The following is a 57,671-nucleotide window of genomic DNA, read 5'->3' on the forward strand; positions in this document are numbered from 1 at the left end:
CGCCACTGGAGCATCCAGGCGGGTTCGTTCTTCTTCTCGGAGATGAACTTGACGGTCTCTTCCGACAGTCCCTTGGGGGCCTTGTCGGACTCGATCAGGGTCTCAAACCCATAACGATACTGATCGACGTCGATGCGCTTCACGCGCTCGACCGTCTCTTGCACGGCTGGCATTCTATCCTCCGCTCGCGGTTTCAAGGACCGCGGTGGATCAAACTTGGACGAGTATTACGATGTTTTTCGGCAGAAAGCACGTGCTTAGAACCATTCAAGCCGTGTTTCGTCGCTTAGGCTCTAAGTAGGGTATTACCAAGCTTTCGCCAAGCCTCTAACGTCGTGTTGATGTCATCTGGCTTCGTGGACCAGCCCAGACTGAGACGCACCGCTCCCTGGGCAACGGTGGCATCATACCCCATTGCCGACAGCACGTGAGACGGCTGCACTTTGCCCGATGAACAGGCCGAGCCTGAGGATACCGCCACGCCTTCGAGATCGAAGCCGATCACGGCGGTTTCGGCCTTGAGGCCGGGGGCAGTGAAAAGGATGGTATTTGGCAACCGCTTGATGTCATCCGAGAAGACCATCGCCCCGGCGATCCCGCGGATACCATTTTCCAAGGAATCTCTGAGGGTTGCCATCCGCTCCGCATCCTCCGGCAGAGCCTGAAGGGCAGCCTTCACCGCTGCCCCAAAGCCAGCGATTCCCGCGACATTCTCGGTTCCCGCGCGCCGGCTCAGCTCCTGTCCGCCGCCCCGCAGCACGGGTTCCAGTCCAGCGATCCCCTCGGCCAGGACCAGCGCGCCGACGCCCTTGGGGCCGCCGATCTTGTGCGCGGAAAAGGTCGCAAGGTCTGCGTCCACAGCCTTGATATCGAACGGGATTTTCCCCAGCGCCTGGATCGCATCGACGTGCAGGAGCCCCCCCGCCCCATGGACGATCCCTGCGGCCTCTGCAATCGGCTGAATTGCGCCTGTTTCGTTGTTCGCAGCCATGATGGAGACCAGCGCCGGCGGGCCGTCACCGAGCAACGCCTCCAGGCGCTCGAGGTCGATGACGCCGGCGCGTGTAACCGGGATCTGGCTGACCTTGTCCGGAGGGAACCGGCCGCCCGACAGCACCGAGGCATGCTCGACGGCCGAGACCAACAGGCGCTCGACAGGGCCGCCGGACGGCGCCCGCAGACCGGGCGACAGCGCGAGCGCGTTGGCCTCGGTCCCTGCGGATGTAAAGACGACGTTCCTCGGCAATGCACCGACGGCCGCCGCGAGCGTGGCACGGGCCTCCTCGACCAGCCGGCGCGCCTCGCGCCCCTCGGCATGAACCGAGGACGGATTGCCGATCAGCTCCCAGGCTGCAAGCATCGCGGTCCGCGCTTCAGCACGCAGCGGCGTGGTCGCATTCCAGTCGAGATAAGCACGACTCGGCATGAGGTATTATATTACTCCATGGATCGGGCTGGTGTGCCCGTCCCCGAGCCCGACATGGGCCCCCATGGAGCGCTTGGCAACTCGATTCCGAATCCCGACCGCTCAATGACGCCGCCATGACGCGCTAACATCTTGAGCGCATTGCGGGATGTTCAAGATGCTTGCTTTTTGACCCTCGCCTCATGTTAGAACGCGCGCGTCAGTTCACCGCGCGCCGCTCGCGCGTCATCCGAGGGCGCCGCTCCACCCTTCCATTCGCGGTTTGATCGGCCGAGCTGCCGATGAAGTCTGCACAATCGGTTGATTGCTGAAGGCCGTCTTCAAGGGATCAATCAAGAGATCATCATGCCCGAAGTCATTTTCACCGGCCCTGCTGGCCGTCTCGAAGGCCGCTATCACCCGGCCAAGCAGAAGAACGCGCCGATCGCGATGATCCTGCATCCGCATCCGCAGTTCCACGGCACGATGAACCATCAGATCGTGTACCAGTGCTACTACGCCTTCGCGCATCGCGGCTTCTCGGTGCTGCGCTTCAACTTCCGCGGCGTCGGCCGCAGCCAGGGCTCGTTCGACCACGGCACCGGCGAATTGTCGGATGCGGCCGCAGCTCTCGACTGGGCGCAGACCATCAATCCCGAAGCGCGCGCCTGCTGGGTCGCCGGCTTCTCCTTCGGCGCCTGGATCGGCATGCAGCTGTTGATGCGCCGTCCCGAGGTCGAGGGTTTCATCTCGATCGCGCCGCCGGCCAATCTCTACGACTTCTCGTTCCTCGCACCATGCCCCTCGTCGGGCCTGATCGTGCATGGCGAGAAGGATGCGGTGGTTCCGCCCAAGGACGTCAACACGCTGGTCGAGAAGCTGAAGACGCAGAAGGGCATCGTGATCGACCAGCAGGTCATCCCCGGCGCCAACCACTTCTTCGACGCCAAGCTCGAGCCGCTGATGGAAACCATCACGGCCTATCTCGACATGCGCCTCGCCAACGTGCGCTAAGGCCTCAAATGGGCTCCTTCGTCGCCTTGCTGCGTGCCGTCAATGTCGGCGGCACCGGCAAGCTGCCGATGAGCGTGCTCAAGGCCATGTGCGAGGAGCTCGGCCTTGCCGCCGTGCGCACCTATATTGCGAGCGGCAACGTCGTCTTCACGAGCCGCAAGTCGGAAGCTGCAATCAAGACCGCCCTCGAAAAGCGCCTGCGCGCCTACGCCGGCGCGCCGGTCGGGGTGCTCGTGCGTAGCGCCGCCGAGATGGCGCAAGTCTCGGCCGACAATCCTTTTCCAAAGGCTGCGCCGAATCGCACCGTCGCGATCTTCCTCGAGAGGGCGCCACCTGAAGACGCGCTTACCAGCATCCGCGGCCAGAACAACGAAGAGCTCCGCCTCGGCCGCCGCGAGATTTACGTGCACTATGGCGACGGCATGGGGACGTCGAAGCTCGTCATCCCCGCCGCCAAGACCGGCACCGCGCGCAACATGAATACCGTCGCAACGCTCGCGAAGATGGCCGCGGAGATCTAGGCCAGCTTGAGCGCGGCGATCCCCATCAGCACGAGCGCGATGCCGGCGAGCTTCATCGCGCTCAAGGTCTCGCCGAACAGCACGACGCCCAGCAGGAAGGTGCCGGCCGCGCCGATGCCGGTCCACGCCGAATAGGCGACGCCGACCTCCAGCACCTGCAAAGCGCGTCCGAGCAGAAAGACGAAGGCGGCGAGCAGCACGAGCGAGGTGATGCTCCAGCCTGCCCGCGTGTAGCCTTCCGCATATTTCATCGAGATCGCCCAGCCGACATCGAGCGCACCGGCGATCACCAGCATCAGCCAGGCCATGGATTGCGACATTGGCGCGCGCTCAGGCCGCAAGCTTCAGCAGATGCGCGTCGTGGCGCACCAGGAAGGCACGCAGCAATTGCGGATAGTCCGCGCCGACTGCGGTGCGCACGCTCGGACGTTTCGCAAGCTCGGCTCGCCACGCGCGGACCTTCGGCAGATCGCTGAAGATGCCGTGCTCTGTCAGTTCGTCGAACAGATCGAAATAGCGGAAGACGGGTGCGAACACTGCATCCACGAGGCTGAACGCCTCGCCCGCGAAATAAGGCCCTGCGCCGAGCGCGGCTTCCACGCGCGCGAATTTCGCCGCAACCGCCTGGCGCTTGCTTTCGAACGTCGCCGGATCGGTCGTGGTCTCCAGACCCCAGAGGTCACCCAGGATCGCCGAGCCGAACTCCATCCAGGCGCGATGCTCGGCGCGCTTCAACGCATCCGCCGGATGCAGCTTGAGGCCTGCCTGCGTCTCCTCGATGTATTCGCAGATCACGTTGCTCTCGAACAGCGCGACCTCGCCCTTCTCCGTCGTCACCACCAGGACCGGCACCTTGCCGAGCGGCGAGAGTTTCAGAAACCAGTCGGGCTTGTTGGCGAGATCGATGTCGATCCGTTCGAACGGCACGCCCTTCTCGTTGAGCGCGATCACGGCGCGCTGCACATACGGGCAAAGCTTGTGGCTGATGAGTTTCAGTGACGCGGTCATGGCAATGATCCCGGCGGTTGGATGCAACTGCATCCAACATAGATGCAATTGCATGCACTCGTCAAGATCAATGCATTTGCATCAACCGACATTGATCGTAAGGCCTGGACCTCAGGGCCGCGCCATCACTCCGCCCGTCATCGGCATCGGCACGCCGGTGGTGGCCGGGTAGGACAGCGGCAGCCCCTTGAGGCCGCGGGCGGCCAGGAAGCCAAAGGCCTGCGCCTCGATGGCGTCGGAGGCCCAGCCGAGCGTCTCGGCGGCCTCGACGGTGGCCGACCCTACCCGCTCCCGCAGCATGCGCAGCATGGTGAGGTTGCGGGCGCCGCCGCCGCAGACGATCCAGCTCCGCGGCCGGCGCGGCAGGAGCGAGATGATCCGGGCGATCGCCGCCGCGGTGAAGGCGGTCAGCGTCGCGGCGCCGTCGGCCGGCGGGACGTCGCCGAGCTTCAGCGCGGCAAAGTCGTTGCGGTCGAGCGATTTCGGCGGCGGAGCTGCGAAGAACGGCAGGTCCAGTGCCCGCGCGATCCAGGCCTCGTCCGCCTTGCCGAGCGCGGCGAACTTTCCTTCCGCATCGAAGGCCTGGTTCATGGTGCGGTACATGAAATCGTCAAGCAGCGCGTTGCCCGGCCCGGTGTCGCAGGCAATCAGCGTGTCGTTGCCGTCGATATAGGTGACGTTGGAGACGCCGCCGATATTGACCACGACGATCGGCCCTTCGCGCGCCAGCGAATGGACGAGCGCGCGGTGGTAAACCGGCACGAACGGCGCGCCCTGCCCGCCGGCCTCGACGTCGGCGGCGCGGAAGTCGTGCATCACCGGGATATGGATCGCCCTGGCCAGCGCCGGTGCATCGCCGATCTGGACCGTCAGCCGCTTCTCGGGGCGATGCAGCACCGTCTGGCCATGGAAGCCGACGATGTCGATGTCCTCCGGCTTCATCCGGTTCTGGGCGATGAAGGACGCCACAGCCTCGGCATGGGCCAGCGTCACCGCGCGCTCGGCCTCGGCCAGAACGCCCGGGCGGGCGTCGCGTCGCGGCAGGTGCACGGCCTCGCTCAGCGCCTGGCGCAGCAGATTGCGCTCCGCCGGACTGTAGGCCCGGTAGCCGGATGGCCCGAACGCCTTCACTTGCTTTCCGTCGGTTTCGATCAGCGCGACATCCACCCCGTCCAGCGAGGTGCCGCTCATCAAACCGAGTGCCGTCAACATCATGGATCAGCGTCCTCAAGAGACCCCCTCCGGCATGCCGATCTTGTGCCAGAGGGACACATCTTATAATGCCACAGGCAAAGTGGCGGGTGGCAATCGAGTTCCCACGGAAGACCCTTAAATTGCACCCGAAACAGTAAACCAAGAATTGTCAGGCACGCCGACAGATGACTGCATTTAAATCGGATTTCCTCAACACCCTGCAGGAACGTGGATTCATCCACCAATGCTCCGATTTCGAGGGGCTGGACGCGCTCGCCGCCAAGGGCGAAGCGACCACCTATGTCGGTTACGATTGTACCGCCCGCTCGCTACACATCGGCAACTACCTGACCATGATGATGCTGCACTGGCTCCAGCAGTCCGGCAACAAGCCGATCACGCTGATGGGCGGCGGCACCACCATGGTCGGCGATCCCTCCGGCAAGGACGAGACCCGCGCGATGCGCACCGTCGCCGAGATCGAAGCCAACAAGGAATCGATCCGCGGCGTGTTCGCAAAAGTGCTGCGCTACGGCGACGGCGACAGCGACGCCGTGATGCTCGACAATGCGGAGTGGCTGACCAAGCTCAACTGGATCGAGATGCTGCGCGACGTCGGCCGGCATTTCTCGGTCAACCGCATGCTGACCATGGACTCCGTGCGGCTGCGCCTCGAGCGCGAGCAGGAGATGAGCTTCATCGAGTTCAACTACATGGTCTGCCAGGCCTACGACTTCGTCGAGCTCGCCAAGCGCACCGGTTGCAAATTGCAGATGGGCGGCTCGGACCAGTGGGGCAACATCATCATGGGCGTCGATCTCGGCCGCCGCATGGGCACCCACCAGCTGTTCGCGCTGACGACGCCGCTGCTGACCACGGCGTCCGGCGCCAAGATGGGCAAGACCGCGCAGGGCGCGGTCTGGCTCAACGCCGACCAGTTCTCGCCCTATGACTTCTGGCAATATTGGCGCAACACCGAGGACGCCGACGTCGGCAAATTCCTGAAACTGTTCACGACGCTGCCGATGGGCGAGATCAGGAAGCTCGAGGCGCTCGGCGGCTCGGAGATCAACGAGGCCAAGAAGGTGCTTGCAACCGAGGCGACCGCGCTCTTGCACGGACGCGACGCGGCAAACCAAGCCGCTGAAACCGCGCGCCGCACCTTCGAGGAAGGCGCGCTGGCCGAAAGCCTGCCGACGGTGGAAATTCCGCGCGGCGAGCTGGACGCCGGCCTCGGCGTGCTCAACGCCTTCGTCAAGGCAGGCTTGGTTGCCTCCAATGGCGAGGCACGGCGCCAGATCAAGGGCGGCGGTCTGCGCGTCAACGACGAGTCCGTAAGCGACGAGAAGATGACGCTGTCGGCGGCCAATCTGACACCCGAGGGCGTGATCAAGCTGTCCTTCGGCAAGAAGAAGCACGTCCTCATCCGGCCTGCATAGGCGTATGAGCTTTTGATGCTTGTCAGGGCGCGCCGAAGCGCGCTCCCTGACCGGCAATGGATCAGAACACGCCCAGGGAAGCTTCGCGGGAACAAGCCGGACGCACGCAGCGAGATGCGGTGCGCACCGCACTCGTCGTGCTCGCACTGTGCTTCACGCTCGCCGTCCTCGGCCGCGGCCTCAGCGAGAGCTTCACTGTCTTCCTCAAGCCGATCTCCGAAAACTTTGGCTGGGACCGCGCGCAGGTCGTCTCGATCTACTCACTGACCTGGTTGATCAGCGGGCTGACCGCGCCACTGGTCGGGCGTCTGTTCGACCATTCCGGACCGCGCATCGTCTACGCAGTCGGGCTTTTCCTGCTCGGCTCGGCCTTCCTGATCGCGGCGCACGCGCAGGCGCTCTGGCAATTTCAGCTCTCGATCGGCCTCTGCGTCGGCATTGGCGTCGCCTTCATCGGCATTGTGCCGAACTCGATCCTGCTCGGCCGCTGGTTCGGGCCACGGCTGCCGACCGCGATGGCGGTGGTCTATTCGGCAATGGGGGGCGGCGTGCTGGCGCTGCTCCCGACCTCGCAGCTCTTGATCGATCATCTCGGCTGGCGTGAAGCCTATCAGGTCTACGGCTTCGCCGCGCTCGGCCTGCTCGTGCCGCTGCTGCTTCTGCCCTGGCGCATGTTCGCGGTCGGCTCGCCGCATGTCACCAAGAAGACCGATCCTGATTTCATCGACAACGGCTGGACGCTTGCGAGCGCGATGCGCCACCACGCTTTCTGGGCGCTGTTCTCGACCTTCTTCTTCACCGCGGTCGGCATGTATTCGATCGCCGCACAGATCGTGGCCTATCTCATCGACGCCGGCTTTCCACCGCTCCAGGCCGCGACCGCTTGGGGTTTTTCGGGCGTGGTGCTGGTGTTCGGCATGCTCGGCGTATCCGCGCTCGACGGGCTGATCGGACGCCGGCCCTCGGTGCTGCTCAGCTACGCGATCTCGATCATCGGCATCTTCCTGCTCTGGCTCTTGCAGTATTATCCGAACATCATCCTGCTCACCGGCTTCGTCGTCTGCTTCGGCAGCATGATGGGCTCGCGCGGCCCGCTGATCACAGCGACCGCGATGAAGATTTTTCGCGGCAAGCGCGTCGGCACGATCTTCGGCACCATCTCGATCGGCAGCGGATTGGGCTCGGCGTTCGGCTCATGGAGCGGCGGCCTCATCCACGACTTCACGCACGGCTACAATCTCCTGCTCGTCTTCGCACTTGCGAGCGTGATCCTCGGAATGATTCCATTCCTGATTGTCCCCGCCTTGCGGGAGTAGATCTCCCCGACGTAACCTGCATCCCTCCGCGTCACCGGGAAATTACGGGCGACACACGCGGCACCGCGTGCGAAACAGTTGGGCGCAACCGGAGTTAAGGGACGAACTGCGATATTTTGTCCACATGACAAAAATGTCAGCATGGAATTGACCCCGGGTGGCTTGCGAGGCCGAACTGAATACGGTCCAAGTCGCCCATTGGATGGAGGGCACAAACCAATGAACTTTCCCTATCTCACTCGCTTTGAACCGGTTCTCCTGAGCCTGTTCCGCTTCATCACCGGCCTGCTGCTGTTTCAATTCGGCGTAGCCAAGCTGTTCAAGTTTCCGCCTTTGCCGATGTTCGCGAAAGTCGAACTGATGTCGCTTTACGGCGCGGCCGGGACGCTTGAACTGGTGCTTGGCGCGCTGTTGATCCTCGGCCTGTTCACCCGCCTCGCCGCTTTCATCCTCTCCGGTGAAATGGCCTTCGCCTACTTCATGGGACATATGCTCAAGGGCGAGACGCCGGTGTTCCTGCCGCTGCTCAACAACGGCACGCTTGCCATCCTGTTCTGCTTCGCCTGCCTCTATCTCTCGGCGGCCGGCGGCGGCCCGATCAGCGTCGATGCGGCGCTGGGCAACGAACGCGCCTCGACCGGCGGCGCATTCGCGCGACGCTGACGCGCGCAATTGACGCGCAAGTCACGAATGACACCGGCAGCTTTGCCGGTGTCATCTACCGCGAGCCAAGCACGTTCCAGATCAGGACGAGGGCCGCGACGAGCAGCGCGGACATGATGAGGCGGTGAACGAATCGATTCATTGCCGCTCCCGCCGGGCTCGATGACCACCAAGGTCCGGGATCGATCTTCTCCTGCATACGCGCTGACGTGCGCCGACGCATGTCGCTTTGCCTGCACGGTTACGCATCAGGCTGCGAACGGTCACGCGCGCAGCCGGCGGCCTCATGCCTATATTCATGATTGGTAAGAACTTCATGCTACCGATGCGAGCAATAACAACCATTTCGTAGAGGCTGCGATGAGGCTGCTGAGCCATCTGAAGATCCGCACCAAGCTTACCAGCATGGTCTGCCTTGCGGCTCTCACAGTCACGGCCATCATCGCGGTATCGGCCTTCCTCAGCAAGAGCCGCATGATGGAGGACCGGGTCCAGCAGATGAAGACCGCGGTCGACATGCTCTATAATCTCGCCCAGTCGGTCCAGGACGACGTCACCGCCGGCAAGCTGACGCAGGCCGAGGCCAAGGCCCAGTTCCACATGCGCGGACGGCGCATGACCTTCAACGGCAACCAGGGCTATCCGGTCGTCTACAACGCCGACACGTCCCTCCTCGTCAACGGCGCCAACCAGCAGCTCGAAGGCAAGATCACCGGCGCGATCGACGCCAACGGCGTCCTCATTGCCGACGCGATCCTCAAGGCCGGCGAACAGAATGGCGGCGGCGTAGCCTCCTATCTCTATCCCCGCCCCGGCCAGACCGAAGCGGTGCGCAAGACCGTGTTCGCGCGCAAGTTCGCCCCCTGGAACGCGACGATCAGCTATGGCCTCTATGTCGACGACATCGACGCCGATGTGCGCGCGCTGACGCTCGAGCTTGCCGCGGTCGGTGTCGGCCTGATGCTGCTGATGGCGACGTTATCGTGGCTGATCGCGCGCGACGTGCTCGGTGCGCTCGACCGCCAGAAGACCCGCATGCAGGAGATTGCCGACGGTGCCATCGACAAGCCGGTCGAGGAGACCGGCCGCGGTGACGAGATCGGCCGCATGGCCGAGACCCTCGAAGTGCTCAGGCAGACCGCTTTGACGGCGCGCACGCTGGAGTCCGAGCAGGTCGCCGCCAAGAGCCGCAGCGAGCAGGAGAAGCGTGACGCCCTGATCGCCCTCGCCGATCGCTTCGATGCGTCCGTGGGCCAGCTGGTCGGCCTGATGGCCTCGGGCTCCGGCGAGCTCGAGACCACCGCCAAGTCGATGTCGTCCACGGCCGAAGGCACCAACCGCCGCGCCGCGGTGGTCGGTACCGCCGCCACCGAAGCCAGCCAGCGCGTCCAGACGGTCGCGGCTGCCGCCGAGGAGCTCTCCTCCTCCATCACCGAGATCAGCCGCCAGGTCGCGCAATCCGCCGAAGTGACCGGGCGCGCGGTGGACAGCGCACGCCGCACCGACACCATCGTGCGCGCGCTCTCGGACGGCGCGCAGCAGATCGAGCACGTCGCCGAGCTGATCTCCAGCATCGCGGCGCAGACCAATCTGCTCGCGCTCAACGCCACCATCGAGGCCGCGCGCGCCGGTGAAGCCGGCCGCGGCTTTGCCGTCGTCGCCTCCGAGGTGAAGTCGCTCGCCAGCCAGACCGCGGAAGCCACCCGCGAGATCGGCGACAAGATCGCGCAGATCCAAGGCGCCACCAAGGAGGCCGTGGACGCGATCGGCGGCATCACCGCCACCATCGAGGAAGTCAGCCGTATCGCCACCTCGATCGGCGCGGCCATCGAGGAGCAAGGCGCCGCCACCGCCGAGATCGCCCGCAGCGTCTCGCAGACCGCTGAAGCGACCAAGGAAGTCACCACCAATATCGGCGGCGTCAGCACCGCAGCGAACGAGACCGGCAACGCCGCCGGCATGGTGCTCGCGGCCGCCTCAAACCTGTCCAAGCAGGCCGAGCAGCTCTCCGGCGAAGTCGGCACATTCCTCGCAGGCGTGCGCGCGGCGTAAGGCTGCCGGTACACCTAACTCTGCACGTCGTCATGGCCGGGCTTGTCCCGGCCATCCACGTTTTTATAGCCGCTCTGCACGAAAGACGTGGATGCCCGGGCCTTCGCCGCGCCGAAGCGGCTTCGGCCGCGCAGGCGGGACAAGCCCGGGCATGACGACCGTCTGCGAATATCCGTACGAAGGCAGCTTCTCCGCTACCGCCGCGCGAGGCTGCAGCCGCTCGACAGCTGACGGGTCGATCCGGTCGAGCCGTCGTTGGACTGCGAGGGGAATTCCTCGAACGGCGTGTTCTGCTTGCCGGTGTTGAACTCGAAGATCTTACGGAACACGCCCGGCACCATGGCCGAGACCGGATTGACGCGCATCACGGGCGCGGCCGGCGTGCCGACGACCTCGTAGGTCACGCCGATCAGGCCTTCCTTGTCGCCGCCGCCCAGGAACAGTCCGAGCACCGGAATCTGTCCGAACATGTTGTTCAGGCCATACATCGGCACGAAGGTCCCGCTCATGCACACCTGGTTGCCGGGATAGTCGATCGAGCCCTCGATGGTGGCGCCGATCATCGGACCCTTCACGACGCCATCGCGGATCGTCAGGGCGCCATTCTGACGCGTGATCTCGGCGCGCAGCGCGCTGAAGGAGACGCCATTTCCGGTGCCGTTGGGCGCGCCGGCGGCAACGCGTTCGAGCTGCGCCTCGCCCTTCACCGTGAAGTCGCGGACGTTGATGAGGCCCTCGCGCGTCGTGTTCGACTCCGACGTCGGCGGCTCCATCGCCACCACCATCTGGCCGCCGATCGCCTTGGTGTAGGTGTCGGTGAAGCGCAGCAACGCGCCGGCATCGTTGGTCTGGAGGTAGATCACCTCGCGGTTGCCCTGGGCGCGGCCGCCGCGCAAATCGGCTGCCACCGGCGTGTCGCGGCCGATCTTGCCGTTCAGCGTGAGGGCTTTGACGGTGCCGTTGCGCCGCGACATCTTGGCATCGACGCTGCGCATCGCCTCGCCGTTGAAGCCCGCGACGGCACCGAGCTTCACGTCGATGTCGAAATCGACGTTCTTCATCTTGTTCTTGGCGTCGTCCTTGGAATTGCCTGAGATCGCCGACTTCAGGAAACCGCGGCCGTCGAACACGTCCCCGCGCATCGTGCCGCGCACGACCCCGTCCTGGCCACGCTCCACCTTCAACGAGGCCTTGTCGCCGTCGGACGGAGCGTAGATCGGGAAATTCGCGTTCATGAGGTCGCCGTTCGGATCGACTTCAAGCGAGCCCTTGATCGAGGCGCCGCTGCCTTCGACGACGATGTCCTCCAGACGGGTTGATTGCGCCGTCGGCACCACCTTGAAGCTGGCCTTGGCCGATTTGCCCGAAAGCTTGACCCAACCGGGCAGGATGTTGTCGAGCTTGACCGAGGTCAGGTCCGCCTCGACGCCGAGCTTCGTCGTCTGGTCGGGACCTCCGGCGATCTTGCCCGACAGCTTGATCGGCAGCGATCCGCTGACGGCGGGGCTCAGATCGAATCCCAGGCGCGCGCGGCTGGCATCGTCCAGCGTGGTCTGCAATTTGACGTCCGCATCGCCCTCGGCCGGCTTGCGGTAGTCCAGCGAAGCCGCCTGCCCGTTGATCTTGACGTCGCCCTTGACCTGATAGCCCTGGTTGCTCGCTGATATCTTGAGGTTGTTGGCCTCGAGCTTCTGGTTCATCACCAGCTTGTCGGCGGCAAAGCCGTTGAGGTCGGCGGTGACGGCGTAGGTGGTGTCGGCCTTGGTCAGCTCGCCCTTGACCGGCAGGCCGAGCTGGATGTTGGCCGTGAACGTCCCCTTGCTGGTGTTGGGATCGACGACGGTCGACGACAGATCGCTCAGGCGATCATTGGCGAGCATTTCGGCGGCAGCAGGCACCGGGCCATCGACGCGGAACCTGGTCCGCGACGGCGACGGTTTGGGCGCCATATCCGGCACCTCGAAGACGAAGTCGGAGATCGTGACCTTGCGGCCCGCCGGCGTATCGGCAATGCCCTGCCCGATATTCACGGTCGCGGTGCGCCCGGTCACACGCGCCTTCAGATCGGCATCGTGCACCACCGGCATGCCATCCACGGGGCGGACCGCGACGCCACTCGCGACGATGTTGACCGACAGGCCGTCGTCGGGAATGGGCGGCCCCTTGCGCGGGAGGTTCTTCGTCGGCGAATTGACGCCGATCTCGATGCGCTGGAGCGTGCCGCGCTCGATCCGCTCGATCACCCATTCGCGCAACTCGGGAACGACAAGCGTCGGCCACATCCGCTTGAGCGCGGAGGCCGACATCGGCGTTCCCGCAAAGCCCAGCGTCAGCCGCGGCTCGCCCGAATAGTCGATGGCACCGGTGCCGGCGACGCCGATCTCGCCATTGCTGATATCGGCTTGCGTGAGCAGCATGCGCTTGTGGTCGGTATCGAAGCGGAAGCCGATCGCGATGCGGTTGAAGACCAGCGGGGGCTCGTTGTCGATGCCGCCCAGCAGGATCGAGCCGCCGCTGAAGCCGAGCTGCCAGTCGTTGGTGGTGCCGTTGGGCGGCTCGAGATGGGCCAGAAGCGTCAGGCGGTTCGCGCCCGAGAGAATCTTGAACGGAGCAACCAGCACCCGCCGGTTCGAATCCCACTCGACGTTGATCTCGGCCGAGTCGATCGCCATCGGATAATCTGGCGTGTCGGTGTCGATGATGTTGCCCGCGCCGACCGCGATCTTGCCGCGGAAGAAGGTCGGCACGCCGTCGCGGCCGAGCTCGCCCTTGAGCTCGCCGGTCAGCGGCAGATCGGCGGTGTAGGTGAAGTCCTTCACCCGGAGCGCCAGCAGGATGTTGGCGGTGGAAAGCTTATCGGCGCGGATGTCGACCGAACGCACACCATTCTCGGCAGGGCCGATCGTGGCGCGCAGCGACCACGGGCGCGCGCCTTCCTCGCCGAGGCTGAGGGCGACGCCGCCACGGCTCGGCCGGCGCAGGCTGAGCGTGATGTTCTCAAAGCTCCATTTGCTGCCGCGCTGCTGATCGTCGACGATCAGATTGCCGTTCTTCAGGCCGATCTCGTTGAGGTTCTGGCCGTCGAGGCCGGTCATGCTCAGACTGTCGAGCCAGTCGAGGCCCTGAAGAATGCCGCTCGGGGCAGCGGCCTGGGGAGCGGCCTGCGACGCGTCCGGACTTGCAGGTCCGGTGGCGAATGGCGGCGGCGGGACACCGTTGCGCGGGAATGTCGGCGGCAGGCCCGCTTCCTTCTTGGATGCGACGCCGGTTGCCAGCGGCTTTGCGGTGTCGCCGGCGGACACGGTGACGGTGCCGTCGGGCGAAATGCGGATCGCCAGCTCCGCGTCCACGAGATTGAGGCTCTCGGCGCGCAGGTGCCCCATCAGGAGACCCGCACCCGACAGCTTCACTTCGGCCTTCGGCGCGGTGGCGACGATGACGTGATCTTGGTCGCGGACGACGATGTCGCGGATGCGCACGGCGATGCGGATCCGCCCGGCCCGCTCGATCTGGGTGCCGCCGACCTCCACCGTATTGCCGTGGCCGATATTGTCCTCGATGGCGGCAGCGAGCCACGGCGTCGCGATGTCGAGATTGATGGGACCGGCACCAAGCCGCCACCACAGCGCGCCGAAGCAGCCGACGAAAATAACGGCGAGGGCCCCGGCCACGATGGCCAGCCGCTTCAGCCAGCGATCAGCCGCCAGCCAGCGGCGCATTGACGCAAATCCGTCACCGAAACGATGGAAGCCCGAACTGGAACGCGACAACAGCCGGCGCGCCCGATAGCCCGCCGCTGCTTCCTGATCCGGATCCCAGTCGGCGTCGTCCCACTCCTGCGGCTGCTGTTGACCGCCGCGCCGATCGAAATCCCGATTGTAATCCTCGGGCGACGTATTCCTTGCCATTGCCTCTCGATACAGGCGCCCATCGTAGGATTGAGCGCCGCCGGGACCGCAGCCGTCCACGGGAAGCGAAGCTCCCTGTGCCGGCATTGCCGCCATACCTCGAATATTCCTGCTGTTCGTCATTTCGCCCCGGGAGCGCGTTCAACGAGCAGTGGGGTGGTGCGTGGAATTCCTTGTAACCATAACCCGGCGTCGCCAGACTTGCCCAGACGAGGGCGCGATTCCGGCACACCGGACGAGAGCTGCAATACCGCTTTGGTTGACCCGCCGAAAGCGACGAAAGGAAGGCGTATGTCCAAGAAATCCCGAAAGAAATCGTCCAAAACGCCCTCCGGCATAGCAACGACTAAAAAGCAGACCCCGACCAAGCGGGCAACGACTCAAACAAAGTCCGCGAAAACACAGCGGACGCCGGCGGGCAAATCAACCAGGACAGTAGCAAAAGCAGGATCACATAAGGCCGCGTCGAAACAGTTAAATTCCTCCAAATCGGCCTCCGCGTCCGCGAATGCCAAGCCGGCCCTGACCGAGGGCCAGAAGGCGCCCGCCTTCCGGCTGCCCCGCGACGGCGGCGATGTGGTCTCGCTGGCCGACTATGCCGGTCGGAAGCTCGTCCTGTTCTTTTACCCCCGCGCCGACACGCCCGGCTGCACCAAGGAGGCAATCGATTTCACACGGCTGGCGGACGCTTTCAGCGGCGCCGGCACCGCCCTGCTCGGCATCTCCGCCGATCCGTTAAGGGCCCAGGAGAAGTTCCGCGACAAGCACGGCCTCGGCATGCCGCTCATCTCCGATGAGAAACACGAGATGCTGGAGGCGTACGGCGCCTGGGGCCAAAAGTCCATGTATGGCAAGAGCTTCCTCGGCGTTCTTCGCACCACGGTACTGCTTGGTGCCGACGGCAAGGTGGCTAGGGTCTGGCGCAATGTCCGCGTCGACGGCCACGCCGACGAGGTGCTGGAAGCGGCAAGGAGCCTTTAACCAATCCGTTAAGTTCGAGCGGTTCCGTTTCCGGAAAATTAACCATGACCGGCCCAGATTGCTGCGGCAATTAGGCCGTACGGACTCATCCGACCGGCGCGGGAGTGCCGATGTCGAAAAGTTCTGCCCAATATTCGCAGTACCCCCAACATCACGCGCACGACCACGGACGGGCCTTCCATCGCCGCCCCGCCGCCGCGGCGGCAGCCGTCGCGATCCCCCTTCCCGACGCCGACGACGCCTACACCATCGTGCACCACGGCAAGCAGGTCCGCCTCGGACCTGTGGTGTTCTGGATCGTGGTCGGCACCGTCGTGCTGCTCGGACTCTGGTCGGCCGCGACCGCCACCTATTTCGCCTTCCGCGACGACGTCCTGACCCGGCTGATCGCGCGCCAGGCCGAGATGCAGTACGCCTACGAGGACCGCATCGCCGAACTCCGCGCCAAGGTCGACCGCACCACCAGCCGGCAGCTGCTCGACCAGGAGCAGTTCGACCAGAAGCTCGACCAGATCATGAAGCGCCAGACGGCGCTGGAGTCCCGGGCCACGGCGCTCGGAGCCATGCCCGACGTGACCGGATCAATGCCCCGCGTGGCCCCGCAGCGCGGCGATTCGAGCCAGGGCGCTGCGCAGGGGACGCCGAAGCCGTCGCCGATCAGCGACACCGTGATCTTCGTGGCGCCGCCCGATCGCGAAGCGCGGCTTGAGTCGCGCGCCCCGACCGTCGCTGCACCGCCGACCAGCCAATTCGCCAAGAACCAGGGTTTCGACAACGTCCTGGTCCGGCTCACGACCTCGCTTGACCAGGTCGAGCGTCGCCAGATGGCGGCGCTCAGCGCCGTCGAGGAAGGTATGGATTCACGCATGCGCCGGATGCGCGGCGTCGTCAGCGACCTCGGCCTCAATCTCGCCAGCCTCGAAGCCGCCGTGCCGCGCTCGGCGATGGGCGGTCCTTTCGTGCCCGTCAAGCTGACGGCCAATGCCGGGCCGTTCGAGAAGCAGCTCAATCGCATCAACACCACCCGTGCCGAGATGGACCGCCTCAATCGCACGCTGGCGCTGGTGCCCTACCGCAAGCCCGTCATCGGCGAGGTCGAATTCACCTCAGGCTTCGGCGTGCGCAGCGATCCCTTCCTCGGCCGGCCCGCAATGCACACCGGCCTCGACTTCCGTGCCGCGACCGGCGATCCCGCACGCGTCACCGCCAACGGCAGGGTCGTTTCAGCCGGCTGGTCCGGTGGTTACGGCCGCATGGTCGAAGTCGATCACGGCAACGGGCTCTCGACCCGCTACGGCCATCTCTCCGAGATCAACGTCAAGGTCGGTGAGATCGTCAAGCTCGGGCAGGTCATCGGGCTCGTCGGGTCGACCGGCCGTTCCACCGGCCCGCACCTCCATTACGAAACCCGCATCGACGGCGAAGCGGTCGATCCGCAGAAATTCTTGCGCGCCGGCGTGCGGCTCAGCGCGGGCTAAGCCCGGTACGCCTGATCTACTGACTGCGCTCGTGGCCGACCTCGCCGGTGATGACGTCGCCGAACAGCTCCCAGGCCTGTCCGTTGAAGCGCATCAGCTGCATCTGCTCGATCGGAAAGTAGTCATCGGCGGAGGTGTTGACCATGATCCCGGGCAGCATCAGGTCGGTGTGAAAATCCTTCAGGCTGGCGGCCTGCTTCATCACGTTGTCACGCGTGAGGTTGTCGCTGCACTGCTTTAACACCTGCGCCATCGCCTCGGCCTGCACATAGCCGTAGATGTTGTTGCTGTTGGCCTTGTCGCCATCGGGATAATATTTGTCCATGAATTCGCGCCACTTCACCACCGCCGGGTCCTTGTCCCAGGTCGGGTCGGTCGGATCCTTCAGATAGACGGTCGAGATGATGTCCTTGGAATAGTCGAGCCCGGCGGGCTTGAGCACCGAGGCGACCGAGGTCGCGGTGTTGGCGAGGAAGAACTTTGGTTTCCAGCCGAGCTCGCCGACCTTCCGGATTGCCTGCGCCGATCCCTTTGGCGCAGCCCACGAGAAGAAGATGTCCGCGCCGGAATCGTGCAGTGCAACGATCTGCGAGTCGATCGAGGGATCGCTGACCTCATAGGACTTGTCGGCGATGATCATGTTCGCCTTGTCGCCGAGCCCGTCCTTCAGCCCCTTGAACTGGTCCTTGCCGGCGTCGTCGTTCTGCCAGAACACGGCGATCTTGCTGTTGGGGAAATGATCGCGGATATATTTTGCGTAGATCCGCCCCTCGCTCTGGTAGTTCGGCTGGAAACCCATGGTCCACGGGAAACTCTTGGGATCGCCGAACTTGGTGCCGCCGGACGCGACGAACAGCTGCGGCACCTTCTTGGCGTTCATGTATTTCATGATCGCCGAGTTCGAGGGCGTGCCGAGCGGCTGGAAGATCAGCAGCACCTCGTCGCTCTCGACCAGCTTGCGCGCCTGCTCGATCGCCTTCGGCGGCGAATAGGCGTCGTCATAGCTGATGAAATTGATCTTGCGGCCGTTGATCCCGCCCTGGTCGTTGATCATCCTGAAATAGGCGGCCTCGGTCTTGCCGATCACGCCATAGGACGACGCCGGCCCGCTATAGGGCATGATGTTGCCGATCTTGACTTCGGTATCAGTGGCGCCGGGATCGTATTTCTTCTGCGCCAAGGCCGGTGCCGTGACGAGCACGCCGGCAGCAAGAATGGCGAGGGCAGCAAGGTTTCCGCGACGACCCGGCATCGTTCTCTCCCCTATGTTTTGTAGTCTTCTTTTGCGGAGAGTGTCGCAAGCAGACTCGCGGCTGGCAAGCACCACGATTTTCCGCGAGATGAAACGGCAATCTGGAACTTACGTGACGCGCCGCAGCAGGCTCAGGACACGCCCGTCGATCACGAGCAGCGCACTGCCGATGACGATGGCGCCCGCGATCTCGCGCGCGGAGATCGGCTCACCCAGCACCAGCCATCCCAGCAGGATGGCGGTGACGGGAATGAGCAGCGTCACCAGCATCACATTGGTCGCGCCCGAGCGCCGCAGGATCTGAAAGAAGACGATGTACGCGAGCGCCGTCGACAGAGCGGCAAGGCCAAGCACCGCGAGCCAGGTCGTCAGGCCCGGCATCGAAAGTCGCCATGGCTGCTCCATTGCGCCGGCAACGATCGCCATCATCACAGTCGACGCCATCAGCTGAAACGTCGCCGTTCCCAGCGGAGGCGTGTCCTTCAGAAGCCGCCGCGCGGCCAGCGCCGCAAAGCCATAGCTGAACGCGCCGGCCAGACAGAGCAGGATACCGAGCCCCTGCCCCGGCCGCGTCTCGATGCCCCATCCCCGCAGGATGATGACGCCGGCGAGGCCGAGCGCCACGCCGGCCACCCGGCGCAACTGCAGGGCTTCCTCGCCCGCAGCCGCCATCACCATCACCGTGAACAGCGGCGTGGTCGCGTTCAGGATCGAGGCCAGTCCGCTCGGGATGAAGGTCTGGCCGAGCACGATCAGCGAGAACGGGATGACGTTGTTGAGCAGCCCGATCGCGACGAACGGCTTCCAGCCAACCATCCCCCTGGGAAATCTGATGCCCTGCATACGGAGCAGCGGCAGCAGCATGGCCGCGCCGAGCGCAACGCGCAGGAGCACCAGCGTCAGCGGCGGCAATTCCCGCAGCGCCGCGCCGTTGAAGAAGAACGATCCGCCCCAGAGAACCGAGAGCACGGCGAGCAGCGACCAGTCTCGCGCATCGATCCTGTTGTCGTTCGGGGACATGTGCTTCACCTCGGCGGCCGACCCTGCCGCCTAGGACGGCGCGAGAAAGCCCGCCACCCGATTTCCGATAACGTTGCTCAGGAGGGGCGCCGCGAGCGAGCGTCACCGGCAATATCGGCGACAACCGCCCCGATCACCAGCGCCCCGCCAATGAGCGCATGCACGGCGGGCAGCTCGCGAAAAGCGACCCAGATCCAGAACGGCATCAGCGGCGTTTCCAGCGTCGCGATCAATGAGGCCTGTCCCGAAGGCAGCAAGCGTGAGCCGAGCATGTAGAAGGTCAGGCCGAGCGCGACCTGGAGGCAGCCGAACATCGCGAGGATCGCAAGGCCATTGCCGCCGACATGGGCGATGTCGTGGGCAAAGGGAAGGCTGACGAGGCTTCCCATGAAGTTCGACAGCGCGGCCGCCGCCACCATCGAGGTCTCGCGGTGACGCCGGACCACGACGGTCATGGCGGCGATGGCAAGCACCATCAGGCAGCTCAGCGCGACGCCGCCAAGATCGGCGCCGGCCTGAACGCCGCCGACTGTGATCACCACGCCGGCAAAGGCGATCAGGCTCGCGGTCAGCGTACGCCACGTCGCGGCTTCGCCGAGCCACAGCCACGCCAGCGCAGCCGCAACGAAGGGCTGGGTTGCGATCAGCACCGCCACGTTGACGACCTTGGTCATCTGAAGCGCGGGAATGAACGCGACCATGCCGAGCGCGGACAAGGACGCGACGAGCAGGCCGCCCCTCCCCGGCACGACCAATTGCCACAGCGCAGCGCGGCCCTGCATCACGACGAGAATCACGCTGATCAGGCTGCCCGCGAACAGGCCGCGCCAGAACAGGATGGTCCAGGGATCGAACGGCAACAGGCGCGTGAAGAACGGCGCCGTGCTCCAGGCAATTGCGGCAGCGATGACGAGAGCAATGCCGAGACCACGTTCCGAACGAGGCTGCCCCATGTTGATGCGTCCAGCTAGGTCGGCTTCTTCGGCCGCGACACCAGCTCGATCATCTTGCCTTCATCGTCGTCGGGCATCGCGGCCTTGGCCTGCGCATAGGACTCGACCGCAGCACGCGAGACCAGCGGCTTGTCGGCCAGCAGGCTTTCGGCGAGTTTCACAGCGTAGGCGGCATCCTTGTGCCGCAGCGCTGCCGTAAAGGTCGCGCCACTGAAATCGCGCGCGACCATGCGCTTGGAGTGACGCTGCACTTGCGGGCTGGCCGCGACGCCGGCCTGGATCGATTCCAGCACCAGGTCCATGTCGAGCCCGGCCTGCTCGGCGATGGCGAGGCCTTCGGCGAGGCCCGCGATCTGGATCGCCCCCATCAGGTTGTTGATGAGCTTGTAGACAGTGCCGGAGCCGACCGCGCCGAAATGGCGGATGGTCGAGCCGATCGGTTCGAGAAACGGCCGTGCACGTTCGAGATCAGCTGCGTCAGCGCCGACGAGCAGCGTCAGCTTTCCGGCCGCTGCCGCATCAGGCAATCCCGTCACGGGGCAGTCGATATAGATCAGCCCGCGCGCATTGAGCTCACGGCCCATCTCGCGGGCGTGGTCATAGGAGACAGTGGAGCATTCGATCGCGATGGTGCCTGATTTCGCCGTCTTGGCCGCACCGTTGGGCCCGAGCCAGACCGCGCGCGAGGCTTCGTCATCGGCGACCATGGTCACGACCGCATCGGCATCGATCGCGGCATCCTCAGGCGACGTCGCCCAATGCGCACCGCGCGCGATCAGGTCGTCCGCTTTTGCCTTGCTGCGATTCCACAGCGTCACCGTGAAGCCGGCATCGAGATAGCGGCCGGCCATGCCGTGGCCCATCCGCCCCAACCCGATGAAGGCGACACGGGACATCAGTCGACGTCCTCGATGTCAGCGCCGGTGGTGCCGAAGGCGCGCTGCGCCAGGGTTGCGGCCATGAAGTCGTCGAGCTCGCCGTTCAGCACGCCCGATGTGTCGGACGTCTGCACGCCCGTGCGCAAATCCTTCACCATCTGGTAGGGCTGCAGCACGTAGGAGCGGATCTGGTGTCCCCAACCGATATCGGTCTTGGCGGCCTGGTCGGCGGCGGCCTTCTCCTCGCGCTTCTTCAGTTCGATCTCGTAAAGCCGCGCGCGCAGCATGTCCCAGGCCTGCGCCCGGTTCTTGTGCTGGGACCGGCCGGCCTGGCAGACCACGGCAACGCCGGTCGGAATATGCGTCAGGCGCACCGCGGATTCGGTCTTGTTGACGTGCTGGCCGCCGGCGCCGCCCGAGCGCATGGTGTCGACGCGGACGTCGGCTTCCTTGATGTCGATCTTGATGCTGTCGTCGATGACGGGGAATACCTGCACGCTCGAAAACGAGGTGTGCCGCCGCGCGTTGGAATCGAACGGCGAGATGCGCACCAGCCGGTGCACGCCCGCCTCCGTCTTCAGCCAGCCATAGGCATTGTGGCCGGAGACCTGGATGGTCGCGGACTTGATGCCGGCTTCTTCGCCCTCGGATTCCTCGAGGAATTCGACCTTGAAGCCGTGCGTCTCGGCCCAGCGCGTATACATGCGCAGCAGCATCTGCGCCCAGTCCTGGCTCTCGGTGCCGCCAGCGCCGGCATGGACTTCGAGATAGGAATCGAAACGATCGGCCTCGCCCGACAGCAGCGCCTCGAGCTCGCGCCGCGCGACTTCCTTCTTGAGGTTCTTCAGCGCGGCTTCGGCTTCGGCCACAACACCCGCGTCGCCCTCGGCCTCGCCGAGCTCGATCATGCCGATGTCGTCTTCGAGCTCCTGCTCGACCTTGCCGATGCCCGAGAGCGAATCCTCAAGCGAGGTGCGCTCCTGCATCAGCTTCTGGGCTTTCTGGGGATCGTTCCAGAGGTTGGGATCTTCTGCGAGCTTGTTCAGCTCAGCGAGGCGCGCCGTCGATGTCTCGACGTCAAAGATGCCTCCTCAGCAGCCCGACTGACTGCTTGATCTCTTCTACCAACCGTTCGATTTCGGCGCGCATGTGGTGCTCTGGTCTCGCGGAATTGGTTCCGCTTGCAAGTGAGTTGGGGATGTAGCGGCGGCGGCTGCAAAGCGCAACCGCCGGAACCGCGATCGTCCGTCTTGTCCTAAGCCTTAGTACAGACCACCGGTGCCCGGCCGCATGAAGAAGCCGGAATCCGGCTGCTGTTGCTGCGACGCCGGCACGCCGCGCCCGTCGGCATCGGCAACGCCGATCACCGAATAATTGTCCGGCGGCGCCGTGCCCGGCTTGAAGGCCTCCAAAATGGTTCCGCCGGTCTCGCCGGGGCCGGCGCGCATGCCGGTCTTGGAGACGACGCGCACCAGCTTGATGCCGGCCGGCACCTTGAACGGAACCGCGGGCTTGTCGGCGAGCGCGAGCTTGAGGAAGTCGCGCGCGATAGGCGCGGCCAGATGGCCGCCGGTCGCGGCGTTGCCCCTACCGAGCGCGCGCGGCTTGTCGTAGCCCATATAGATGGCGACGGCGACATCGGGCGAGAAGCCGACGAACCAGGCGTCCTTGGCCTCGTTGGTGGTGCCGGTCTTGCCGGCGATCGGCTTGCCGACCTCCTTGACCACGGTGGCGGTACCGGCCTGGACCACGCCTTCCATCAGCTCGGTGATCTGATAGGCGGTCATCGAATCCAGCACCTGCTCGCGGCGGTCGATCAGCTGCGGCTCGACCTGGTTCTTCCAGCCGCCCGGCGCGTCGCAGCCGCGGCATTCGCGCTGGTCGTGCTTGAAGATGGTGCGGCCGTAACGGTCCTGGATACGGTCGATCAAGGTCGGCTTCACCCGGCGACCGCCATTGGCGAGCATCGAATAGGCAGTGACCATGCGCATCGCCGTGGTCTCGCCGGCGCCGAGCGCGTAGGAGAGATAGTTCGGCAATTCGTCGTAGACGCCGAAGCGGCGCGCATATTCGCCGATCAGGGGCATGCCGATGTCCTGCGCGAGGCGCACCGTCACGGTGTTCAGCGACTGCCGCAACGCGTTGCGCAGCGTGACGGGTCCCTGGAATTTGCCGGAGGAGAAGTTTTCGGGCCGCCACACGCCGGCGCCCTGGCCCTGGTCGATTTCGATGGGGGCGTCGAGCACCACTGTCGAGGGCGTATAGCCGTTGTCGAGCGCGGCCGAATAGACGATCGGCTTGAACGACGAACCCGGCTGGCGGTAGGCCTGCGTGGCGCGGTTGAACTGGCTCTGGTCGAACGAGAAGCCGCCGACCATCGCGAGCACGCGGCCCGTCCACGGATCCATCGCCACCATCGCGCCGGACACTTCGGGGATCTGGCGCAGGCGGTACTGGCCTTCGACCGGCTGTCCCTCCTTGGTGTAGAGCGGATCGGCATAGATCACGTCGCCCGGCTGCAACACCTGCGCGACAGACGTCGGGGTCTTGCCCTTGGCATTGCCCTGGGCCGCCCTCGCCCAGCGCACGCCGTCGACCGTGACGATGCCGGTCTCGCGCTGCTTGCTGATGGCGCCGCCGAGCTCGCGGTTCGGCTGGAAGCCGATGCGCGCGGACTGGTCGCTGGTCTCCAGCACCACCGCCATGCGCCAGGGCGAGATGTCGGAGAGCGACTTGATCTCGGCGAGCTTCACGCCCCAATCGCCCGAAATATCGAGCTTGCTCATGGCGCCGCGATAACCCTGCTGCTCGTCATAGTTCACGAGACCGGAGACCATGGCCTTGCGCGCCATGACCTGGATCTTCGGATCGAGCGTGGTGCGGACCGACAGACCGCCTTCGTAAAGCTTCTTCTCGCCGTAGCGCTCGAAGATGTCGCGGCGGACTTCCTCGGCGAAATATTCACCGGCGAAGGTGTGAGCGCCGTTGGAACGGCTGGTGACGGCGAGCGGCTCCTTGCGGGCCTTGTCGGCGTCGGCCTGCTTGATCCAGCCGTTCTCCAGCAGACGGTCGACCACGTAATTGCGGCGCTCGATGGCGCGATCGCGGTTTCGGACCGGATGCAGCGTCGCGGGCATCTTCGGCAGCGCGGCGAGATAGGACGCTTCCGCGACGGTCAGCTCGTTCACCGACTTGTCGAAATACACCAGCGAAGCGGCCGCGATGCCATAGGCGCCGAGGCCGAGATAGATCTCGTTCAGATACAGCTCGAGGATCTTGTCCTTCGAGTAGGTCTTCTCGATGCGCATCGCCAGCAAGGCTTCCTTGATCTTGCGGGCGAAGGAGACCTCGTTGGTCAGCAGGAAGTTCTTGGCGACCTGCTGGGTGATCGTGGAGGCGCCCTGCGGACGCCGGTTCGAGCCGTAGTTCTGGATAAAGAGCACGCCGGCGCGCGCCATGCCGGTGTAGTCGATGCCGCCATGCTCGTAGAAATTCTTGTCCTCGGCCGCGAGGAAGGCGTTGATCACGAGCTTCGGCACCGCCTGGATCGGCAGGTACAGCCGCCGCTCCTTGGCGTATTCGCCGAGCAGCGAGCCGTCGACCGCGTGCACGCGGGTCATCACCGGCGGCTCGTAATCCTGAAGCTGAGAGTAATCCGGCAAGTCCTTGGAGAAATGCCAGATCAGGCCTGCGACGGCCCCGACACCGACAAGGAACACCACCGTTCCCGCGGCGAACAGGAAGCCCATGAACCGCACCAGCAAGCGCATTATGTGTCTATCCGTTCAATCCGGGCGCCAACGAATTGGGCGCTCTCCAACGAAACAATTCACGGACCTGCCGGCTGACATGGACGCCGGGGCCTCGACTTGCCTGCCAAAAGGATTTTCGCTCGATTCTTCCTTTTTATAGAGCGTCCGCTGTGGCCAAACTAGGGCTTTGGGCGGATCGAGCTAGTCCCCCCTGAGCTCGGCAACCGATCGGGGCTACCACAGCCCGCCGGTACCCGGGCGCATGATGAAACCGGTCTCGGGCGGCGGCAACTGCTGAGTGCGTCCGTCATCATCGGTCAAACCGATCACCGAGTAGTTGTCCGAAGGCGCAGTGCCCGGTTTGAAGGCTTCCAGGATGGTTCGGCCGGAATCGCCCGGTCCGGCCCGCATGCCGGTCTTGGCATCGACCCGGACCAGTTTGATGCCAGCGGGTATCCGAAATGGCGTCGCCGGCTTGTCCGCGAGCGCCAGCTTCATGAAATCCCTGGCAATCGGAGCCGCCGTGTGCCCTGCCTGGGCGCTGCGGCCCAAACTGCGAGGCTTGTCGTAACCGACATAGAGACCGACCACGAGATCAGGCGAAAAGCCGACGAACCAGAGATCTTTCGCGTCCGTCGTGGTGCCCGTTTTGCCGGCGATCGGCTTGCCCACCTCACGCAAGGCCATGGCGGTACCGCCCTGCACCACGCCTTCCATCATCGAAGTGGTCTGGTAGGCTGTCAGGACGTCCAAAACCTGCTCGCGGCGGTCGATCAGCTGCGGTTCGGTCTGGTTCTTCCAGCCGCCCGGCGCATCGCAGCCACGGCACTCGCGCTGGTCGTGCCTGAAGATGGTGTGACCGTACCGGTCCTGGATACGGTCGATCAGAGTAGGTTTCACCTTGCGGCCGCCATTGGCGATCATCGAATAGGCCGTGGCCATTCGAATCACCGTGGTTTCGCCGGTGCCGAGCGCATAAGAGAGATAGTTCGGCAGCTCGTCATAGACGCCATACCGCTTGGCATATTCTCCGATCAGCGGCATGCCGATATCTTGCGCGAGACGCACCGTCACGGTGTTGAGCGACAGCCGCAGCGCGTTGCGCAGCGTGGTCGGCCCCTGATACTTGCCCACCGAGAAATTGTCCGGCCGCCACACGCCGGCGCCTTGGCCCTGGTCGATCTCGATTGGTCCATCCACCAGCACGCTCGACGGTGTATAGCCGTTGTCGAGCGCGGCCGAATAAACGATCGGCTTGATGGTCGATCCGGGCTGCCGGTAGGCTTGCGTGGCACGGTTGAACTGGCTCTGGTCGAACGAGAAGCCGCCGACCATGGCGAGCACCCGGCCGGTCGAGGGATCCATTGCGACCATAGCGCCGGAGATTTCCGGGATCTGGCGCAAACGGTATTGGCCCTCCACAGGGTTGCCGTCCTTGTAGAGAGGGTCGGCGTAGATCACGTCGCCGGGCTGGAGCACTTGCGACACCGCGGTCGGCGCTTTGCCCTTCGCAGGTCCCGCGGCAGCCCTCGCCCATTTCACCCCGTCGAGCGTGACGAGGCCGGTCGTGCGCTGCCTACTGACCGCGCCGCCGAGTTCACGTCCGGGCTGGAAGCCGATCCGCGCCGACTGGTCGCTGGTCTCCAGCACCACCGCCATGCGCCAAGGTGAAATATCGGAAAGCGACTTGATATCGGCGAGCTTGACGCCCCAGTCGCCGGATACGTCGAGCTTGCTGATGGCGCCACGATAGCCCTGCTGCTCGTCATAGTTCACGAGACCGGCGACCATGGCCTTGCGCGCCATCACCTGGATCTTGGGATCGAGCGTGGTGCGGACCGACAGGCCGCCCTCGTAGAGCTTCTTCTCGCCATAGCGCTCCAGGATATCGCGGCGGACTTCCTCGGCGAAATATTCTCCGGCGAAGGTGTGGGCACTATTGGCGCGGTTGGCGACGACGAGCGGCTCCTTGCGCGCCGAATCCGCTTCCGCCTGCTTGATCCAGCCGTTTTCCAGAAGACGGTCGATCACATAGTTGCGCCGCTCGATGGCGCGATCACGGTTCTTGACCGGATGCAGCAGCGCGGGCGCCTTCGGCAGCGCGGCGAGATAGGAGGCTTCCGCGACGGTGAGTTCATTCACTGACTTGTCGAAGTAAACCAGCGAAGCCGCCGCGATGCCGTAGGCGCCGAGGCCGAGATAGATTTCGTTCAAATAGAGCTCAAGGATCTTGTCCTTGGAATAAGCGCGCTCGATCCGCATGGCCAGCAAGGCCTCCTTGATCTTGCGGGCGAACGAAACCTCGTTGGTCAGAAGGAAATTCTTCGCGACCTGCTGTGTGATCGTGGAGGCACCCTGGGGACGGCGATTGGACCCGAAGTTCTGGATGAGCAGGAGACCGGCGCGGGCCATGCCGCTATAGTCGATGCCGCCGTGCTCGTAGAAGTTCTTGTCCTCCGCGGCGAGGAAGGCATTGATCACGAGCTTGGGCATCGCCTGGATCGGCAGATAAAGCCGCCGCTCCTTGGCGTATTCGCCAAGCAGCGAGCCATCGACCGCATGCACGCGGGTCACCACCGGCGGCTCGTAATCCTGAAGCTGAGAATAGTCCGGCAAGTCCCTGGAGAAATGCCAGATCAGGCCCGCCACGACGCCGACGCCCACCAGGAACACGACAGTTCCTGCGGTGAACAGGAAACCCAAGAACCGCACCAGCAAGCGCATTGTCTATTTTATCTATTCCAGAACGAAGCGCCGGGCGCCAACCTCACGTCGCGAATTCATCGGCCTACGCAATGACATCAGTGCCGGACTTGAAGACGCTTGCCGAGCGGGATTCTCGTCGATTTTGGAACCCCCTGCGGCATTTTTATAAAGCGCCCGCTGTGGCCAAACTAGGGCTTTTGCAACGGGACGGAAAATCCCCCTCAATTCGACGATCCCCGGGTCGCCTTTTTGGCGATCCCGACGTCGTCAATTCGACGATCCCCCGGTCGTCAATTTGACGATCCGGCCGTGGCCATCCGCTTGGTCAGGAACCCGTCTATCGCCTGCGCCATCGAGCCCACGGCCTTGGACCGCCAGCCCTCGGAGACCAGATGCTCGAGGTCGCCCTTGTTGGAGACATAGCCGATCTCGACCAGCACCGACGGCACGTCGGGCGCCTTCAGGACCCGGAAGCCGGCCGACTTCAGGGGATGCTTGTGCATCCGCACGGTCGACTTCATTTCGCCCATCAACAGGCGGGCAAAACGGCTTGAAAAGGTACGAGTTTCCCGCTGGGTGAGGTCGATCAGGATGTCGGCGACATCGGTCGGTTCCTCCGCGAGGTTGAAACCGGCGATCGCGTCCGCCCGGTTTTCCGCATCCGCCAGTCGCTGCGCCTCGGCGTCGGAGGCCTTGTCGGACAGCGTGTAGATGGTCGCGCCCTGCGCATCGCCCTCGGCCTTCGGCAGCGCGTCGGCGTGGATCGAGACGAACAAGGCGGCCTTGAGGGCGCGGGCGACTTTGACCCGGTCGTTGAGCGGAATGAAGGTGTCGTCGTCCCGTGTCATCACCACGCGGAATTTGCCGGTCTTGTCCAGCCGGTCGCGCAGCGCCAGGCCAAAGGCCAGCACCAGGGTCTTCTCGCTCTCGCCGCTCGACTGCGTGCCGTTGTCGATGCCGCCATGGCCGGGATCGATCACGACGATCGGGCGCCCATCGACCTTCTGCTGCCCGGCTTCCGGAGCTGCGGCGGCCGGAACCGTTGCCGGCGGCGCGTCGGCGATGGCGGGCCGCAGGTCGGGGCGCTTCTCGGGGGCGAGCGACTGCACGAAGGCGGCACGGTCGACCTCCTCCAGCTCGAGCACGAGCCGGGCCGGCTGGCCATTGGCGGCCTCCAGCACGTAGGAATTGGCGATCTTGGCCGGGCCTGTCAGGTCGAACACGATTCGCGAGCCGCCGGGCATGACCAGCCCGTATCGGAAGGCCTTGACCAGTCCCCGCCCCCCGACCCCGGTGCCCGCAGGCAGTTGAAAATTGACTTGGGGCACATCGACCACCACCCGGTACGGGTCGGCGAGCGTGACGGCGCGGAAGGTGACGGCCTGATCGATGTCGAGGATGAAACGGGTCTGCTTGCCATCGCCGGCCAGCCGGGCGGCGGAGGCGGTTGGAAAATTCGCTACCGCAACAGAGGGTTGCGGCTGGCTTTCCGCCGCGCTCAGGCGCCAGGAATCAGCACATGTCAATGCTGCGGCGCACAGAACCGCGCATCCCAGCAAAACCCTTTGATTTGTGCGGCTCGCCACCGATTTCGCGCCTCCGAGCAGCTCTTTTAACGCAATAGAACCACAGGGTTAATCGCCGCTTAATGACAAATTTACGAAACTCGCCGACTGTGACCGCCGTGCGACGCTCCCTTGCACGGTTGGTCCATTCCACGTATGTACGGAGTGCTGACGGCCGATATTTCCGGTTGTGTCGCGTTCAGCCTCCCGGTGCAGCGCCGGAACTCTCAAGGTTTGGGAATTCCAGCGTTTTTCCGTTCCCCTCAAAGACCAGCGCGGTGCGCGGCAGCGAGGTGGAGCGGGTCAAGCCCCGGTGGCGGACGGTCCCTGGTTACCACCGCGTTTCCGGGACGGTTTTGACAGCGACGTGACTCGTTACCCGGTCCCTTAATCCCAAGGGAGCGGTTCGTAATCCCCAAGGCGAGCGCGCTCGCGCCATGCCTGGCCAGCAGCAACTGATTGAGGGGCGGCCCCGCCGCCCAATGTTTCATACGGGCCGACGCTTGATGCGCCAGACTGTGCCGACGAATTCTGAAGGACCGTTCGCGACGCTGCGGAGTGACAATCCCGCGCGCCGCTTCGGTCCTCCAGCTTCCGATTCGGCAAGGCGCGAGAGACGGCGTTTCGGCCTTCCCCTCACCCCCGAATCAGGTCGACCGTCGCGTCACCCGGCAGCGCAGATCGCGCCCACGGTGAATCGCGCCCGCCGCCGCCAAGAGTTAAGACATGCCCAACAAGATGTTGATCGATGCCACCCACCCGGAGGAGACCCGGGTCGTCGTGGTCCGCGGCAATCGCGTCGAAGAGTTTGATTTCGAGACCGCGCAACGCAAACAACTGCGCGGGAATATCTACCTCGCCAAGGTCACCCGGGTGGAGCCTTCGCTCCAGGCCGCCTTTGTCGAATATGGCGGCAACCGCCACGGCTTCCTCGCCTTCAGCGAAATCCATCCCGATTACTACCAGATCCCGGTCGCCGACCGGCAGGCACTGATCGAAGCCGAGGAACAGGCCCATCGCGAGGCCGAGGAAGAGAGCGAGAACCGCTCCCACGGCCGCCGCCGCTCGCGCCACCGCAACTCCCGCCGCCGCAGTCAGGGCGAGCGCGTGCGTAGTGACATCGTCGAAGGCCTCGACGCAGGTAGCGATCCCGCCGCCCAGCCGGTCGAGGGCGAGGCTCCGCACACCGAGGGCGCGCCGCACGAGGGCGAGCATCTGCACGTCGATGCGGAGCATCACGGCGAGCACGATGGCCACGAGCATCAAGACCACGAACATGGCGATCATGATCACCACGATCATGACCACGAAGGCCATGATCATCACGATCATGCGCACGACGACCATCATCACGATCATGACCATGGTCATGACGGCCAGCATGATCATCACGGCCATGATCATGCCGACGAGACGCCCGCGGCCGTCGGCGCCGAGCCCGTGGTCGCGACCGAGACCGCTGCCGAACCGCAGGAGGCTGTCGCCTCCGAAGCCCATGCCGAGGCTCTCGCCGAAGCCGTGACCGCCTCCACCGAACCGGCCGACGCCGTCTACGCTGCCGGCGAAAGCACTGATGCGCGTCATCAGGAGGCCGATGAGGAAGACGACGAGGACGAGGACGGCGAGGAAGCCGAAGAGGAACACGTCGAATCCGTCGGCGGCGACGACGTGATGGAGGAAGTGCCGGAGCGCACCTTCCGCCCGCGCCGCCAGTACAAGATCCAGGAAGTCATCAAGCGCCGCCAGGTCATGCTGGTGCAGGTCGTCAAGGAAGAGCGCGGCAACAAGGGCGCGGCGCTGACCACCTATCTCTCGCTCGCCGGCCGCTATGCCGTGTTGATGCCGAACACCGCGCGCGGCGGCGGCATCAGTCGCAAGATCACCAGCGCCCAGGATCGTTCCCGCCTGAAGGAAGTCGTGCAGGATCTCGACGTGCCCGAGGGCATGGGCATCATCCTGCGCACCGCCGGCGCCGCCCGTACCAAGCCCGAGATCAAGCGCGACTTCGAATATTTGATCCGGATGTGGGAGACGGTGCGCGACCTGACGCTGAAGTCGCAGGCCCCGACCCTGGTCTATGAGGAAGGCTCGCTGATCAAGCGCTCGCTGCGCGACCTCTACAACAAGGAGATCGACGAGATCTCGGTTGCCGGTGAGTCCGGCTACCGCGAAGCGCGCGACTTCATGAAGATGCTGATGCCCGCCAATGTCAGCGCGGTGAAGCAGTATCGGGACGGCCAGCCGCTGTTCTCGCGCATGGGCGTCGAGAGCCAGCTGGATGCGATGTTCTCGCCGACCGTGCAGTTGCGTTCCGGCGGCTACATCGTGATCAACCAGACCGAGGCGCTGGTCTCGATCGATGTCAACTCCGGACGATCGACCCGCGAGCACCATATCGAGGACACCGCGCTCAAGACCAATCTGGAGGCGGCCGAAGAGGTCGCCCGCCAGCTCCGTCTGCGCGACCTCGCCGGCCTGATCGTCATCGACTTCATCGACATGGACGAGAAGCGCAACAACCGCGCGGTCGAGCGCAAGCTGTCCGATTGCCTGCGGCAGGATCGCGCCCGCATCCAGGTCGGCCGCATCTCGCATTTCGGCCTGCTCGAGATGTCGCGCCAGCGCATCCGCGCCAGCGTGCTGGAATCCTCGACCGATCCCTGCCCGCATTGCGGCGGCACCGGCCATGTCCGCTCGGTCTCCTCGGTTGCGCTCCAGCTGCTGCGCGGCCTTGAAGAGATCCTGATGAAGGGCGCGACCCACAATCTCGTGGTCCGCACCCGCACCGACGTCGCGCTCTATGTGCTGAACCACAAGCGCGGCCATCTGCGCGACCTCGAGAACGGCTTCAAGGTCACGCTGGCCGTCATCGCCGACCCGAGCGTCAGCGGACCGCAGGCCTATCTCATCGACCGCGGCGAGCAGGTGCATACGCTCGAAGCCGCCAAGGCGCTGCTGGCGGCGCAGGCCGCCGCAAGCCCGCCGCCCGTAGCCGAAGAAGTCTATGAGGACGAAGAATTCGATCCGGAGCTGGAATCCGAGGTCGAGACCGAAGAAACCGAAGGCCTCGCCGAGGAGCAGGCTGGCGGCGAAGCGGCTTCCGACCAGGACGGCCAGCGCCGCAAGCGCCGCCGGCGTCGGCGCGGCCGCGGTGGCCCGCGCGACGGCGAGGTGCGCGAGGATGGCGCTCCGACGTCTCCTGAAGTGGCCGTGGCGGCCAGCGAAGGTGAAGAGGATTCCGAGTCCGAGCAGGACGGCGAGGAAGGTGAGGACCAGGCAGCCCGCAGCGAGCAGCAGGGCAACGGCGATCGCCGCCGCCGGCGTGGTCGTCGCGGTGGACGCCGCCGTCGCGGTGGTAACGAGGAAGGTCTCGCTGGCTCCATCGGCGACGAGCTCGCAGCCAATGCGCCGTCGGAAGCGACCGACGCCGTGGCCGATTTCGACAGCTTTGGCGGCGAGGCTGCGCCCTCGATCGCGCAGGCCGAACACACCGCCGCCGAGCCTGAGGTCAGCCAGCCCGAGCCGCACGCCGAGGTGCAGATTGAGGCGCCGGCCCAGCCTGAGCCCGCTCCCGCTCCTGCCGCCGCGGACGAAGAGCCGGCCGACGACAAGGCTGCGCGTCGCCGTTCCACTGTCCGGGAAAAGGTGAGCTTCCTGTCGAGCAGCGCGAGCGAGCCGGCAACACCGGTTGCGCAGGCGGCTGAGCCGGCCGTCCCGCCCGCAACGGCGCCTGAGCCCGCGCCGGAAGCGGCAACCGAAACTCCGGCCTCGCCGCGTCGCGCCGGCTGGTGGTCTCGCCGGTTCGGCGGCGCCGAATAAGCCGAACATCCAATGCAAAACGCCCGGCACAGCCGGGCGTTTTTTGTTTCGACACGCACTTCGCTCGCACTAGGCCGGCGGCAGGTCGTTACCCAGCGGCACCGCGTCGCGCGCCGCGATCTGGCGAAGCTGGTCGTAGAGATCGGGCGCTTCGCTGGTGCAGAGACAGACGCCCGTTGCGGACGGAGCCTCGCCGGCGTTGAGGTAGGCGTGGCCCATGGTGCTGTCGAGATAGATGCCGTCGCCCACACCAAGGATTTCCGGCGCGTAGAACTCGGTGTGCACGGCCACGCGTCCGCTCGTCACCAGAAAATATTCCTCGCCGGCATGGCGCAGCAGCGGGCCGAACTCCTCGATCGAGCGCGCCCGGACCTCGGCCACGATCGGCACCATGCGCTTGCCGATCAGGTCGGTGCATTGATACGTGTAGGTGTAGAACCCGGTCGTGATCACCTGGCCCTGCCCGGCCCGGCTGATGCTCCGGCGCGCCGTGACCGGCCGGCCCTGCGCAGGACGCGGGGGCGCCGGATTGAACAGCTCGGCGATCTCCATCTTCAGGCCCGAGGTGAGCTGGAGCAGCTTGTCGTAGGTCAGCGACATCAGGCCGTTCTCGACCTTGGACAGGGTCGACAGCGCCATGCCGGTCCGCTCCGCCACCTGCTTGAGCGTCAGGCCTCGCGCCTGGCGGGCGGCCTTGAGGCAGTGGCCGAGCTGGGAATTGGCGCCGTCCAGCGTCGTCGTGATCTCGCTCATGCAGCAAGGCTACCACGGCGGCCCGAAAAATGTTGGTCGATCCATCTAATCTTTTCGTCAAGGTCGGGCCGAACCCGCCCTGGCTGACGACGAATTGGGCAGTTTTGTCGGCATTTGTACATGAATTACGCCGCTCAGACGAATATTGATGCGCCTCGCTTACTTTCCGATATGCTAAATCGTTTTCATAATCTGAAAGGGATTGGCATTGTCCGACCTGTGCGATTCCAGCGCCGTTGAGCTGCGCCGCCTGCTGGCCGCGCGGTCTATCTCGCCTGTCGAGCTGCTCGACGCCTGCCTGTCGCGCATCGCCACCGTCAATCCCGCCGTCAACGCCGTCGTGACGCTGGACGAGCCTGGCGCGCGCGCCGCCGCGAAAGCGGCCGAGGCGGCCATCCTGCGCGGAGACGATCGGGGCGCGCTGCAGGGGCTCCCCGTCCTGATCAAGGACACCCAGGACACCGCCGGGATGCGCTCTACCTATGGCAGCCCGCTGCTGGGCGACAACGTGCCCGCCGCCGACCAGGGCTCGGTCGCACGCTTACGCGCCGCCGGCGCCATCATCTTCGGCAAGACCAACACGCCGGAATGGGCGGCCGGCGGCAACACCCGCAACCCCGTGTTCGGCGCGACCGGCAATCCCTTCGATCCCTCGCGCTCGGCGGCCGGCTCCTCCGGCGGCTCTGCGGTCGCACTCGCCTGCGGCATGGCCCCGCTCGCCTCGGGCTCGGATACCGGCGGCTCCTTGCGCAATCCGGCCGGCTTCTCCGGCATCGTCGGCATGCGTCCGTCCTACGGTCTCGTGCCCAGTGAAAAGCGCATCTTCGGCTGGTCGAACCTGTCGACCGACGGACCGATGGCCCGCAACGTCGCCGACGCCGCACTGATGCTGTCGGTGATGGCGAGCGACGATGCCCGCGATCCGCTCGCCTACACCCTGCCCGGCGAGCCGCTACGTGCACGCGCCGAGCGCTGGGCTAACCCGCGCCCCGCAGAGCTCGCCAAGCTGCGTCTCGCTTTCACCGAAGATTTCGGCTTCGCACCGACCGAGCAGGCGATCCGCCGCGTGTTCCGCCATCGCGTGAGCAAGCTTGCACCGCTGTTCGCCGAAAGTCGCGAGGCGACGCCCGACTGCACCGGCGCCGACGATACTTTTGCCGTGCTGCGTGCGGGCATGTTCCTGGCGACGCATGGCAAGAACTACAAGGAGCGTCCCGGGATGCTCGGTCCCAACGTGCGCGCCAATGTCGAGGAAGGCCTTGGCTACACGCTCGAAGACCAGGCGCGCGCTTCCACGACGCAGACTCGGATCTATCGCGCCTACCAGACCTTTTTCGCAAATTGCGACGTGCTGGTCAGCCCCACCATCACGCTCAGTCCGCGACCATGGTCGGAGCCCCATCCCGCCGAGATCGACGGCGTGCCGACGAAATCCTATTTCCACTGGCTCGCGCTCGCTTACGCCGTGACGCTCGCAGGCCACCCGGCGATCAGCATTCCGCTTGGGCTCGATGAAGCCGGCCTGCCGTTCGGCCTCCAGATCGTGGGCCCGCGCGGCGGCGATGCCATCGTGCTCTCGGTCGCCGCGAGCATTGAAGCTGCGTTCGCGAACGATGCGCAATTGTGCCGGCCGGTGCCTGACCTCGCACGGCTCGCCGCAGCGCCCCCGCTGTCGGCCGCGCCCGGCTTCCTCACCTGGGAATAGACCGGGATCGCCGGCGCGACGGAGATGAGCATGACGGAATTGCCGAGGAAGACCAGCGTCACCGCATTCGTCCTGCTCTACATCGCCTACTGCATCTCCTATATCGACCGCGCCGCGATCTCGCTGGCACTGGCGCAGATCGGCAAGGATTTCAACCTCCAGGCCGCCGATCTCGGCATCGTCATCAGCGCGTTCTTCCTCGGCTACGCCGCGATGCAGGTGCCCGGCGGATGGCTTTCCGACCGCTTCGGGTCGAAATATGTCGTGATCGTCACCATCGTGATGTGGTCGCTGTTCACGGCGTTCACGAGTCTTGCCTGGTCGCTCACCTCGCTGATCGCGATCCGCTTTATCTTCGGCATCGCCGAGGGCGGCTTTCCGCCGGCGAGCATTCGCGCCGTCGCGGAAGTGTTTCGGAAGGACAGCCGGCCAAAGATGTCGGCGCTGCTGCTGTCGTCCAACTATGCCGGCAGCATGGTCGCGCCGCTGATCATGGCGCCGCTGATCCTCTGGCTCGGCTGGCGTCACGCCTTCAACGCGATCGGCATTGCCGGCATCGTCTTCGCGGTCGTCTATTTCGTCTGCGTCCCGTATCTGGGACGCCCGGGCGAGGCCGGTACAGGTACAGCCGACAAGGCCGAAAGCCGTGCGCCGATGCGCGAGCTGATGAAGAATCCGCTGCTGTGGCAGCTGATGGTGGTGTGGTTCGGGCTCAGCTGCGTCAACAAGGGCCTGGATTCCTGGATGCCGTCTATCTGCTCCAGCAGCGCGGGCTCGACCTCAAGACCGTCGGCGTGGTGGCGCCGATCCCGTTCGTGATGGCGACGATCGCGACCGCGAGCGGCGGCTGGGTGATGACGACGTTCTTCGCCGAGCGTGAAAAATACCTGCTGATCGGCAGCTCCGCGTTGACCGGCATCTTCCTCTACGCCATGTACAAGGCGGAGACGATCACGATGCTGATCGTCTTCCAGTCGCTGGTCTATTTCTTCAAATCCTTCGTGCTGGCTTCAGTGGTTGCACTTCCGACCAAACTGCTCCGCGACGACCAGATCGGATCCGGGATCGGCATGGTCAATCTCGGCGGCCAGAGCGCGGGATTCATCGCCCCCGTCGCCATCGGCTTCATCGTGACCGGAACCGGTTCGTTCGATGCCGCCTTCGGCTTCCTCGTGGCGATGACGGCGTTGTCCGTCGTGGTCGCCGCCACCATCAACACAGCCCAGCCGAGGCTCGCCCCGCAACCGGTCTGACAGGAGAGTTCTGCCAATGCAAAGCGCGATTGTTCTCGGCGGCGGCATGATCGGCGTGAGCGCGGCGCTACACCTCCGGCGGCGCGGCTGGTCGGTCACGCTCGTCGACCGCAGGGAGCCGGGCCGCGAGACCAGCTACGGCAATGCCGGAATGATCCAGGCCGAAGCCGTGCGTCCCTATCCGATGCCGCGCGACCTCGCTTCGCTCCTGAAGATCGCGACCGGCCGCACCAACGACGTGCGCTACAGCCTGTCGTCGCTTCATCTCCATATCGAGCCCCTGCTCCGCTACTGGTGGCATTCGGCGCCGAAGCGGCATCGCGAGGCGATCGACGCCTGGGCGCGGCTGATCGCCTACGCGACGGCGGAGCACGACATCCTCATTCGCGAAGCCCATGCCGACAATCTGATCCGCCGCGCGGGCTATCGGCATCTGCATCGCGACGCGGCTTCGTTCGATCTCGCCGTCAAGTCGGCGGAAGACGACCAGCGCGAATTCGGCGTCAGGTTTCGCGCGCTCTCGGGAGCCGAGCTCGCCAAGGCCGAACCGATCCTGCGCGACGACCTGCCCGGTGCGATCCATTGGCTCGACACCTGGACCGTGTCCGATCCCGGTGCACTGGTCACGGCCTATGCCGAGCTATTCGAGCGCCTCGGCGGCACCATCGTGCTCGGCGATGCCCAGACCCTGCGGCAGACCGCGACCGGCTGGTCGGTCGACACGGACCAGGGAGCCATCGACGCTGCGGCCGCCGTCGTGACGCTCGGGCCCTGGTCGCCCAACCTCCTGCACAAATTCGGCTATCGCATTCCGCTGGTGCGCAAGCGCGGTTATCACATGCATTACAGCGGCGGCGCATCACTCGATCTGCCGCTGGTCGACAAGGCCGGTGGCTACGCCATGGGTCCGATGGCGAAGGGCATCCGCATCACCACGGGCGCGGAATTGACGGGCATGGACGCGCTCGCCACGCCCGTGCAGCTCGCCAGTGCCGAAGCTTCGGCGCGAGAGCTGATCGATCTCGGCAAGCGCGTCGAGCCGGATCCGTGGTTCGGCACCCGCCCTTGCACGCCCGACATGCTGCCGGTGCTCGGGCGAGCTCCGCGTCACCCGGGTCTCTGGATGAATTTCGGCCACGGCCACCAGGGCTTTACCCTTGGGCCCGCGACCGGCCGCCTGCTCGCCGAGATGATGAGCGGCGAGACGCCGGCGATCGATCCGGCCCCGTACCGGCCCGAGCGGTTCTAGCAGTCGGCGCGCTCGGCCAGCAGCTTCCTGATGCGGTCGGCATCTTCAGGCGTCGCCGGATTGTAGACGATCATGCTGAGATCGGAGCGGCCCTCGACATTGAAGCTCGAATATTCGAACGACATCGTGCCGTGAACGGGATGCCGCAGCCGCTTGGTGCCGTCGCCATGATGGCGCACGTCATTGTCGCGCCAGAGCGCCGCGAATTCCGGACTGGTCCGGCAGAGCTCGTCGACGAAATCGGCGACATGCGAGACGGCGCCCGCCCGCGCCGCGTCTGCCCTGAATGCGGCCACCACGAAGCGCGCCACACTGTCCCAGTCATATTGCGCGGCGCGCACGCGCGGATCGCAGAAGATGAAGCGCAGGATGTTGCGCTGTCCCGGCGGGATCGCGCCGTAGTCGGTCAGCACGACGCTTGCGGCGCGATTCCAGGCGACGACGTCCCAGGTCGCGGTGCGTACCAGCGCCGGGCTGAATGAGAGCGCATCGAGCACGCGTTGCAGCCGCGGCGAGACGCCTTCGCTCGCCTGGTAGCGCACCTCGGGTGGGCGGCCGAGGCCGATCAGGAACAGGTGCTCGCGCTCGACATCGGTCAGCATCAACGCGCGCGCAATCCGGTCGAGCACGTCGGCCGATGGCGCCCCGCCGCGGCCCTGCTCCAGCCAAGTGTACCAGGTCGAGCTGATGTTGGCACGCTGGGCCACTTCCTCCCGGCGCAGACCCGGCGTGCGCCTGCGGCTGCCGGAGAAGCCGAACGCGGCTGGATCGAGCCGGGTGCGACGGTCCTTCAGATAGGCCCCAAGCAAGTTCTCGGCAGCAGCGCTCTCGCTCATCCTGTTAGCTTTTATACCCTGATAACGTCACTACTTTACCCGGATAACTCTAGCGCAGATGGTTCTCTCCACCAACCCAGGAGATTTCGCATGCGTGTTTTCGTTACCGGTGCCACCGGCTTCGTCGGCTCTGCCGTCGTTCGAGACCTGATGGCCGCCGGCCATCGCGTGCTCGGCCTCGCCCGCTCCGATGCCGGCGCCGCAGCGCTCACCGTGATGGGCGCGGAGGTCCATCGTGGGGCGCTGGAGGATCATGCGTCCTTACGCAGCGGCGCCGCCGCTTCGGACGGTGTCCTGCATCTCGGCTTCAACCACGACTTCTCGAAATTCGCCGACAATTGCGAGCTCGACCGCCGCGCGATCCTGGCGCTCGGTGAGGAGCTCAAAGGCTCGGACCGCCCTCTCATCGTCACCTCCGGTGTGGCGCTGCTGGCGCCCGGACGGCTCGCGACCGAAGACGATTCAGCGGCCCGCCACTTTCCGCGCGTCTCGGAAGCCACTGCCGAAGAGCTCGCAGAGCGCGGCGTCCGCACCGGCATCGTGCGGTTGCCACCCACGACCCATGGCGAGGGCGACCACGGCTTCGTTCCGCGCCTGATCGCGATCGCGCGGGAGAAAGGCGCCGCCGCCTATATCGGCGAAGGCGAAAACCGTTGGCCGGCCGCGCACCGCCTCGATGCCGCGCGCGTCTATCGTCTCGCGCTGGAGCAAGGCACAACCGCGCGGCGCTATCATGCGATCGCCGAGGAAGGCCTGCCGTTCAAGGCGATTGCCGAGGTGATCGGCCGAAGGCTCGGCGTCCCCGTCGTGTCCAAATCGCCTGGGGAAGCGGCGACGCATTTCGGCTGGTTCGCACAGTTCGCCGGCATCGACGTTCCGACCTCGAGCGCCAAGACGCGCGCTTTGCTCGGCTGGGCGCCCAAAGAAAAAGGGCTGATCGAGGATCTCGACCAGCCCTATTACTTCAAGACCTGACGGCGCGCGGCGCCGCCACCGGCAGATCAGTCCGTCGTGACGGCCGTCTCCATGTCGGTCGGATCGATCTGTCTGGCGAGGTTGGCGTTGAGCTTGTCGCGGTCGAGCTCACCCTCCCACCAGGCGACGATCACGCAGGCCACGCCGTTGCCACAGAGGTTGGTCAGCGCGCGGCACTCGCTCATGAACTTGTCGATGCCGAGCACGATCGCCATGCCCGGCACGAGGCGCGGATCGACCACGGCGAGCGTCGCTGCCAGCGTGATGAAGCCCGCGCCGGTGATGCCGGAGGCACCCTTCGAGGTCAGCATCGCCACCACCAGGATGGTGAGTTGCTGGCCGAAGGTGAGATCGAAGCCGAGCGCCTGCGCGATGAACAGCGTCGCCAGGGTCATGTAGATGTTGGTGCCGTCGAGATTGAACGAATAGCCCGTGGGCACCACGAGGCCGACCACCGACTTCGAGCAGCCGAGGCGCTCGAGTTTCTCCATCAAGGAAGGCAGCGCGCTTTCCGAGGACGAGGTGCCGAGCACGATCAACAGCTCGTCCTTGATGTAGGCGAGGAACTTGAAGATGGAGAAGCCGGCGAGGCGCGCGATGGTTCCGAGCACGACGAACACGAACAGCGCCGCGGTGACGTAGAACGTCGCGATCAGGCCGACCAGGTTGAGGATCGCCCCGGTGCCGAACTTGCCGATGGTGTAGGCCATCGCGCCGAACGCGCCGATCGGCGCCGCGCGCATCACGATGGAGATGACTCCGAACACCGCATGCGCGGCGTCATCGATGAAGCTGCGGATGGTGTGGCCGCGCTCGCCGAGGCCCATGATGGCGAAGCCGAACAGCACCGAGAACAGCAGCACCTGCAGGATCTCGCCTTGCGCGAAAGCGCCGACCACGGTGTCGGGGATGATGTGCAGGATGAAGTCGACCGACCTCTGACCCTCGGCCTGCTTGGCGTAGTTGGCGACGGCCTGCGCGTTGGCGGCGGCGCTGCCGAAGCCCGCACCCGGCTTCACCAGGTTGCCGATGATGAGTCCGATCACCAGCGCGAAGGTCGAGACGACCTCGAAATAGACCAGCGCCTTGACGCCGATGCGGCCGACCTTCTTGGCGTCCTGGATATGCGCGATGCCGGAGACCACGGTGCAGAAGATGATCGGCGCAATCACCATCTTGATCAGCTTGATGAAGCCGTCGCCCATCGCCTTGATCCACTCGTTGGTGGCGAGCGACGGCCAGAGCCAGCCGACCAAGGCGCCGAGCACGATGGCGATCAGCACCTGGACGTAGAGAACTTTGTACCACGGCTTGGCGGCGGCCGGCGCGACCGGCGCCCCCGCCATCGTTGTCGTCGTCATTGTTTCACTCCCCCTCAAACTCAGAGCCAGCCAAGATCAACTTGGCCGGCTCTGTCAATCGGAACTGCTCAGAATGGTGCGCTTTACCCGCGTCGATCGACGATCCGGCGGGCCGCCGGCATCAGCGCGGCGCCGAGCGCGTTCTTGACCACCGATGCCGCAATGAACGGCGCGACGCCGACCGCCCAGGCCTTGGTTGCGCCAAGGCCGATGCCGTAGGCCAACCAGCCGAAGCCGGCGATGAAAATCACGACATGGGCGAGCGCCATTGCTCCAAACAGCAGCACGACGTTGCGATCCCAACCGCGCTCGGCCAGCCAGCCGGTGATGAAGGCAGCCAGCACGAAGCCATACAGATAGCCGGCAGTCGGGCCGAGCAGCGGTGCAATTCCACCGACCGGACCGGCGAACACCGGCAGCCCCATCGCGCCTTCGGCGAGGTAGGCGATCATGGTTGCGCTGCCAAGGCGCCAGCCATAGGCGGCGCCGATCATCAGCACGACCAGCGTCTGCAGGGTCATGGGCACGTAAGGCAGCGGCAGATTCACCTTGGCTGATAGCGCCATCAAGGCGGTGCCGAGCGCGATCAGCACGACGGCGCGCAGTGCGCCGACGGCTTCGCCCGGGCGGGTCGGCCACATCAATGCGGCGAGAGGAGAATGCGTAGCGGCGGTCGGAACGGAACGGTCAGACAAGGGGCACTCCAGAAGGCTGTCCAAAACTGGCGGCTATTTAAGCCAGTGAGCGATCCGGTCAACTGCCTCGCGCATCTCCGCTGCCGAACGCGCATAGGAGAGCCGTATGAACGAACGACCATGGATGGGATCGAAATCGAGACCCGGCGTGGCCGCAACATGCGCCTGCTCCAGCATCTGCTTGGCGAACTCGAAACTGTCCGAAGTGAAGTCCGAGACGTCGGCATAGAGATAGAAGGCGCCATCGGCAGGCAGGAACTTGCTGAGGCCCGCCTTGGGCAATCCCTCGATCAGGATGCGCCGGTTTTCCTGATAGCCGTGCTTGATCTCCTCCATCTCGGCCGCACCGTCGAAGGCCGCCTCGGCCGCGATTTGCGACAATGACGGCACCGAGATCGAGAGGTTCTGCTGCAGCCGCTCGATCGGCCGCACCAGGATCTCGGGCACGACCATCCAGCCGACGCGCCAGCCGGTCATGCAAAAATATTTCGAGAACGAGTTGATCACGAGTGCGTGCTGCGACAGCGCCGCCGCCGTCGCCGCCGGAAACGCGTAGTCGAGCCCGTGATAGATCTCGTCGGAGATGAAGCGGATGCCGGCGTCTTCCGCCGCAGCGATCAGGCCGGCGAGCGCCTCGCGGGACATCATCGTCCCGGTCGGATTGGCCGGGCTGCCGACCAGCACGCCTTTCAGCGGCGCCTTGCGATGCTCCGCCAGCAGCGCCTCGCCGGTCAGAGCATGGCGCGTGTCATTGGTGGTCTCGATCAGCACCGGCTCGCAACCGAGCGCGGTGAGGATGTGACGGTAGGGCGGATAACCCGGCACCGTCACGGCGACGCGGTCGCCGGGCGCGAACATCGACAGGAAGGCCAGGATGAAGCCGCCGGAGGAGCCTGTCGTCACCACGATCCGCTCGGGGCTGACATCACAGCCATAGGCATCGCGATAGTGGCGCGCGATGCGTTCGCGCAATGAGGGGATGCCGAGCGCGGAGGTGTAATCGATCCGCCCGGCCTCGAGCGCCGCGTGGGCGGCCGCGATCGCGGTCTTCGGGGCGCCGGTTGCGGGCTGGCCGACCTCCATGTGGATGACATGGCCGCCTGCCGCCTCGATTCGGGCCGCGGCGGCCATCACGTCCATCACCATGAACGGGGGAACATCGCTGCGGCGGGAGGGCTCGAGCCACTGCCCCACCCGGTTCCTCAATGTCGCATCGTGCATCGAATTCTGCTATTCGCTGGCGAACCGGTCGGTTCGGTCCCGGAAACGGGGCGCTTGCGCCCCAGACTGGCCGCATTGTACGGCTCATAAGGGCATATCTCGTATCCGGTCCGCCGCCAATCGCCAAAAACCATTCACGAAACTGCTTGATCAAGACCGTTTGACCAAGCCCCTTGTTGACCAAGCCCGCCTGATGTTGCTCCAGATCGCATTGCGCAAGAAGGCCTCCTCCCTCACCGCCCTCGTCACTGCCGCGGCGATCGCGCTGTTGCCGATGCCGGCCGCGCATGCGCAGGCCAAGGGGCCGCCGATCCTGCGCGACACCGAGACCGAGCAGCTGCTGCGCGAATACACGCGCCCGATCCTGCGCGTTGCCGGTCTGGAAAAGCAGAACATCCAGATGGTGATCATCAACGAGGGCTCGTTCAACGCGTTCGTCGCGGACGGCCGCCGCATCTTCGTCAATTACGGCGCGATCCTCCAGTCGGAGACGCCGAACCAGATCATCGGCGTGCTCGCGCACGAGACCGGACATCTGGCCGGCGGCCATCTGTCCAAGCTGCGCGAACAGCTCGCCAACGCCCAGACCCAGATGATCATCGCCATGCTGCTCGGGGCCGGCGCGATTGCCGTGGGCAGCACCCGCGGCAGCAACAGCGCCGGCAACAACGGGCTCGCCAATGCCGGTGCTGCCGCCATCGCCGGACCGCAGGAGATGATCCGCCGCACGCTGCTGTCCTATCAGCGCCAGCAGGAGGAGAACGCCGATCGCGCCGGCGTGAAATTCCTGACCGCGACCCAGCAGTCGCCGAAGGGCATGTACGAGACCTTCAAGCGCTTCACCAGCGAGAGCCTGTTCGCGGCCCGCGGCACCGATCCCTATCTCCAGTCGCATCCGATGCCCGCCGAGCGCGTCGCATCGCTTCAGGAATTCGCCAGTTCCAGCCCCTATTGGGACAAGAAGGACGATCCCGCGCTCCAACTCCGCCACGACATGGTGCGCGCCAAGATTTCCGCCTTCATGGAGCGGCCGGAGACGGTCTACCGCCGCTACCCCCAGACCAACGACAGCATGCCGGCGCGCTATGCCCGCGCCATCAGCACCTATCTGCATGGCGATTTGCGCAGTGCCCTGGCCCAGATCGACGCGCTGATCCAGGTCCAGCCGAACAACCCGTATTTCTACGAGGTGCGCGGCCAGGCCCTGCTGGAGGGCGGCAAGCCGGCCGAGGCGATCCCTGCCCTGCGCAAGGCGGTGCAGCTGTCCAACAACGCCCCCCTCATCGAGATGTTACTTGGGCAGGCTCTGGTTGGATCGGATAATAAGGCCTACACCGATGATGCCGTTCGGATTCTCCGGGCCGCGGTGGCACGGGAACCGGAGGCTGCGCTCGGCTATATGCAGCTCGCGATGGCCTATGGCCGGAAGGGCGACTATGCCGAGGCGGATCTGGCGTCGGCGCAGGCCGCTTATCTGCGCGGCGACAACAAGACCGCCCGCGAGCTCGCCACGCGCGCGAAAACCCGTTTCGCCGTCGGCACGCCCGGATGGGTCAAGGCCGACGACATCGTGGCGGCCAAGCCGCCGCGCAACTAACGCGACCAAGACGACGCCTGACACCACGACGTCACGACACCGAGCTTAAGTCCGCCGGGACGTTTTCCGAAACCAGCTTTCGATAAGAGGATTTGCCTATGCCTTCGCTGCGCCTGCTTGCTCCCGCGCTGTTCGCGCTCGCCCTGTTCGGCGCAGCCGCGCCCGCGTCGGCCGACAGCTTCTCGGATGCCCAGCGCACCGATATCGAGGCGATCATCAAGAACTATCTCGTCACCCATCCCGAGGTGCTCGAGGAAGCGATGACCGAGCTCACCAAGCGCCAGGCCGCGGCCGAAACGCAGAAGCACGAAGCCAGCATCGCGCAGAACTCCGATGCGATCTTCAACTCGCCGCGCCAGGTCGTGCTCGGCAACAAGGACGGCGACGTCACCTTCGTCGAGTTCTTCGATTACAATTGCGGCTACTGCAAGCGCGCGATGGGCGACATGCTCGACCTCATGAAGGCCGATCCGAAGCTGAAGGTCGTGCTGAAGGAGTTTCCGGTGCTGAGCCAGGGCTCGGTCGAAGCGGCGCAGGTCGCCGTCGCCGTGCGCATGCAGGATCCCTCGGGCAAGAAGTATCTCGACTTCCACCAGAAGCTGCTCGGCGGCCGCGGCGCCGCCGACAAGGCGCGCGCGCTTCAGGCGGCCAAGGAAGCCGGCCTCGACACCGCCAAGATCGAGAAGGACATCGGCAGCCCCGAGGTGCGCGCCACCATCGAGGAGAATTTCAAGCTCGCCGAAGCGATGGGCATGAACGGCACGCCGAGCTACGTGATCGGAAAGCAGATCGTGATCGGCGCCGTCGGCCTCGACAGCCTGAAGGAAAAGATCGGCGTTGCCCGCTGCGGCAAAGCGACCTGCTGACAAGGCGAGCTGCTGATCGCGCGTTTCAGAATTCACGCATGCAAGGAGGCCGGCTGAAAAGCCGGCCTTTTTCGTTGGCCGAATACTGGCGCGAATCCGGCGCGCGCATTCATCTGGCGTTCAACAAACAAATGCCGCGGAACCCTAGATGTTCCGGAACTCCTGATACCTCCTTTCGTTGTCGGCGCGGGCAATGACGCAAAGAACACACGTGAGGAGAACTCGATGTCTAACCGCTTTATGATCTCGGTCGCCGCGCTCGCGCTCGTCGCAGGCACCGGACTGGCGAACGCACAGGGCACCATGAACCGCGACAGCGGTGGTGGCGCCGGTGCGCAGCCGACGCAACATTCGCAGCCCGCCGGCGGCGCGGCTGAACGTGGCGCGATGGGCAAGGAATCCGCTCCCGAGAAGGGCACCGTCGGCCAGGCTGGCGGCGCCATGAAGCCCGGCGGAGCAGCCGAGGAGAAGTCGTCCGGCGCGACGGAGAAATCCGGCGCTATGGAAAAGTCAGGCGGGATGGAAAAGTCCGGCACGATGAACAAGAACGCGGCTGACGAGAAGGCCGGCGCGGCGAAGGGCGAGCACGCCCAGGGTGCACAGGACAAGGCCACACAGGACAAGTCGAAGAGCACGATGGACAAGTCCCAAATGGACAAGTCCAAGAGCACCGAGACTGACACCAAGAGCGGCAACATGAACGCCCAGACCAAGGGCGCGGACGGCAAGGCTGCCGACACCAAGTCTCAGACCACGACCGGCACCGCGCCTGCGACCGCTGCTGCACCGCCTGCCGAGAAGCGGACCGAGATCTCGACGGCGATCAAGTCGACCAAGATCGAAGAGACCACCAACGTCAACTTCAACATCTCGGTCGGCGCCGCGATCCCGGCGTCCGTTCGCTTCCATCCCCTTCCGCCCCGGATCGTGGAAATCTATCCGGAGTGGCGCGGCTATGACGTGATCTACGTCCGCGGACAGTACATCATCGTCCGTCCGCAGACGCGCGAGATCGTGTACATCATCGAAGGCTAAGCCGCCTGACTGACGGCCCAATGAGCCCTTGCCGAGAGATCGGCAGGGGCTTTTGGCCGATTGGGCGGCCTCCCCTGCCTGTCCCGCCCGGCAGCCACGATTAGAACTGGTTAACAAGCAATTTCCGTAACTTCCGCACAGGTTTTTGCACCCCGGATGAGCTGTTTGAAGCCCCCTGGGAGGTCCTTCAAGGCTTCCCCTAGGGCGCTTTGTTACCTATAACCCCCGCCACGCCGAAGCACCTCTTGCGGGATTGGAATGGCCGAACCAGCAACCGACACGATCCTCGTTCTCAACGGGCCGAACCTCAACATGTTGGGGACGCGCGAGCCCGAGAAGTATGGCCATGCGACGCTGGCCGACGTCGAAACGCTGTGCCGGGAGACGGCGGCGGCGTACGGCCTCAAGGCCGACTGCCGGCAGTCCAACCGCGAAGGCGAGCTGATCGACTTCGTCCACGAGGCGCACGCCCGCAAGATGAAGGGCATCATCATCAATGCCGGCGGCTATTCGCACACCTCGATCGCGCTGCACGATGCGCTGCTCGCGGTGCAGATCCCGACCGTCGAAGTGCACGTGACCAACATCCACGCCCGCGAGAGCTTCCGTCACCATTCCTACACCGCGCGCGCGGCCTTCGCCTCGCTCTGCGGTTTCGGCATCGAGGGCTACCGCCTCGCGATCCAGGGCCTTGCCGCCAAGCTCGGCATCAAGTCCAAAGCCTGACGCTCCCTCTTCACACAGAACATTCGGATCAGAACATGGCGCGCCAGCCAGACGACAAAGCAGCCGTAAAGTTTTCCAGCGAGGATTCCGCGCTCGTCCGCGAGCTTGCACTCCTGCTCGATGAGACCAGCCTCACCGAGATCGAGATCGAACGGGCCGGCCTTCGCCTGCGCGTCGCCCGCAACATCAGCGTTGCCGCGACCATGCCGATGCAGATGGCGGCCGCTCCCGCCGTCCTGCCGGCGGCCGCAGCTGCCGCCGCACCCGCCGCGGCCGACCTGTCGAAGCATCCGGGCGCGGTGACCTCGCCGATGGTGGGCACCGCCTACTGGGCGCCGGAGCCCGGCGCCAAGCCGTTCATCGAGGTCGGCAGCAAGGTTTCGGTCGGCCAGACGCTGCTGATCATCGAAGCCATGAAGACCATGAACCAGATCCCCTCGCCGCGCGCCGGCACGGTGACGCAGATCCTGGTCGAAGACGGCCAGCCGGTCGAGTACGGCGAGCCGCTCGTCATCATTGAGTGAGGGAGTGGCGAATAGCGAGTAGCGAATAGTTACTCTTCCCTATTCGCCATTCGCTATTCCCCATTCGCCCCATGAGGCACCATGTTCGACAAGATCCTCATAGCCAATCGCGGCGAGATCGCCCTTCGCATCCTGCGCGCCTGCAAGGAGCTCGGCATCGCGACCGTGGCCGTGCACTCCACCGCCGACGCCGACGCCATGCATGTGCGCCTGTCGGACGAGAGCGTTTGCATCGGGCCGCCGCCGTCCAAGGACAGCTATCTCAACGTCCCCGCGCTGCTCGCGGCCTGCGAGATCACCGGCGCGGATGCCGTGCATCCCGGCTACGGCTTCCTCTCCGAGAACGCGCGCTTCGCCGAGATCCTTTCCGAGCACAATCTGCATTTCATCGGCCCCAAGGCCGAGCACATCCGCCTGATGGGCGACAAGATCGAGGCCAAGAAGACCGCCAAGCGGCTCGGTATCCCCGTGGTGCCCGGTTCCGATGGTGGGGTCGGCCCCGAGGACGACGCGATGGCGATCGCGAAGAAGATCGGCTTCCCCGTGCTGGTGAAGGCGGCAGCCGGCGGCGGTGGCCGCGGCATGAAGGTCGCGCAGAGCGAGGCCGACCTCCAGGTGGCGCTGTCGACGGCGGCCAACGAGGCCAAATCCGCTTTCGGTGACGCGTCCGTCTATCTCGAAAAATACCTCCAGAAGCCGCGCCACATCGAAATCCAGATCCTCGGTGACGGCCGCGGCGGCGCGATCCATCTCGGCGAGCGCGACTGCTCGCTGCAGCGCCGCCACCAGAAGGTCTGGGAGGAAGGTCCCTCGCCCGTCCTTGCCGCCGCTGCACGCGCCAAGATCGGCGAAACCTGCGCCAAGGCGATGCGCGAGATGAAATATCTCGGCGTCGGCACCATCGAATTCCTGTTCGAGGACGGCGAGTTCTACTTCATCGAGATGAACACCCGCATCCAGGTCGAGCATCCCGTCACCGAGAGCATCACCGACATCGACCTCGTGCTGGAGCAGATCCGCATCGCTGCCGGCGGTGATCTGCCGGCCAAGCAAAGCGAGATTCAGATCATCGGCCATGCCATCGAGTGCCGCATCAACGCCGAGAATCCACAGACCTTCCGTCCCTCGCCGGGCCGCATCACGCAATATCACCCGCCCGGCGGGCTCGGTGTGCGGATCGATTCCGCGGTCTATCAGGGCTACACCATTCCGCCCTATTACGACTCCCTCGTCGGCAAGCTGATCGTGCACGGCAAGACCCGCAGCGAATGCCTGATGCGGCTGCGCCGGGCGCTGGACGAGATGGTGGTCGAGGGCATCGAGACGACGTTGCCGTTGTTCCGCGACCTGGTGCGCCAGCCCTCGATCATCGACGGCGACTATCACATCCACTGGCTGGAACAGTACCTCGCCGGGAAGGAACCGGCCGCGGGGTAATCCTCGCTCCCCGTGGAACCCTTTGGCCCCCAACGCGTTCTGGACGGCGGGGACAGTTCCCGAGGGGGCGTTTTGACTTCCATTGACGTGACAAAGCGAGACCGTCGTGACGACTGATGCGCAACGACGGCGCTCCATGTGGCAGATCCTGCTCTTCTCGGCGGGCCTTCTGGTGTTGACCGTGATCAGCGCGGGCTCCGTCTACCTGGTCAACAAGGCCAGAGACGACAGCAAATGGGTGGTTCACACCATCGAGGCGGAGAACCAGATCAACGCCCTGCTGCTGGAAATCCGGCGTGCCGAGAGCGCCGCCCGCGGCTATCTCCTGACGCAAGGAGCGGATTTCAAGGCCGACCATGACAAAGCCGTGGCAGCGATCATACCTGCCCTCGACAAGCTCACGCGCCTGACCGGCGATAATCCGGCGCAACGCGGCAATATCGAGAAGCTGAGCGCGGCCATCGAAATCCGGCTGGGGCAATTCAAGCAGGAGCTCGACTTCATCGGCCAGAATCGGCCCGACAAGGCCATAGCGCAGGTCCGCGAGGCCGCCTCCACCGACACCACGGCCGAGATCAGCAAAGTCGCGGTCTCCATGATCCAGGAGGAGGAGCGCCTGTTCCGGCTCCGATCGGTCAATTCCGACCGCAGCCAGACGCTGGCGGCCTCGATGACCGGCATCGGTTCGGGCCTCGTGGTGCTGCTGACCCTGATCTCGATCTGGCTGGTGCGGCGCTCGGTGCGGGCCCGCGACGAGGCCGAGGCGCGCCTGCGCGACGCCTACGCCAACCTCGAGACCGTCGTCGACGAACGCACGGCAGACCTGCGCGAGGCCAACAACGAGATTCAGCGCTTTGCCTATATCGTCAGCCACGATCTCCGCTCGCCACTCGTCAACATCATGGGTTTCACCAGCGAACTCGAAGAGCTTGGCGGCGACATTTTCCGCCGTATTGGCGGCCTCACCCATGTCCCGGCCGATGGCCCGCCGCTAGCTGACGGCGAGGTCACGCTCGAGGGCCCCGACAAGGAGCTTTCGGCGGATTTTTCCGAAGCGCTCGGCTTCATCAAGTCGTCGATCGCCAAGATGGACCGCCTGATCTCGGCGATCCTCAACCTCACCCGCGAGGGCCGGCGCGAATTCGTGCCCGAGAAGATCGACACCCGCGAGTTGATCGAAGCCATCGTCTCGACGCTGGCGCATCAGTCCGCCGAAGCGCAGGCCGAGATCCATGTCGCGCCGCTGCCGGATCTCGTCAGCGACCGCCTTGCGCTGGAGCAGATCTTCTCCAATCTGATCGACAACGCCATCAAATACCTCAAGGCCGGCGCCCCCGGCGAGATCAGAATCCGCGGGCGCACCAAGCTTGGCTACGCTATCTTCGAGATCAGCGATAACGGCCGCGGGATCGATCCGAAAGATCACCAGCGGATTTTCGACCTGTTTCGCCGGGCGGGAACCCAGGACAAGCCTGGTCAGGGTATCGGTCTCGCGCATGTGCGTGCACTTGTGCGCCGCCTCGGCGGTACCATGTCGGTATCATCGGAACTGAATACGGGCAGCACCTTCACCATCACGCTGCCTATCACCTGGAACGCAAGCAACCGGAACGCCGACCAATGACTCAACCCGTCACCATCATCATGATCGAGGACGACGAGGGCCACGCCCGGCTGATCGAGCGAAACATTCGCCGATCCGGCGTCAACAACGAGATCATCCCCTTCGCCAACGGCACGGACGCGATGAAGCACCTGTTCGGCGCCGACGGCACCGGGCTCGTGCAGAAGGGCAATGCGCTCCTGATCCTGCTCGATCTCAACCTCCCCGACATGACCGGGATCGACATCCTGAAGCAGATCAAGGAGAACAAATATCTGAAGGCCTCGCCCGTGGTGGTGCTGACCACCACTGACGATTCCCAGGAAATCAAGCGTTGCTATGAGCTCGGCTGCAACGTCTACATCACCAAGCCCGTGAACTACGAGAATTTCGCCAATGCCATCCGGCAGCTCGGCCTGTTCTTCTCGGTCATCCAGGTCCCGCCCGCCGCCTCATGAACCAGCACACGCCAACACTGCTCTACATCGACGACGACGCGGCCTTGGCCCGCCTGGTCGATCGCGGCCTGACGCGGCGCGGCTACAAGGTCATTCATGCCGCGAGCGGCGAGGAAGGCCTGGAGCGCATCCGCCGCGCGGGGACGCAAAACAGCGCCGACCGCTGCATCGACGTCGTGGCGCTCGACCAGTACATGCCCGGCCTCGACGGGCTGGAGACGCTCGAGCAGATCATGGCGATCCCTGATGCGCCGCCCGTGGTGTTCGTCACCGCGTCGCAGGATTCCAGCATCGCGGTCACCGCGCTGAAGGCGGGCGCGGCCGATTATCTCGTCAAGGACGTCAAGGGCGACTTCATCCCCCTGCTCCACGTCGCCGCCGAAGGCGCGCTGCGCCAGGCCGAATTGCAGAAGGCGCGCGAGGAAGCCGAAGCGGAGATCCATGCATCTCGCGACCGCTACGCCGCGCTCGCCGCCGAACGCGAGCTGCTGCTGCGCGAGGTCAATCACCGCGTCGGCAACTCGCTCCAGATCATCGCCTCGCTGCTGCATCTCCAGGCGAACTCCGCAGGCCAGGAAGAGGTCAAGGCGGCGCTGACCAACGCGATGGGCCGCGTCGCCGCGGTCGCGCAGGTGCACCGCCGGCTCTACACCTCGCAGGACCTGAAGAGCGTGGTGCTGAACCAGTATCTGGATTCGCTGCTCGAGGATCTCAGGCGCTCGGCCGAAGGCAACCGGATGTCACGGCTGACGGTGAAGGCCGAGCCGATCGAGATCGATCCGGACCGCGCCGTCGCCGTCGGCATCATCGTCAACGAGCTGGTGATGAACGCGGTGAAATACGCCTATCCCGACGGCGCCGGCCCCATCCACGTCGAGCTGACCTCGCAGGGCGAGGATCTGTTGCTGGCGATTAGCGACGACGGCGTCGGCGACAAGGTCAAGGCGGATCCACGTTCGACCGGCATGGGCCAGCGCATCGTCGCGGCGATGGCCACCAAGCTCGACGCCACCGTCGAGCGCGACCCCGACCATTCCGGAACTCGCGTCATGCTGAGGTTCCGCCGCACGCCCGCAGCCCCCGACAAGACCAACAACGCCGCCGCAGGCTGACCCTCGCCCCCTTCGCAACACCTCCACGATCCTGCTATTGTTGCGCCATGACTTCGCGCGACTCCGCTTCGTCTGAAATCACGCCGGCCGTGCTGTTGCGCGCCTATGCCTGCGGCATCTTTCCGATGGCCGAGAGCGCCGACGATCCGACCCTGTTCTGGGTCGAGCCGGAATTGCGCGGCGTCATCCCGCTCGCGGGATTTCGCGTGGCCTCACGGCTCGCGCGCACCGTCCGTTCGGACGCCTTTCGCGTCACCGTCAACACCTCGTTCAAGGCAACGATCGCCGGCTGCGCCGCGCCGCAGGCGGGGCGCGAGGACACCTGGATCAACAAGCGGATTCGCGACCTCTATGGCGGCCTCTACGAGCTCGGCCATTGCCACAGCGTCGAGGCCTGGCGGGGCGACGACCTGGTCGGCGGGCTCTACGGCGTCAGCCTGGGCCGCGCCTTCTTCGGCGAGAGCATGTTTCACACCGCGCGCGATGCCTCGAAGGTCGCGCTGGTGCACCTGGTCGCGCGGCTGATCCATGGCGGCTTCGAGCTGCTCGACACGCAGTACGTCACCGAGCATTTGAAGAGTTTTGGCGCGGTCGAGATTTCGCGTCGGCGCTACACCGCACTGCTCGACAAGGCCCTCGCCGGTGACCCCGGTGATTTCCTGAGGCTGTCGGCCGGTGACGCGATCCCGGGCGCACGCGCGCTCGAGATCGTCGCCTCGCGGCCATGATCGGTGATGGGGCCTAGCGCCCGAACCCGGGAATACCGAACAGGCCCGGCCGCTGCTCCGGCGGCGGCGGAGGTGGCGGCGCCGGCTGCTGCTGCTGGATCGGCGGCAAGGGCTGCGGCGGACGCTGCTGCACGGCCTGCTTGGGTGGTGCCGCCTTCTTCTGCGCGGGCGGCGGAGCCGGCGGCTTTGCCGCGGCCGGATCGGGCGCCGCGGTCGCAATGGTCTGCTGCGGCTCTTTGCAGTCGGTGAGCCAGATGTCGTAGATCGGATGCTCGACGCCGTGCAGGCCGGGGCTCGCCGCATACATCCAGCCCGAGAAGATGCGCTTCACCTCGCCCTGCAAGGTGATCTCGTCGACCTCGACGAAGGCGTCGGTATTGGTGGCTTCCGTCGCCGGCCGCGTATAGCAGGCGTCGGTCTTGACCCGCAGCGCGCCGAACTGGACGGTCTCGCCGATGTCCTCGTCGAAATTGATGATGCGCCCGGTGATCTTGTCGAGGCCGGAGAAGGTCGCCTTCTTGTTCACGATCTTCTGGGCCGGCGGCTCGGTCACGACCTCGTCGCCCGGCTGGAGGCTCGCCGGGGTCTGCGGGACAGTGCCGCCCGGCCCGCCCTTCTGCTGGGGCTGGCGCTGACCGGGCGCACCCGGGGCTCCCGGCGCATTGGGCGGAGCGACCGCCACCGACGGCGGCTGGTTCGGCGGAGCGACGGTTGAGCCCGGCGGCGGCGCCAGGGGCTGGCTCTCGACCGGCCCCGGCATCACGTTACCTTGCCGTCCCTGCGGCGGCGCCATCGGGCGCGACGGCAGCACGCGGCCTTGCGGCGGCAGCGCGGGGACTTCCTCGTCGTCGTCATCGGGGATCTGAGGCTGCGGCTGGCCACGCGGAATCGCCCCCGGTGGCCGCGGTGGCGGGTCGGAGAAGATCGTGCCGATCTGCGCCTGCGCGGGCGTCGCAACCGTCAATGCGGTGGCGGCCAGAAGCGCCGCAAGACCTGGCAGGGCAAGTCTTGTAAAGGTAAAGGTTCGAACCATCTTCTCGCGCGGCTTCAACAGCGAATCGGGCTTGCTGGACATTCTACACGGGATACCGCCGCTCGCAGGCCACCCGGTTAACACGGCGAATACGGCGGGGGAAGGGCGGCATCCCTGCCCTGCCCGCCGCCCGCTGGCCAGACCGGCGGCCGGATGGGATAGTTCACCGGCCCCTCCCCGGGGCCGAGGCGGGCAGCGCCCCCGGAAACGACGTCCAACGATAACAGAAAGCCCAAGGTCGCTCCCATGCCCGTCGTGCTCGATCCCGATGCCGCCGCCGTCTACAAGGCCTTCCAGGAGGCCGGCCGCCCCGCCTACGAGACGCTGACGGCACCGGAAGCCCGCGCCTATTACGGGCAGGCCCGCTTCGCCACCAACCCCGAGCCGCCGGAACTGGCGCGCGTCGCCGCGCTGGCGATCCCGGCGCCGCACGGCGAAATCCCCGGCCGCATCTACGTGCCGAGGCAGCCGCGCCTTCAGAACGGCCTGTCGCCGGCGCTGGTGTTCTTCCATGGCGGCGGCTGGGTGATCGGCGATCTCGACTCCCACGACGTCGTCTGCCGCCAGCTAGCCGTCGAGGGCGCGCTGATCGTGATCTCGGTCGATTACCGCCTCGCGCCCGAGCACAAATTTCCCGCCGCCGCCGATGACGCGATCGCCGCCACAAAATGGATTGCCGCGAATGCGCGCGAGCTCGGCATCGATGCCTCGCGCCTTTCGATCGGCGGCGACAGCGCCGGCGGCAATCTCGCCGCCGTGGTTGCGCTCACCGCACGCGACGGCGATGGTCCGAAGATCGCGAGCCAGGTCCTGATCTACCCCGCGACCGATTTCGCCATGACGCACGGCTCCCACAGCGAGCCCGAGACCAGCGTGCTGCTGACCCATTCGGTGATCCGCTGGTTCCGCGATCATTATCTCAACGGCACCGCCGACGTCCACGACTGGCGCGCCTCGCCGGCACGCGCGAAAAGCCTCGCCGGGCTGCCGCCGGCCTATGTGCTGACCGCCGGCGCCGATCCCCTGCGCGACGAAGGCCACGACTATGCCGAGCGCCTCAGGCAGGCCGGCGTGCCCGTCACGTACAAGCACTATCCCGGCCAATTCCACGGCTTCTTCACGATGGGCAAATTGCTGCAGCAGGCCAACCTCGCCGTCAGCGAGATCGGCGCGTGGCTGAAAGGATTGGGCTGACGCCGCCGTCCCGGATGCCACCCATTCTCCAAACTCTCTTCGCTCTCCCCCTGCGCGCGCTGACATGGCTCGGCAGCCAGGGCACCCGTGCGGTGGCCGCCGTGGTGTTCATTGCGGCCGCGGTGCCGCCGCTCGGGATGCTGCTGCGGCCCTACGTCACCGAGGCGATCTTCGGGCTTCTCTGCATCTCCTTCATGCGGGTCGATCTGGCCGCGCTCGTTGGCCATCTGCGCCGGCCGGCGCTGGTCGCGACCGCCACCGCCTGGACCACGATCGGCGTGCCGCTGATCGTCGGGCTGGTCGCCCATGCGACGGGGCTCACGGCCCGCTCGCCCGGCCTTGCGCTGGCGCTGATGCTCCAGAGCATGGCCTCGCCGATGATGGCTTCTCCGGCGCTTGCCGCGCTGATGGGCCTCGATGCCACGCTCGTGCTGGTCACGCTGGTGACCTCGACCGCGCTGGTGCCGTTCACGGCCTCGCTGTTCGCGGGCCTCTTCCTCGGCGACATGCTCACCATCTCGCCGCCGGCGCTCGGCCTGAAGCTGCTCGGCATTCTCGCGGCATCGCTGCTGGCTGCAACCTTGATCCGATGGGTCTTCGGCGCTGACGCGATCCAGCGTCACAAGAAGCCGATCGACGGCTTCAACATTATCATCCTCTTGATCTTCGCAGCCGCGATCATGGGCGATGTCGTGAGCGACCTCGTGGCCCAGCCGCTCTTCACGATCGGCCTGGCGGCTCTGTCCTTTGCGATCTATTTCACGCTACTCGCCGTCACCACGCTGCTGTTCCGCCGCATCGGCTATGAGCGCGCGCTGGCGCTCGGGCTGATGGTGTCACAGCGCAATCTGGGCCTGATGCTGGCCGCGACCGCCGGCGCGCTGCCGCCCACCACCTGGCTCTATTTCGCGATGACGCAGTTTCCGATCCATCTTGCGCCCTACATGCTGACGCCGATCGCGCGCCGCCTGGTGGCCCGCGCGGATGGCGCCGGTACGGCAGCCGCGGGCGAGGCGACCTAGGACGCAGTCGCAGCCGGCTTTGAGGCCCTGAAGAGATAGCGGTTGGTGCTGAAGAAGTATTGTCCCGCCCGGCCGAGACGCTCGAACTCACTGTGCCATGTTTCGAGATCATCGGCTGAAACGTCGTGCCTGCGGGCGACGAAGTCCCGAATGCCCTGGGCCAGCCCCTTGCTGTAGCTATCGTCATCGTACTGCAAATTCAGGATTGGAAAGACCGACGCTCCGTCCAGGTGAAGTCGTGCATTCACCAATCTGTGGGCCATCGACCTTGGGAGACGCGGGTGAGCGCAGTGCGCTTCCCATGATTTCATCACCGCGGCCATACGTTCCGGGCTTTCGGAATGCCACACCACTGCGTCCCAATCCGTTGCGACGAAAATCGTGCGGCCGCCCGGCTTGAGCACGCGAAATGTCTCTGCGAGGACGCGGTCGACATCAGGCACGTACTCGGCAACCTGCGTGCACACGACGACATCGAACGACGCATCGGATTGACGCAATTCCGTGGCGTTGCCGATCGCATATGAAATCCAGGCGGAAGCCTTCTGCCGGTTGCAGACCGCAATCAGGTCGGTCGACACATCGATACCGACGACAGCACCATCAGGCCCAACGATCTGCGCCATGCTTTCGCAGAGATAGCCGGGACCACATCCAATATCGAGAACGCTCTCGCCGGCAGAAAGATTGAGCTGCCGAATTGTCTCCGCGCGCTGGGCGGTCACGTCCCCCGTGAGATAAAGTCTCTGGAGCCGTTTTGCGTTCTCGTTGCTGTACTCCATCCCGGTCATCTTCGCCTCCACGCTCGAGTGCCAGGTGAGATTCCCTAACTCGCCCGCGCCGCGCGCCGCAGCGCCTGGGGCGGCTGGCCGAAGGCGCGGATGAAGGCGCGCCGCATGCGCTCGGGGTCGCCAAATCCGGTCGCCTCCGCGACGAGCTCGATCGCCTCGCGCGAGGACTGGACGCGCTCGCGCGCGACCTCGATCCGCAAGCGCTCGATCGCTTTCGACGGCGTCGTGCCGGTCTCCGCGGCAAAGGCGCGGGCAAAATGCCGTGCGCTCATGCCGGCACGATCGGCGAGATCTTCGACCGTCAGCCGGGCATCGAGGTTCTCGCGCGCCCAGGACAGCAGCGCGCCGAACCGGCCGTTCGGTGTCTTCAACTCCAAGAGCGATGAAAACTGCGACTGGCCGCCGCTGCGGCGATGATACAGCACGAGCTGGCGGGCGGCCTGTTGCGCGATCTCCTCGCCATGGTCCTCGGTGACCATCGCGAGCGCGAGGTCGATACCCGCGGTGATGCCCGCCGACGTCCACACATTGCCGTCATGCGTGAAGATCTGGTCCGGCTCGAACTTCACCTTG

48 protein-coding genes and 1 pseudogene (1 of these 49 running past the window's edge) are annotated in these 57,671 nt (G+C 65.3%); 26 read left to right on the forward strand and 23 right to left on the reverse strand.

Annotation, left to right across the window (positions count from 1 at the left end; translation table 11 throughout):
- Together AC5ZFO_RS27760 and AC5ZFO_RS27765 are read right to left on the reverse strand one after the other, a co-directional pair.
- Positions 1-173, reverse strand: a pseudogene (locus AC5ZFO_RS27760) (Fe-S cluster assembly protein SufB); the annotation flags it as partial.
- A 113-nt stretch (positions 174-286) separates the two neighbouring features.
- The gene (locus AC5ZFO_RS27765; protein ID WP_282519460.1) at positions 287-1,426 is read right to left on the reverse strand and encodes a cysteine desulfurase family protein; all 1,140 of its coding nucleotides are present in this window, start codon (positions 1,424-1,426) and stop codon (positions 287-289) included.
- Between the two features lie 345 nt (positions 1,427-1,771).
- On the opposite strand from AC5ZFO_RS27765, the gene AC5ZFO_RS27770 reads away from it, so the two are divergent.
- Together AC5ZFO_RS27770 and AC5ZFO_RS27775 are read left to right on the forward strand one after the other, a co-directional pair.
- Positions 1,772-2,419, forward strand: coding sequence for an alpha/beta hydrolase (locus tag AC5ZFO_RS27770; protein ID WP_014495555.1), 648 nt, complete (start codon positions 1,772-1,774; stop codon positions 2,417-2,419).
- An 8-nt stretch (positions 2,420-2,427) separates the two neighbouring features.
- Complete coding sequence (locus AC5ZFO_RS27775) at positions 2,428-2,940, forward strand: DUF1697 domain-containing protein (protein ID WP_496122835.1); 513 nt, start codon at positions 2,428-2,430, stop codon at positions 2,938-2,940.
- Here the strand turns inward: AC5ZFO_RS27775 and AC5ZFO_RS27780 are convergent.
- The 3 genes from AC5ZFO_RS27780 to AC5ZFO_RS27790 form a co-directional block, all read right to left on the reverse strand.
- Positions 2,937-3,260, reverse strand: a complete 324-nt coding sequence (locus AC5ZFO_RS27780; RefSeq protein ID WP_282519462.1) for a DMT family transporter — start codon at positions 3,258-3,260, stop codon at positions 2,937-2,939. The genes AC5ZFO_RS27775 and AC5ZFO_RS27780 overlap by 4 nt on opposite strands.
- Positions 3,261-3,270: 10 nt before the next feature.
- Positions 3,271-3,948, reverse strand: coding sequence for a glutathione S-transferase family protein (locus tag AC5ZFO_RS27785; RefSeq protein WP_282519463.1), 678 nt, complete (start codon positions 3,946-3,948; stop codon positions 3,271-3,273).
- Between the two features lie 111 nt (positions 3,949-4,059).
- Entirely contained in the window at positions 4,060-5,163 is a 1,104-nt protein-coding gene (locus AC5ZFO_RS27790) for an anhydro-N-acetylmuramic acid kinase (protein WP_282519464.1), read from the reverse strand.
- A 164-nt stretch (positions 5,164-5,327) separates the two neighbouring features.
- Here AC5ZFO_RS27790 and tyrS point away from each other — a divergent pair, with 164 nt between their 5' ends.
- The 4 genes from tyrS (at position 5,328) to AC5ZFO_RS27810 (ending at position 10,612) form a co-directional block, all read left to right on the forward strand.
- Positions 5,328-6,581: a tyrosine--tRNA ligase gene (gene tyrS, locus AC5ZFO_RS27795; protein ID WP_282519465.1), complete on the forward strand. Its 1,254-nt coding sequence runs from the start codon at positions 5,328-5,330 to the stop codon at positions 6,579-6,581.
- A gap of 56 nt (positions 6,582-6,637) precedes the next feature.
- Positions 6,638-7,897, forward strand: a complete 1,260-nt coding sequence (locus tag AC5ZFO_RS27800) for an MFS transporter (RefSeq protein WP_282519466.1) — start codon at positions 6,638-6,640, stop codon at positions 7,895-7,897.
- A 219-nt stretch (positions 7,898-8,116) separates the two neighbouring features.
- Positions 8,117-8,560, forward strand: a complete 444-nt coding sequence (locus tag AC5ZFO_RS27805) for a DoxX family protein (protein ID WP_282519467.1) — start codon at positions 8,117-8,119, stop codon at positions 8,558-8,560.
- 360 nt (positions 8,561-8,920) lie between these two features.
- Complete coding sequence (locus tag AC5ZFO_RS27810; RefSeq protein ID WP_282519468.1) at positions 8,921-10,612, forward strand: methyl-accepting chemotaxis protein; 1,692 nt, start codon at positions 8,921-8,923, stop codon at positions 10,610-10,612.
- A gap of 194 nt (positions 10,613-10,806) precedes the next feature.
- Here the strand turns inward: AC5ZFO_RS27810 and AC5ZFO_RS27815 are convergent, their stop codons facing one another.
- On the reverse strand, positions 10,807-14,607 hold the full coding sequence (locus tag AC5ZFO_RS27815; RefSeq protein ID WP_282519594.1) for a YhdP family protein: 3,801 nt from the start codon (positions 14,605-14,607) through the stop codon (positions 10,807-10,809).
- Between the two features lie 204 nt (positions 14,608-14,811).
- Here AC5ZFO_RS27815 and AC5ZFO_RS27820 point away from each other — a divergent pair, with 204 nt between their 5' ends.
- The gene (locus AC5ZFO_RS27820) at positions 14,812-15,501 is read left to right on the forward strand and encodes a peroxiredoxin (RefSeq protein ID WP_282519469.1); all 690 of its coding nucleotides are present in this window, start codon (positions 14,812-14,814) and stop codon (positions 15,499-15,501) included.
- A 110-nt stretch (positions 15,502-15,611) separates the two neighbouring features.
- The gene (locus AC5ZFO_RS27825) at positions 15,612-16,979 is read left to right on the forward strand and encodes a M23 family metallopeptidase (protein WP_282519470.1); all 1,368 of its coding nucleotides are present in this window, start codon (positions 15,612-15,614) and stop codon (positions 16,977-16,979) included.
- A 16-nt stretch (positions 16,980-16,995) separates the two neighbouring features.
- Here the strand turns inward: AC5ZFO_RS27825 and AC5ZFO_RS27830 are convergent, their stop codons facing one another.
- The 9 genes from AC5ZFO_RS27830 to AC5ZFO_RS27870 all read right to left on the reverse strand — a co-directional run bounded on the left by AC5ZFO_RS27830 (position 16,996) and on the right by AC5ZFO_RS27870 (position 30,509).
- Complete coding sequence (locus AC5ZFO_RS27830; RefSeq protein WP_282519471.1) at positions 16,996-18,231, reverse strand: ABC transporter substrate-binding protein; 1,236 nt, start codon at positions 18,229-18,231, stop codon at positions 16,996-16,998.
- A 108-nt stretch (positions 18,232-18,339) separates the two neighbouring features.
- The gene (locus AC5ZFO_RS27835; protein ID WP_282519472.1) at positions 18,340-19,251 is read right to left on the reverse strand and encodes a DMT family transporter; all 912 of its coding nucleotides are present in this window, start codon (positions 19,249-19,251) and stop codon (positions 18,340-18,342) included.
- A 77-nt stretch (positions 19,252-19,328) separates the two neighbouring features.
- On the reverse strand, positions 19,329-20,204 hold the full coding sequence (locus AC5ZFO_RS27840) for a DMT family transporter (RefSeq protein WP_282519473.1): 876 nt from the start codon (positions 20,202-20,204) through the stop codon (positions 19,329-19,331).
- 14 nt (positions 20,205-20,218) lie between these two features.
- Positions 20,219-21,100, reverse strand: coding sequence for an NAD(P)-dependent oxidoreductase (locus AC5ZFO_RS27845; protein WP_282519474.1), 882 nt, complete (start codon positions 21,098-21,100; stop codon positions 20,219-20,221).
- Positions 21,100-22,231, reverse strand: a protein-coding gene (gene prfB / locus AC5ZFO_RS27850) for a peptide chain release factor 2 (RefSeq protein ID WP_282519475.1) whose coding sequence is annotated in 2 segments (ribosomal slippage) — positions 21,100-22,161 and positions 22,163-22,231 — 1,131 coding nt in all. Because the reading frame shifts where the segments join, the coding sequence is not laid out codon by codon here. The genes AC5ZFO_RS27845 and prfB overlap by 1 nt, the downstream gene beginning before the upstream one ends.
- 113 nt (positions 22,232-22,344) lie before the next feature.
- A complete protein-coding gene (locus AC5ZFO_RS27855) occupies positions 22,345-24,852 on the reverse strand; it encodes a penicillin-binding protein 1A (protein ID WP_282519476.1) in 2,508 nt (835 codons plus the stop codon).
- 216 nt (positions 24,853-25,068) lie between these two features.
- Positions 25,069-27,558 carry a penicillin-binding protein 1A gene (locus AC5ZFO_RS27860; protein ID WP_282519477.1) on the reverse strand — a complete coding sequence of 830 codons (2,490 nt, stop codon included), beginning with the start codon at positions 27,556-27,558 and terminating at the stop codon, positions 25,069-25,071.
- A gap of 272 nt (positions 27,559-27,830) precedes the next feature.
- On the reverse strand, positions 27,831-29,126 hold the full coding sequence (locus AC5ZFO_RS27865) for an N-acetylmuramoyl-L-alanine amidase (RefSeq protein WP_282519478.1): 1,296 nt from the start codon (positions 29,124-29,126) through the stop codon (positions 27,831-27,833).
- Positions 29,127-29,741: 615 nt separating this feature from the next.
- The gene (locus AC5ZFO_RS27870; protein ID WP_282519479.1) at positions 29,742-30,509 is read right to left on the reverse strand and encodes a hypothetical protein; all 768 of its coding nucleotides are present in this window, start codon (positions 30,507-30,509) and stop codon (positions 29,742-29,744) included.
- A 36-nt stretch (positions 30,510-30,545) separates the two neighbouring features.
- Here AC5ZFO_RS27870 and AC5ZFO_RS27875 point away from each other — a divergent pair, with 36 nt between their 5' ends.
- Positions 30,546-32,924: an Rne/Rng family ribonuclease gene (locus AC5ZFO_RS27875; RefSeq protein ID WP_496122836.1), complete on the forward strand. Its 2,379-nt coding sequence runs from the start codon at positions 30,546-30,548 to the stop codon at positions 32,922-32,924.
- A 69-nt stretch (positions 32,925-32,993) separates the two neighbouring features.
- On the opposite strand, the gene AC5ZFO_RS27880 is transcribed toward AC5ZFO_RS27875, so the two are convergent.
- Positions 32,994-33,677 carry a helix-turn-helix domain-containing protein gene (locus AC5ZFO_RS27880; RefSeq protein ID WP_282519481.1) on the reverse strand — a complete coding sequence of 228 codons (684 nt, stop codon included), beginning with the start codon at positions 33,675-33,677 and terminating at the stop codon, positions 32,994-32,996.
- A gap of 208 nt (positions 33,678-33,885) precedes the next feature.
- Here AC5ZFO_RS27880 and AC5ZFO_RS27885 point away from each other — a divergent pair, with 208 nt between their 5' ends.
- The 4 genes from AC5ZFO_RS27885 to AC5ZFO_RS27900 are packed head-to-tail and all read left to right on the forward strand — an operon-like array spanning position 33,886 to position 37,884.
- A complete protein-coding gene (locus AC5ZFO_RS27885) occupies positions 33,886-35,382 on the forward strand; it encodes an amidase (protein ID WP_496122837.1) in 1,497 nt (498 codons plus the stop codon).
- Positions 35,383-35,412: 30 nt separating this feature from the next.
- Positions 35,413-36,201 (forward strand): MFS transporter, encoded by a 789-nt coding sequence (locus tag AC5ZFO_RS27890; RefSeq protein WP_496122838.1) that lies wholly within the window; start codon positions 35,413-35,415, stop codon positions 36,199-36,201.
- A complete protein-coding gene (locus AC5ZFO_RS27895) occupies positions 36,177-36,635 on the forward strand; it encodes an MFS transporter (RefSeq protein WP_496122839.1) in 459 nt (152 codons plus the stop codon). The genes AC5ZFO_RS27890 and AC5ZFO_RS27895 overlap by 25 nt, the downstream gene beginning before the upstream one ends.
- A gap of 16 nt (positions 36,636-36,651) precedes the next feature.
- Positions 36,652-37,884 carry an NAD(P)/FAD-dependent oxidoreductase gene (locus AC5ZFO_RS27900; RefSeq protein WP_282519484.1) on the forward strand — a complete coding sequence of 411 codons (1,233 nt, stop codon included), beginning with the start codon at positions 36,652-36,654 and terminating at the stop codon, positions 37,882-37,884.
- On the opposite strand, the gene AC5ZFO_RS27905 is transcribed toward AC5ZFO_RS27900, so the two are convergent.
- Positions 37,881-38,720: a helix-turn-helix transcriptional regulator gene (locus AC5ZFO_RS27905; protein WP_282519485.1), complete on the reverse strand. Its 840-nt coding sequence runs from the start codon at positions 38,718-38,720 to the stop codon at positions 37,881-37,883. The genes AC5ZFO_RS27900 and AC5ZFO_RS27905 overlap by 4 nt on opposite strands.
- Before the next feature lie 90 nt (positions 38,721-38,810).
- Here AC5ZFO_RS27905 and AC5ZFO_RS27910 point away from each other — a divergent pair, with 90 nt between their 5' ends.
- Complete coding sequence (locus AC5ZFO_RS27910; RefSeq protein WP_282519486.1) at positions 38,811-39,695, forward strand: SDR family oxidoreductase; 885 nt, start codon at positions 38,811-38,813, stop codon at positions 39,693-39,695.
- Positions 39,696-39,721: 26 nt separating this feature from the next.
- Here AC5ZFO_RS27910 and AC5ZFO_RS27915 read toward each other — a convergent pair whose 3' ends face one another.
- The 3 genes from AC5ZFO_RS27915 to AC5ZFO_RS27925 all read right to left on the reverse strand — a co-directional run bounded on the left by AC5ZFO_RS27915 (position 39,722) and on the right by AC5ZFO_RS27925 (position 42,972).
- On the reverse strand, positions 39,722-41,056 hold the full coding sequence (locus tag AC5ZFO_RS27915; protein ID WP_063983546.1) for a dicarboxylate/amino acid:cation symporter: 1,335 nt from the start codon (positions 41,054-41,056) through the stop codon (positions 39,722-39,724).
- A gap of 83 nt (positions 41,057-41,139) precedes the next feature.
- Positions 41,140-41,697 carry a biotin transporter BioY gene (locus AC5ZFO_RS27920; RefSeq protein ID WP_496122852.1) on the reverse strand — a complete coding sequence of 186 codons (558 nt, stop codon included), beginning with the start codon at positions 41,695-41,697 and terminating at the stop codon, positions 41,140-41,142.
- Between the two features lie 87 nt (positions 41,698-41,784).
- Positions 41,785-42,972 carry a pyridoxal phosphate-dependent aminotransferase gene (locus AC5ZFO_RS27925; protein ID WP_282519487.1) on the reverse strand — a complete coding sequence of 396 codons (1,188 nt, stop codon included), beginning with the start codon at positions 42,970-42,972 and terminating at the stop codon, positions 41,785-41,787.
- 193 nt (positions 42,973-43,165) lie between these two features.
- Between AC5ZFO_RS27925 and AC5ZFO_RS27930 the strand changes: the two genes are divergently transcribed.
- The 10 genes from AC5ZFO_RS27930 (at position 43,166) to aat (ending at position 53,058) form a co-directional block, all read left to right on the forward strand.
- On the forward strand, positions 43,166-44,569 hold the full coding sequence (locus tag AC5ZFO_RS27930; protein WP_282519488.1) for a M48 family metalloprotease: 1,404 nt from the start codon (positions 43,166-43,168) through the stop codon (positions 44,567-44,569).
- Positions 44,570-44,667: 98 nt separating this feature from the next.
- Complete coding sequence (locus tag AC5ZFO_RS27935) at positions 44,668-45,435, forward strand: DsbA family protein (protein ID WP_282519489.1); 768 nt, start codon at positions 44,668-44,670, stop codon at positions 45,433-45,435.
- 225 nt (positions 45,436-45,660) lie between these two features.
- Positions 45,661-46,470 carry a DUF1236 domain-containing protein gene (locus AC5ZFO_RS27940; protein ID WP_282519490.1) on the forward strand — a complete coding sequence of 270 codons (810 nt, stop codon included), beginning with the start codon at positions 45,661-45,663 and terminating at the stop codon, positions 46,468-46,470.
- A 258-nt stretch (positions 46,471-46,728) separates the two neighbouring features.
- Entirely contained in the window at positions 46,729-47,196 is a 468-nt protein-coding gene (aroQ, locus tag AC5ZFO_RS27945; protein ID WP_282519491.1) for a type II 3-dehydroquinate dehydratase, read from the forward strand.
- 35 nt (positions 47,197-47,231) lie between these two features.
- Positions 47,232-47,720 carry an acetyl-CoA carboxylase biotin carboxyl carrier protein gene (gene accB, locus AC5ZFO_RS27950; protein ID WP_282519492.1) on the forward strand — a complete coding sequence of 163 codons (489 nt, stop codon included), beginning with the start codon at positions 47,232-47,234 and terminating at the stop codon, positions 47,718-47,720.
- Between the two features lie 81 nt (positions 47,721-47,801).
- Positions 47,802-49,157: an acetyl-CoA carboxylase biotin carboxylase subunit gene (accC, locus tag AC5ZFO_RS27955; RefSeq protein ID WP_282519493.1), complete on the forward strand. Its 1,356-nt coding sequence runs from the start codon at positions 47,802-47,804 to the stop codon at positions 49,155-49,157.
- Between the two features lie 106 nt (positions 49,158-49,263).
- Positions 49,264-50,781, forward strand: coding sequence for a sensor histidine kinase (locus AC5ZFO_RS27960; RefSeq protein WP_282519494.1), 1,518 nt, complete (start codon positions 49,264-49,266; stop codon positions 50,779-50,781).
- Positions 50,778-51,218, forward strand: coding sequence for a response regulator (locus AC5ZFO_RS27965; RefSeq protein ID WP_014495596.1), 441 nt, complete (start codon positions 50,778-50,780; stop codon positions 51,216-51,218). Before AC5ZFO_RS27960 ends, AC5ZFO_RS27965 begins: the two co-directional genes overlap by 4 nt.
- Positions 51,215-52,330, forward strand: a complete 1,116-nt coding sequence (locus tag AC5ZFO_RS27970; protein ID WP_282519495.1) for a sensor histidine kinase — start codon at positions 51,215-51,217, stop codon at positions 52,328-52,330. The genes AC5ZFO_RS27965 and AC5ZFO_RS27970 overlap by 4 nt, the downstream gene beginning before the upstream one ends.
- A 47-nt stretch (positions 52,331-52,377) precedes the next feature.
- Positions 52,378-53,058, forward strand: coding sequence for a leucyl/phenylalanyl-tRNA--protein transferase (gene aat, locus AC5ZFO_RS27975; RefSeq protein ID WP_282519496.1), 681 nt, complete (start codon positions 52,378-52,380; stop codon positions 53,056-53,058).
- 13 nt (positions 53,059-53,071) lie between these two features.
- On the opposite strand, the gene AC5ZFO_RS27980 is transcribed toward aat, so the two are convergent.
- Positions 53,072-54,133, reverse strand: a complete 1,062-nt coding sequence (locus AC5ZFO_RS27980) for a DUF2155 domain-containing protein (RefSeq protein WP_282519497.1) — start codon at positions 54,131-54,133, stop codon at positions 53,072-53,074.
- Between the two features lie 204 nt (positions 54,134-54,337).
- Between AC5ZFO_RS27980 and lipP1 the strand changes: the two genes are divergently transcribed.
- Entirely contained in the window at positions 54,338-55,285 is a 948-nt protein-coding gene (gene lipP1, locus AC5ZFO_RS27985; RefSeq protein ID WP_282519498.1) for a LipP1 family hormone-sensitive lipase, read from the forward strand.
- Positions 55,286-55,299: 14 nt separating this feature from the next.
- Positions 55,300-56,307, forward strand: a complete 1,008-nt coding sequence (locus tag AC5ZFO_RS27990) for a Na+-dependent transporter (protein ID WP_282519596.1) — start codon at positions 55,300-55,302, stop codon at positions 56,305-56,307.
- On the opposite strand, the gene AC5ZFO_RS27995 is transcribed toward AC5ZFO_RS27990, so the two are convergent.
- Both AC5ZFO_RS27995 and AC5ZFO_RS28000 read right to left on the reverse strand, forming a co-directional pair.
- Entirely contained in the window at positions 56,304-57,098 is a 795-nt protein-coding gene (locus tag AC5ZFO_RS27995) for a methyltransferase domain-containing protein (protein ID WP_282519499.1), read from the reverse strand. The genes AC5ZFO_RS27990 and AC5ZFO_RS27995 overlap by 4 nt on opposite strands.
- A 35-nt stretch (positions 57,099-57,133) precedes the next feature.
- On the reverse strand, positions 57,134-57,671 hold the 3' portion of the coding sequence (locus AC5ZFO_RS28000) for a GlxA family transcriptional regulator (RefSeq protein ID WP_282519500.1). 401 nt of this gene lie beyond the right edge of the window; only the last 538 of its 939 coding nucleotides appear in the window; its start codon lies beyond the right edge, outside the window — the gene reads right to left on this strand; it ends in the stop codon at positions 57,134-57,136.

This window comes from Bradyrhizobium sp. Unk1, assembly GCF_059512345.1.

Coding starts and splice junctions, on each gene's coding strand:
- AC5ZFO_RS27790 (WP_282519464.1), bottom strand. CDS start 5,163: ATGATGTTGACGGCACTCGGTTTGATGAGCGGCACCTCGCTGGACGGG.
- aat (WP_282519496.1), top strand. CDS start 52,378: ATGACTTCGCGCGACTCCGCTTCGTCTGAAATCACGCCGGCCGTGCTG.
- accB (WP_282519492.1), top strand. CDS start 47,232: ATGGCGCGCCAGCCAGACGACAAAGCAGCCGTAAAGTTTTCCAGCGAG.
- AC5ZFO_RS27965 (WP_014495596.1), top strand. CDS start 50,778: ATGACTCAACCCGTCACCATCATCATGATCGAGGACGACGAGGGCCAC.
- AC5ZFO_RS27830 (WP_282519471.1), bottom strand. CDS start 18,231: ATGCCGGGTCGTCGCGGAAACCTTGCTGCCCTCGCCATTCTTGCTGCC.
- AC5ZFO_RS27855 (WP_282519476.1), bottom strand. CDS start 24,852: ATGCGCTTGCTGGTGCGGTTCATGGGCTTCCTGTTCGCCGCGGGAACG.
- AC5ZFO_RS27765 (WP_282519460.1), bottom strand. CDS start 1,426: ATGCCGAGTCGTGCTTATCTCGACTGGAATGCGACCACGCCGCTGCGT.
- AC5ZFO_RS27775 (WP_496122835.1), top strand. CDS start 2,428: ATGGGCTCCTTCGTCGCCTTGCTGCGTGCCGTCAATGTCGGCGGCACC.
- AC5ZFO_RS27890 (WP_496122838.1), top strand. CDS start 35,413: ATGACGGAATTGCCGAGGAAGACCAGCGTCACCGCATTCGTCCTGCTC.
- AC5ZFO_RS27835 (WP_282519472.1), bottom strand. CDS start 19,251: ATGTCCCCGAACGACAACAGGATCGATGCGCGAGACTGGTCGCTGCTC.
- AC5ZFO_RS27900 (WP_282519484.1), top strand. CDS start 36,652: ATGCAAAGCGCGATTGTTCTCGGCGGCGGCATGATCGGCGTGAGCGCG.
- AC5ZFO_RS27990 (WP_282519596.1), top strand. CDS start 55,300: ATGCCACCCATTCTCCAAACTCTCTTCGCTCTCCCCCTGCGCGCGCTG.
- AC5ZFO_RS27970 (WP_282519495.1), top strand. CDS start 51,215: ATGAACCAGCACACGCCAACACTGCTCTACATCGACGACGACGCGGCC.
- tyrS (WP_282519465.1), top strand. CDS start 5,328: ATGACTGCATTTAAATCGGATTTCCTCAACACCCTGCAGGAACGTGGA.
- AC5ZFO_RS27910 (WP_282519486.1), top strand. CDS start 38,811: ATGCGTGTTTTCGTTACCGGTGCCACCGGCTTCGTCGGCTCTGCCGTC.
- AC5ZFO_RS27820 (WP_282519469.1), top strand. CDS start 14,812: ATGTCCAAGAAATCCCGAAAGAAATCGTCCAAAACGCCCTCCGGCATA.
- AC5ZFO_RS27920 (WP_496122852.1), bottom strand. CDS start 41,697: ATGTGGCCGACCCGCCCGGGCGAAGCCGTCGGCGCACTGCGCGCCGTC.
- AC5ZFO_RS27940 (WP_282519490.1), top strand. CDS start 45,661: ATGTCTAACCGCTTTATGATCTCGGTCGCCGCGCTCGCGCTCGTCGCA.
- AC5ZFO_RS27780 (WP_282519462.1), bottom strand. CDS start 3,260: ATGTCGCAATCCATGGCCTGGCTGATGCTGGTGATCGCCGGTGCGCTC.
- AC5ZFO_RS27805 (WP_282519467.1), top strand. CDS start 8,117: ATGAACTTTCCCTATCTCACTCGCTTTGAACCGGTTCTCCTGAGCCTG.
- aroQ (WP_282519491.1), top strand. CDS start 46,729: ATGGCCGAACCAGCAACCGACACGATCCTCGTTCTCAACGGGCCGAAC.
- accC (WP_282519493.1), top strand. CDS start 47,802: ATGTTCGACAAGATCCTCATAGCCAATCGCGGCGAGATCGCCCTTCGC.
- AC5ZFO_RS27905 (WP_282519485.1), bottom strand. CDS start 38,720: ATGAGCGAGAGCGCTGCTGCCGAGAACTTGCTTGGGGCCTATCTGAAG.
- AC5ZFO_RS27870 (WP_282519479.1), bottom strand. CDS start 30,509: ATGATCATGGCCGTGATGATCATGCTGGCCGTCATGACCATGGTCATG.
- AC5ZFO_RS27845 (WP_282519474.1), bottom strand. CDS start 21,100: ATGTCCCGTGTCGCCTTCATCGGGTTGGGGCGGATGGGCCACGGCATG.
- AC5ZFO_RS27800 (WP_282519466.1), top strand. CDS start 6,638: ATGGATCAGAACACGCCCAGGGAAGCTTCGCGGGAACAAGCCGGACGC.
- AC5ZFO_RS27860 (WP_282519477.1), bottom strand. CDS start 27,558: ATGCGCTTGCTGGTGCGGTTCTTGGGTTTCCTGTTCACCGCAGGAACT.
- AC5ZFO_RS27925 (WP_282519487.1), bottom strand. CDS start 42,972: ATGCACGATGCGACATTGAGGAACCGGGTGGGGCAGTGGCTCGAGCCC.
- AC5ZFO_RS27770 (WP_014495555.1), top strand. CDS start 1,772: ATGCCCGAAGTCATTTTCACCGGCCCTGCTGGCCGTCTCGAAGGCCGC.
- AC5ZFO_RS27935 (WP_282519489.1), top strand. CDS start 44,668: ATGCCTTCGCTGCGCCTGCTTGCTCCCGCGCTGTTCGCGCTCGCCCTG.
- AC5ZFO_RS27840 (WP_282519473.1), bottom strand. CDS start 20,204: ATGGGGCAGCCTCGTTCGGAACGTGGTCTCGGCATTGCTCTCGTCATC.
- AC5ZFO_RS27810 (WP_282519468.1), top strand. CDS start 8,921: ATGAGGCTGCTGAGCCATCTGAAGATCCGCACCAAGCTTACCAGCATG.
- AC5ZFO_RS27825 (WP_282519470.1), top strand. CDS start 15,612: ATGTCGAAAAGTTCTGCCCAATATTCGCAGTACCCCCAACATCACGCG.
- AC5ZFO_RS27915 (WP_063983546.1), bottom strand. CDS start 41,056: ATGACGACGACAACGATGGCGGGGGCGCCGGTCGCGCCGGCCGCCGCC.
- AC5ZFO_RS27880 (WP_282519481.1), bottom strand. CDS start 33,677: ATGAGCGAGATCACGACGACGCTGGACGGCGCCAATTCCCAGCTCGGC.
- AC5ZFO_RS27815 (WP_282519594.1), bottom strand. CDS start 14,607: ATGCCGGCACAGGGAGCTTCGCTTCCCGTGGACGGCTGCGGTCCCGGC.
- AC5ZFO_RS27930 (WP_282519488.1), top strand. CDS start 43,166: ATGTTGCTCCAGATCGCATTGCGCAAGAAGGCCTCCTCCCTCACCGCC.
- AC5ZFO_RS27980 (WP_282519497.1), bottom strand. CDS start 54,133: ATGTCCAGCAAGCCCGATTCGCTGTTGAAGCCGCGCGAGAAGATGGTT.
- AC5ZFO_RS27995 (WP_282519499.1), bottom strand. CDS start 57,098: ATGACCGGGATGGAGTACAGCAACGAGAACGCAAAACGGCTCCAGAGA.
- AC5ZFO_RS27785 (WP_282519463.1), bottom strand. CDS start 3,948: ATGACCGCGTCACTGAAACTCATCAGCCACAAGCTTTGCCCGTATGTG.
- lipP1 (WP_282519498.1), top strand. CDS start 54,338: ATGCCCGTCGTGCTCGATCCCGATGCCGCCGCCGTCTACAAGGCCTTC.